Genomic DNA, 57,671 nt, shown 5'->3' on the forward strand with positions numbered 1-57,671 from the left:
AGTGAGAGGATTGCATGTCTTTAGGCAGCAAGCACATCGATATCTTGGTAGGCCATGACTTGATCCCCAAGGCCTTAAACTAGTTGACTCACAATGTGGGCACTTGCGTAAAGTCGCCTTAATAGTTAACACTTCTTCAGTGGAGGTCTCACAATCATCAAGGGTATGATGAAGACGCTGTCGCTGACTGGGGGATAACTGTTTAAGCTGTTGTAAGAAAGGGATAAATTGTTGTTCATTCATGAGTGTAACCCGGTATCGTTATTCACACATGTATTAAGTATGGTAGATCTACAACAGCTAACTAAGACATAGCCTTTTTTTTGTCTGTTGACTGCCGTAAATCTTTGTTCTTTTCTTTGGCGGATGGATATTTTTGAGCATTAAAGGCTAAACTTATCAGGATCTGTTTTAACGGCTGGGGCTCTTTTAAAAATAAGTCTGCTCTGCGTGTCCGGTTATATGATGAAGAGGCTGATAATGAAGAATAAGATAAATATGCTGATTTTTATCAGCAGTACAGTACTGTTCGTACCCAGTGTGCTAAGCGGCTGGTTTGATAGTGTCACAGATATTTTTGCAGAAAAGGACACTGAAGAGATAACTAAAACTCTAAGTCAGTCCAGTGAATTAAGTGTTGATGAAATTACTGAGGCATTTAAGCAGTCTCTGCAGATAGCCTCTGAAAATGTTGTCAGTCAGCTTGGTGCTGTTGATGGATTTAATGCTGATTCTGCAGTTCATATTCCCCTGCCTGAGGAGCTGCAGAGCGTAAAATCGATATTGGACAAGGTTGGTCTGGCGAGTGTCGCCGATCAACTTGAACTAAAACTAAACCGTGCGGCTGAGGCTGCAGTTCCGAAGGCCAAAGCACTGTTTCTTAACTCCGTGAAAGAGATGTCATTTGCAGATGTTCGCGCTATTTATAACGGCCCCGATGATGCGGCAACAAAATACTTTCAGGTCTCAATGTCTGACTCATTAAGTAAGCAGATGAGACCGATTGTAGAGAATAGTTTAGCGGAAGTCGGCGCAGTACAGGCCTATGATAATGTCATGGCTGATTATCAGAATATTCCCTTTGTGCCGGATGTAAAATCTGATTTAACTAATTATGTTGTTGATAAAGGCATGCAGGGAATATTTTACTATATTGCTGAGCAGGAAGCTGCCATTCGCGCGGATCCGCAAAAACAGACAACAACTCTGTTGAAAAAAGTGTTCGGCGTAGAGTGATACGTTTTGACTGAAAAACATCACTGACATAGTTTTCTGACTCGAAACTCTTTTATTACTTTGCCTCCTTATTAACGGCTTAATACTGCTGTTTGCCGGGCTTGACACAATTTCCATCTCAGCTGATACTTTTATGTGTTGGCTGAATTATTCATAAAACCACCTGCTTTTCCTTGTTCTGCTTCCCAAGCCGGTGTCTGATAGAGCCCCTTTAGATAACATGGTTAAAATACTTCGAGCTGATCTGTAAAAGTGACAACAGTTAATTTCAAGTGAGATAGTTAATGAAAAAAATAATTTTAGTCTTTTTTATTTTACTTGGAATGCTTACTGCTGCCGGTCACTGTGCTGCTGAAACGATTAAAGTAGGCGGTTATTATTTCCCTCCTTTTGTCGATAAAAACGATAAAAATCAATATATTGGTCTTGCAATTGACCTGATAAAAGAGATGAATTCTTTTCAGGATAAGTTTCACTTTCAGTTCGTGCCGACTTCACCTAAAAGGCGCTATTCTGCATTTGAGCAGAAAGAATTTGATTTGATAATGTTTGAAGATTTAGCCTGGGGCTGGAAAAACAAGGAGCTGGCCGCTTCAAAGGTGATTTTACAAGGGGGGGAAGTGTATATCACTAAAGCAGAGCCGTTTAAAGATCAAAGTTATTTTGATAGCCTCAAAGATAAATCTTTTGCAGTTATTCTTGGTTATCACTATGGCTTTGCTGGTTTTAATGCCGATGAAAAATTCCTTAAAAAGAATTTTAAAATCAAATTGAATACTGCGCACAGCAGCAATATTAAGGTGATTTTATCCGGTAGAACTGATATTTCGGTAGTCTCTCTCTCTCTAATTTAAACCGTTATTTTAAACAAAATCCGGAAAAAAAAGAGATGCTGTTAGTCTCCGAAAAATTTGATCAGCAGTATAATCATCGAATTCTGCTGCGAAAAGGTGCGCAGATTGATGTGCTGCAAGTGAATACCTTATTAACCCAGATGGACAATGCAGGTATATTATCGCGTATATGGGAAAAATATGGAATTGTTTCTCCTGTTAACAACCCGTAACTGTCCTTTTGTGCTGCTGTTCCTGTTTTGATACGGGTGAAATAGTAGCAGTCCGCTTAATATTATGATCTGTTTTAGGGAAGTGAGGCTTCAGCCTCGTTTCTTGTATAGCGCTTTCCTATCCGGCAGATTAATTCTGCCGACTCTCCCTTTATCTCCTCAAGCAGACTGTATTTGTATTGTTAAATAATATAATTTATTGAAATATTATTCTGACATTCCTCTGCTTTTTGGTTATTCCTGTGGGAATAATTAATATTCCAAATTACTTATTTTGAACGGTTAATATTTGTCCATCATAAAAATGAGACAGCTGCTCTGGCTCATTTATTGTTTTAACTTATTAGATGCTGGATTGAAGAAATGATAAAAAAAATATTTGCTCTGCTTACCTATTTTTTGCTTGCCGCCTGTAACAGTGATTCCGGGGATGATAATCCCGGAGGTGGAGGTCCTGGCGGCGGCCCTGGTGATCCTCAGTTAGAACGAGTTGTCATAGCAGCCTCTGAAGATGCAACTTTTATGATCGGCTATTCTGAACTTACCCTGCCGGTGGGCGTAATGCGATCCTATACAGCTACCGCACATTACTCTGATTCAACCACTGAAGATGTGACAGAGTCTGCGGTTTGGATTAGTAGTGAAAAAGATATTCTGGAAAGCTTCGGCAATGGTAATTTTAGAACCGTTAACGCGGGTGAGTCTAAGGTAGCTGCGATGTTTGACTCTAAGAACAGTAATGAAAGGCCGCTAACCGTTATTGATGCAGAGATCGACACTATTACTATCACGCCAGAAATTGTTGAGCTGGCAAAAGGTACCACGCTGCAGTTTAAAGCCTTTGCTGCTTTTGTAGAAACAGACGCATTACTGGATGTCACTAAGGAGCAGTTGTGGGTAAGTGGAGATAAAGACTTACTTAGTATTGATAATACAGGTTTGGCTGCGGCAAAGCATAATCAGGGGGATGTAACGGTTACTGCTTACAGTGTGCGCAATGGTATAGAGTCTAAAGCTTTAGTAACACTGACTCATGGTGGTGAGGATGGCTCAAGACATGCTTATGTTACGCCAAATCAGGCTGAGATGCCGGTTGGTTATAACCTGCAGCTTGATTTATGGGTATATACAATTATAGGAGGTCATGTAGACCATAGTACAAAAAATGAATTTACAGACTGGAGCAGCAGTGATTCATCGGTGGCCTCTGTGGTTGATCGTAATGCTGACAATCCAGGCCTAGTAGCAGCTAAGGCTCCAGGTTTAGTTGAGATCACCGGCTCTTTTCAGGGAGCACATACGAGTAATATTATTGTTAATCATGAAGTCTTAGAAGATATTTATATTCTGCCCAAATTACCGGCGACTTCTGGACAGCAGTTTGATGATGAGTTGAACCCACATATTCCAGTTGACCTGAATTCTGCACTGTCTGCGAAAGGTCTGTTCACCAATAACTTCATTTTTGATATCACTACGCAGGTCGTATGGGCAAGCAGTAATCCTGATGTTCTCTTAATCAACCAGGATGGAACATTTGAAACACTTAGTTTAGGGACTGTAACTCTGTCAGCAACTCGCGGAGATATCAGTAAAGAGATTATAGTAACGGTTGATGAAGCAAAAATAACAGATCTTGAGGTATATGCTGAATCGAATGAGTTACAGGTAGGTGATGAACAGAATTATTCTGCAACTGCGACTTATAATAATGGTTTTGTTACTGATGTAACTGACAAAGCACTTTGGGACAGTAGTGATGTTATAGTTGCTCGGTTTGATGCCAATCCAGAAAATGCGGGTATGCTTGAAGCAATTAGTGTGGGGCATACAACTATAAGGGCTAGCATAACTATTCGTGAAAATGGTAATGAGGAAATAGAGGAATCAGTTACCTTAAGTGTAATAGAATAGTGTGTCATGCCTCATTTTATACACCTGATTAATCAACTAAATTAACTCCTTCCTAATACCCCTCACTCGAGGGGTATTTTTTTGTCTGCTGCAAATAGATTACTGCGAATATCATTCAGCATAAACCTGATGGACAAATTCAGATGCTGGCTTCTGCTGCGCTTTCTGGGCAAAGCGCATAAAAAACAAGCCTGTCAGGCAGAACAGTGCAGATGCGCCGAATACTGCATAATAACTAATATACTCAGCGATCAGGCCGACCATTAAGCTGCTTGATAACCCGCTTAACATCAGACTGTTATTAAACAGGGTCGAGGCCATGCCCATCTGTTTTTTCATCATATCCTGTACAACCACCATACCCAGACTGGCATTGATTCCGATAAACAGCCCGTTAAACAGCTGCAGGAGCATAAAATGCCAGATCTGTTCGGCGAACAATAAGCCGCTGTAAAAAACAGTGCCGCTGATGCAGGCAATATAAATCAGGCGGGCTGATCCGATTCTAGGTGCTAGATAGCCAGCACTTAACATAATAGGAATTTCTATAAAAGCGGCAATCCCCATAAAATAGCCCACCCATTTAGCATCAAAGTTGAGCTCTTGAGTGATATAAAGACTGATTGAGGTGATATACATGTTGTTGGCGCTGAATACAAAAAACATACTGATTAAAAACAGCAGTACGCCTGAGATGTTAAGCCAGTTACCTGTCTGCACTGACTTTGGGGTCGACTCCGCTTTTTTTATCTGTATATCTGGAAGTCCCTTTAACACGGTAATAAATGCCGAGGCCGAGAAAAAACCGGCGATTAAAAAAGTCTGCTGAAAGCTGAACAGATCATTGATCAGAAAAGCTAACGGCGGGCCGATCACCCAGGAAAGCGCCATGGCTGCGCGCATCATGCTGACAAAGACTACGGCTTTATCACCCAGGTGCTTATCTGCGTAGCTCCGCCCCATAGTAAAAATCTGCGGTGCTGCTGCTGCATTTAATGACATGAAAAAAATCACCGCCAGCAAAGCCGTATAATAGTGCTGGGTCAGCGCTAATATAATAGTAGTGACCATAAAACCACACTGTCCGGTTAAGATGATACGTTTGCGGCTTAAACCCGCATCGGATTTTTTCGCAACAAATTGTGATACCAGAACGCCGCTTAGCACCATACAAGTCATAAAAAAACCCATGGTTAATGGCGAAACACCAAGTGCTTCAATTAAGTACAAACTTAATAACGGCGAAATAAATGACCCGCTTAATCCTGAAAACAGGCAGATTAATAAATAGATGCAGGGTTGTTTAGCAAGCAGCATGTTTTTATACCTTATTAAATGTATTCAAAAATAGAAATTGTGAGCAGCGCTAAGTTACTCTTTTCAAGTGAAGCAAGTGATTCGTTTTCGGCTGTTTATGATACTATCCTGTCATCTTTAATCTGAAAAATGATAATAGTCGTGAAACCAATTATTGAAAAAGTGAGTAATCGAAGTGATTTCGGCTGGCGGCTGCAGTATTACCACCGCTGTCCTTCTCGGTTCTGCTGGCATTATCATGCTGAATACGAGATTGTATTAAAGCGAGACTTCAAAGGCACCATGTTTGTCGGGGATCATATCGCCGAAGCCAGGCATAACACCCTGTTAATGTTCGGTCCGAAACTGCCGCATACTATTACTCACGATCCTGATTTCGACAATGACAATAACAGTGTATATATCTTGTGGTTTAGTCATGAGTGGATCAGCGGGCTGGTTAAGCGTTTACCTGAACTTGAGGGATTGAAATCATTATTAAACCGTTCGGTACAGGGGCTTGAGTTCGCAGAAGAGATCGCTGAAAAAATATTTCCTCTGCTGCAGGAGCATCAGGAATTCAGTTCGGCAATGGCAGTAAACCGTTTAATTGAAGTGCTGATTGTTTTAAGTGAAACTAAAAAAGTGCGCCTGTTAAATAAATACAGCCTGCCTGCGCTGCAGGAGAACCCCAAAGAGTTGAAGTTAGTTCAAAAAGTCTCTGAGTTTATTGAACTGAACTACCGTAATAATATTAAGGTAAATGATTTATGTAATGCCGTGCATGTCAGTGAAAGTACGGTTTACCGGCTTTTTGAACGCCATTTTGTATGTAGTTTTTCCAATCATATAAAAGAGTTTCGTATCGGCAAAGCCTGTGAGCTTCTGGTCAACAGTAATATCAGCATAGCTGCAATAGCGGATCAGGTGGGGTTTAGTAATCTATCTAATTTTAACCGCCAGTTTAAGCAGTGCAAGGCGATGACCCCCAAGCAGTTCCGGCTTCTGTTTGCTTAGTTAATTCATTATAGGCAGAGTTTTCACCGTGCTCAGCAGCTGCTTTAATATGCTTACTAACCATTTGTTTTTGGGTGAATCTTTTTGTGATGCTTTAAAAATTAATGACGCGGTAAATTTTATCTTGTCTGAGTGACGGGCATTTTTGTCCGGTATAAAACGGTAGGTATGATGCTCATGCATTAATTTATCTAATAATGAAAAATTATCTACATAGATAGTTGCCTTAGCTTCAGGGTCGATCAGTTTATAATAGTCAATATCTTCATTGAGATCCGGGACAATAAACTTAACAAATTCACCATTTTTATTGCCGACTAAGTCGCCGGTTGCACCTATTACTTTAAGCTGGGTTAATGTCTGCGGGCGGTCTTTTAATATATGGAAACCTATATCTACTTTGTCTTCTAATATTAACTTCTCACTCTCAGGGCTCCAGCGCTGCAGTTTTATCGGTGCCGCACTGTGTTTACGGATTTCGCGAATAATTTCAGTACCATGAGTGATTAAATACGGCTCAAGCATATGAATTGAGATACAGGTAATATTTGCGGGATTAAATTTATCCGGCTGTAATGAAGAGCTGACTAATTTTAAAGCGTCAATGAGTTTAGGTGCAATTTCATCTGCATAGCTGGTGGGAGTTAACTTTATACTGGTTCTGACAAATAAAGGGTCGTTTAACTCCTCGCGTAACTGCGCAAGCACTTTAGAAACATAGGATTGTGAGCGCCCCAGTTTCCGGGCTGCTTTGCTTGTTGAGCCGCACTGGTAGAGTGTGGCAAATACGCGTAATGCATTCAAATCCTTCATAAATATTCCTAAAATCCCGCCTGTTAGGAGCAAGTATATAACAGATTAAATAGATGGAATATTTAATATTCCCTTTTTGCCAGGGCAGATCTGTATTTTACGGCAGGGTTGAGTTATTGATACTTTGCGAGGATTGCCTGATAACGTCCGTCTGTTTTAAACTGCTGCAGGTGGTAATTAAAGTGCTGGATTAACTGGGAGTTTGTGCCTTTTTTTACCGCAATGTAGAGTTTTCCGATGTTGACCGGACGGGGAAGTGTATCTATTTGCCCGGCAATACCCATCTCTTTGATGGTTGTAATCCCGGGAAGTCGGTCATCAACAAACGCATCCGCTCGTCCCTCAATAACCAGGCGAAAATTTCGCTGTGCATCTCCGTGGACAGTTTGGAATTCGGAACGCTGTTTGGCCTGATCAAAAGCAGCTCCGTAACTCCAGCCTAATTTTACGGCGATAGTTTTGCCTTTTAAATCGGACATTGACAGAAAAGAAAAGGGACGGGCTTTATTAATAAAAAGCACCGCCTTGGAGTCGTGAAGTGAATCGGAATAGTCGAGTCTTAACGCTCTCTCTTCGGTTTTGTAGATACCGATAACAATACCCTTTCCTTCGTAGGTATGTAATAAAGCACGTTTAAAGGGCAGGATGATGACATTATATTCAACTTCCATTTCATCAAAAAGGGTTGTAACAATATCAAAATACAGACCTTTAGGCTGATTATCTTCAGCGTAGGAAAGAGGTGGAGCTCCGGCATAAAAAATAAGGGTTTCTGCCGCCTGCAGTGTGCTTGAAAAAGAGATAAGCACAGCAAAAAGCATTTTTATAAATCTGGGCATCAACAGTTCCTGTTTGAATAATATCCATTATCTGTAAATTATAGTTTATTTAACAATGAAGCATTTCAACTAAAGCTGCTTTGTGCATTTTTACATATACTTAATACTGAAGCCGAGTTAATTACTGAATATTTTAAGTAATATATTAAAAACAGATGGGAGGCGGGGCTGGCGCTGTTAGAATATGGCTTTTGATGCATTACCTGTGTAAAGAAAAATAAGGATTAAAATGGGATTTCTTAAGAAAATAACAGGGTTGTTCAACAGCAGTGAAAGTGAGACTGGAGCCGCGGCTTTTCCGAGTGAAGAATATAAGGGATTTATTATTACACCTCAGCCGAAGAATGAGTCAGGCCGGTTTTATCTGGCTGCTTTAATTGAGAAACCCGCTGCACAAGGGCAAGTACCTAAACAGCATTACCTGATCCGCTCTGATACTTACGCTAGTGCAGAACAGGCCGCTGAGTTTTCCTTATCTAAGAGCCGGGTTTTTATTGATCAGGTCGGTGATGATATGTTTACTAAGTGAGTTAATATCCTCTGCTTTTTGTTGTTAATTTTATTGGTCTTTTTTAAAATATTGTGTTTTTTGTTTATGGTGTTTCGGAGTTTTCTTGATTTATAACGTATTATTTTTACTGGCTGCTGTTTTTTTAACTGTCGGGCAGTCGGCACAGGCAGTGCCTTTATTACAGCTCAAATTAGAAAGTGATTTTTCTGCAGCATTTAAAAAAGAGATGCGCTCAGGTGATATACCCGGGGCCGCTTTTGCTATTGTTCGCGGCGATCAGGTTTCAGCTATGCAGACCTACGGTATCAGAGGTAAAAAATCCCCCCAGGCTGTTAATCCGCAGACAGTATTCAGACTAGCTTCAGTATCAAAAACATTCTCCGCAGAGCTGGCCGCGCTGATGGTTGAGCAGAATAAATTTTCCTGGAACGATCCTATTGTTGAGTACATCCCGGAGTTTAAGCTTAAAAAAGCCGGACAGGCTGAAAATATAACTATCAAACATATACTTAGTCACAGCAGCGGCTTAGTACCAAATGCCTTTGATGGTTATTTAAAAGGGCGGTTTATATTTAGCAAGGTGATTGAAAAATTTTCTGTTCTAGAGCCGGCCTGCTCTGCAGGTAAATGTTACGGTTATCAGAATGTATTATTCAGTTTTATTGAAGAAGTGGTCGAGCGTAATACGGGAAAAACCTACGAAGAGGTGATGCAGGACAGGATCTTTACGCCTCTGAAAATGGTTAATGCCAGTGTTGGTTATGATGCTTATCAGGATACAGAAAATAAAGCTTATCCGCATATTACCGTCAGCCGACGCGGGCCCTGGCATCAGGTAAAGGTTAACCCTGATTTTTATAAAGTCGGAGCTGCAGCCGGTGTGAATGCCAGTATTGAGGATATGAGCAAGTGGCTTACTGCACAGTTAGGTAATACCCCGGAAGTTATTTCAGAACCCCTTTTAAATACAGTCAGGGAGCCGGTTGTGCGTACGGTTAAAGATTTACGCCGCAGAAGCTGGAGGGGACTTATTGATGATGCACATTACGGTATCGGCTGGCGGGTATATCAGTATAAAGATGATACCTTATACCTGCACAGCGGCTGGGTGCAGGGGTTTAGAGCGCTGATTGCTTATTCTAAAGACAAACAGATAGGTTTAGTTTTACTGGCTAATGCAGAGTCCCGCAGCGTAGACAGCTTAAGCATTAAGTTCTGGCGTTTACTGCTTGCTGAGCCCGATAGTTTAATTCCCTATAAGGCGGCTAACCCGGCACCGGCAGCTGGTCCGTTGTGGAGCCGTAAGCTGGCGTTTTTTGATTTAGATTTACAGAATTTATAGCCGCACAAAAACTGTTTTTTAGTTCGCATAATTAGGACCTGTTGTTTGCGTAGAACAATTATTTTGCTGTTGATCGTATTTTTGGCGAATGTATAGCTCGTTAATATTCTAAGCTGCACTACAGTTTATTAAGCAAAAGTATATATGTGTTAGCTGGATACAAATGTAACTTACTGTTAATAAACGAGGAAGTGAATCGTGCGAGAAAACCTGTCCACCGCTTTTTATGATGCTATGTTTGGTGCAGCTCATCTTGGTACTGAGATGAATAAGCTTGAGCAGAAAGCACTGCAGAATGTACGCGATATTTTAAACAATCGTGATGCGTTGAGTACTCAAATTCCAGCCCTTCCCGTTGTTCTGCTTGAATTGATTAGTGTGTTAAAAGATGAAAATACTGATTTTATGGCAATTACACAGGTGATTGAAAAAGATCCCTCTTTAGCGGTTGAGGTATTAAAAGTCGCTAACTCGGCATTGTATTTTCGAGGAGACGGGGAATTAACCTCTTTACGCAAAGCGGTCTCTTTATTAGGGGTAGCCGGCGTTGCTAATATCACAACAACGATTCTGGTTGAAAAAATACGCCCTGCAAAACCTATCTATTATCGTATGTTCGGCAGGCAGATCTGGTGTCATTCAGTACAGTGTGCATTTTTATGTAAAGCGATTGCACTTGAGAATGAGATCGATGAGTTTGATGCCTATTTTCTTGGTCTGATCCATGACATAGGTAAAATCATAATATTTAACTGTTTATGTGACGCATTAAGTACCGAGTTACCTGATGATCAACCCGGCAGTTTAGTTTTCAAAGAATTAATGTCTGAAATGTCTGCCGATATCTCTTTCTTTATTGCACAAGAGTGGCAGTTACCCCGGCTTTACTGCGATGCCCTGCAAAGCCAGCGGCTAAAAGGAGACAGTAGTTTAGCTGCGGTTTTATATAAAGGAAATCTGCTTAGTGAACTCTATTTAATGGTTAAAAAAGGGCAGTTAGAGCAGCCTTTCGTGAATAAAATACTAGAACGAATTAGTGTCGCTGAAGATATATGGCAGGAGTTTATAGATCTTGCGCCAAAAATTGAAACAAGCGTGCAGTAAGAGTTAATTTATTGCGAAGGGGGTCTGCCGCCGTTATTTCTCAATATTATCTATCAAACAATATTTCTGCCATGGTATTTCCACCTTCTCCTGTCCGCTCAATACATTAATACTGCTCTACATAAATACCTGCCTGCTGGAATTCCTGTAAGTCGTTAAAAAATAGACAATGATATGCGCATCAGAAAAGTTACAGCGCACATTTTTTGAAAAAAAATTCAGCAGTCCAATAATTTAATTGGCAGTTCCCTAAATTTTAGCTGCGTTTAAAATATCACAAAATCATCCAATACAATCCGCAGGTGTCCTGGATCTGATAAATAATGACTTCTTGAGATTATTTTCCCTTACTGCTCAATCAATAGTTGAGACTGCCAGACCTGTTGTAGCGGTTTTAAAGGATCCTGCCTCCCTTTTTATTCTCTATTTTGCAGGGCATATGATCTGATATTGAACAATAGTTCGGTTTTTTAGATTAAGAACAAATGAAAATAGCAGAAACATATGCCGCAGAAAAAGTGTGACTTAAATGGTTGATTTTGAGGCTGCTGTTTAATCTGCTTAAATAAGAAACAGAAAAAATAATCGCTAGTCTGTCTTACAGTATTGATATAACCGGCCCATAGAACCCAAGTGTGAAATATCTCCGGGTCATTGAAATGTCAATGAATAAGCGTGATTAGATTAGGCTGTTTTTTATGTTTTATATTACTTCATAAAACGGTCTTTTATAACAAATCATAATCAATCACATGTATCGCATCAAAAACTCATCAATCTCACTAACTTGTTGATACTATTGCTTTGTTTTGTGGCGTTTTAAGTGTTTTTTTATTAATTTAAGTCACTTAAAAAAGGATCTTAAATTATTCGTCTGATCACAATAAATCAATATAAGTAAGTGTAAAGTGCGTCCGCCTAGAACATGTAACGCCATGTTTTATGATTAAAGTTTGATTTTGGGCGGGTTGTTTACGGATTTCGTTTTAAGGGAACTATTAAATACAGCCGCTGAGAAAATGCTGATTAACAGATAAGAAGTGTTTCTTATGCAGTGGATGATAAATAAAAACATATGTCCAATATTAATCCATATGTTTACGGCTATTTTGCTGATGCGCTCTAAAGAACTGTCTGAAAGTACTCATTAATCAAGGTTATAGATATACAACCAATAAACGAAATTACTGATAAGTAATCACATTAACAGCCTGTTACTTTAAAAGCAGGGTGTTTTATATAAGGATAAGAAATGAAAAAAAATGCGCTGGTCCTATCAATTTTTGCCGCTCTATCATTCACTGCTCAAGCGGAAGTTGTTCTTGGTAAAACCATCATGGATCTTCAAGGTGATTCTTGGTTCTCACCCTATACAGATCCGGCTAAGGGTAAATATATCTCAGATGAAACCTTTGTAGTTGAAGGGCTGGTTACCGCTGTTCAAACAAAAAAATTAGGGGGCGACTTACCCGTTGGTTTCTTTATTCAGGATAAAGACGGCGACGGTAACCCGAATACTTCGGAAGGTATCTTCGTTGAAGGTACCTACGTTGATGGAGGTATCTTAGGTCTGAACGTTGGCGACGAAGTAGCAGTAACAGGTAAAGTTAAAGAGCATTTTAGCTGGACACAAATTGTAGGACCTGAAGCAAAAGTAGGCCCTGCAGTAAACATACTAAGCAAAGGTAATGAGTTACCGGAAGCACGGGTAATCCGTGCTCTGGAAACAGATGAAAACTTCAGTTTTACACTTGAACGCCATGAAGGCATGCTGGTTACATTTGCTAAAGAATCTGATATGCGTGTAACACGTACCTATGGTTACGACTACGGCCCATATCGTAATAATATGGTTGTTGCTAACGGACGTGTTAATCAGCATCCTAATCAGTCAAATGTTCCCGGGAGCAAAGAAGCTGCGGAGCAGACTAACAGTAACAAAGATAAAAGGGTGATTGTTGAATCATTTAACAAAGCGCCTAACGGTGTTGTCCCCTGGTACCCTGATTTCGGCCGCACGGATATAAACCAGGACGGCTCTACGGAAGATTACATCCGCATTGGTGATCGAGTAGAAGGGCTGGAAGGGGTACTGACCTATTCCTACAATGATTACCGCTTATTTGTTACCAACGAAGCAGACCAGAATACTTTTGTCCGCGAAGGTTCAGATCGAAGCGAGGCTCCTGTTCTTAAAGAGGGAGATCTGCGTGTTGCTACATTTAATGTGCTTAACTACTTTAACTCACCGTTCGGCGGCGATCAGAATCCAACTAATTCAAACCGCGGCGCCACAACTGCAGATGATTTCGAACGTCAGGCTGCTAAAATTGTGAATGCAATGACTGCACTCGATGCAGATATTCTTGGTTTAATGGAAATCGAAAACAACGGTTTTGGTGAAAACTCTGCTGTGGCCGATCTGGTTAACCGTCTTAATGAAAAACTTGACGAAGCTGATCATTACTCAATATCTGAGCCTGACAGTGAGGAATTGACAAACGGGTTTATCGGTACTGATGCCATCACTACGCAGGTGATTTTCAAAGCATCTAAAGTCAGCCTTGATACGGTACGCGTGATTCAGATGCCGGAACAGCATGCCGGCCCTGTGACTATTAAGATAAAAGGTAAAGACAAAACTATCAGCGGCAGCAGTTATATGCGAAATGCTGTTACGCCGACGTTCACTATTGCTGGTTCAGATGAAAAACTAACGGTTTCAGTTAACCACTTTAAATCAAAAGGCTCTGCCTGCTGGGAAGATTATGCACTGCAGGACGGCGGTGATCCGGATCTGCAGGGCTCCTGTGAAAACTTTCGTGTATCCGGGGCTTACCAGCTGGGTCAAGTGATGGCGACTATTGACGGTCATAAACTGATCCTTGGTGATTTAAACTCCTATGCTAACGAAGATGCGATTATGGTGCTTACTAACCGTGATAATGCGCCGGCAGACTATGTGCTTAAAGCCGCACGCAGCACTTTTATTGGTGATCAGCCTTTACATGGTGAAGACGGGGCGGTTATTACAGAGTCTTACGGTTATACAAATGTCATTAAGGATCTGCATCCTGCTTCGCATAGTTATTCTTACGGTGATGAAGTCGGGACTCTGGATTATATTTTAGCGTCAGCATCGCTTAAGAGTATGGTTGTTGACGGTATGGACTGGAATATCAACTCATCTGAATCAACGCTGTTTGAATATCCGTCAAAATATTCAGGTGATATGCCTAAGTATAATGATGCTTACAGCTCTTCTGATCATGATCCTGCCATTGTTGTGCTTAACTTCGGTCTTAATATTGATCCTGAGCCGGAAGTAACACCGGATCTTCCTGCTAATGTAGAGCTGCCACTGGATGCACCTGCCGTTCCTTCCGGTATAAAATCCGGTGAAGCATTTAAGGTTTCTTTAAATATGCTTGAAGCTTCCAAAAATGCATCAGATAAGCTGCTTGTTGGAGATATTGCTTCAGTTATTATAAATGACGAGGTTAATAAGCATTCGGTTAAGCTGAGCAGTACACAGCAGAAAATACTTGCGGCTGCTGATTTTGAAGCGGGTTATACTGTTTTTGAAATCAGCGGGTTAGAAGCCGGTGATTACACCATGCGTAATATCATTACTGATGCTTCGGGTAAACAGAAATTTGCTGATCAGCCGCTTGTATTTTCTGTTACTGATTCAGTTGACAGCAATGTAACACCGGAAGAAAAAAGCGGTGGTGCAGCAGGTCTATGGGCTTTAGCGGGACTGTTTGGTTTTGCTTTTGTTCGCCGCAAGACAGCGAAATAATCACCCTCTGATTTAATTTTAATTCCAGTCAGTTAAAAGCTGGCTGGATACTTCATTATAAAGGTATTTCCTTATTTTAATTTTTACACCCCGGAAACATAACCAGTATTCTTCCTTTATGAGGAGAATGTGCGTTTAGCTTCCATTCATTTCCATATTACCTAACAGATTGTTTTTTATATTGATTAATTAATAAAACTTCATATTGCCTTGCAATGCAACCGCTTGCACGATATGGTTGTTTTAAGAAAACAGGCTTAAGTGCTGCATTAACAGGTCATATAGATAACTATTTGCCGGCTCTAGCAATCATAATAATGTAACCGGTTGCATTTCCTGTTTAAAAAGTTTGAGCAGATGCCCTGCGTGAAGAGAGCTTCTACTGAATAAGCTGGGCGTCATCCATTGCATAAGTTTTATTGATTTTCGTATATATAGCGAAATATAATTTTTTAGTATTATTAAGGGGTTAATAATGTCATATGAAAAAACAGAGCAGTTCCCAAAAGATTTTTTGTGGGGGGCTTCAACTTCGGCTTATCAAGTTGAAGGTGCATGGGATGAAGACGGTAAAGGCCCGTCGGTTATTGATATGGCTAATGTTGTTGCAGGAACAACAGATATTAAAGTGACCAGTGATCATTATCATCATTACAAACAAGACGTAAAACTATTTTCTGAACTGGGTTTAAAAGCCTATCGTTTCTCAATTGCCTGGACGCGTATTTATCCGCAGGGAGACGGCGAAATTAATATGAAAGGCATTGAGTTTTACAATAACCTGATCAATGAACTGCTTGCTTACGGCATTGTGCCCATCGTCACTATGTATCATTTTGATTTACCTTATGCCCTTGCTGAAAAAGGCGGCTGGTCAAATCGTGCCACGGTTAATGCTTTTGCCGATTTTAGTAAAACTCTGTTCGAATATTTCGGCGATCGTGTTAACTACTGGTTAACCATTAATGAGCAGAATATGATGATCCTGCACGGTGATGCACTTGGTACTTCAAGCTGTACTGATGTTGAAAATCCGCTGCAGGATCTCTATCAGCAGAATCACCATATGTTATTAGCACAGGCCAAAGCTATGGTGCTTTGCCATGAGATGCTGCCGGCGGCTAAAATTGGTCCAGCACCTAATATCTCTTCTATCTATCCTGCATCTTCTAAACCTGAAGATGTTTTAGCGGCAAATAACTGCTCTGCAATCCGTAACTGGTTATATTTAGATATGGCGGTTTACGGGCGTTACAATAATATTGCCTGGAGCTTCCTTAAGCTGCGTAATGCACTGCCTGATATTGCAGACGGAGACATGGCAGTTATGGCCGCTGCAAAACCTGACTTTATCGCTTTTAACTACTACTCAACACAAACGGTTGCCGCTAGTACGGGTAAAGATGATAAAAACTCCACGGGAGATCAGCAGATAGTGGTGGGTGAAGAGGGCATGTATAAAGGTGCTTCTAATCCTAATCTGAGTGTTAATGAATTCGGCTGGGAAATTGATCCCGTTGGTTTCCGTAATACCTTTCGCGAAATATATGAGCGTTATGCACTGCCGCTTATTGTTACTGAAAACGGTCTGGGGGCCTTTGATAAAGTGGAACAGGACGGCTCAATTAATGATGATTACCGCATTGAATATTTAGCTCAGCATATAGAGCAGATTCAGCTCGCTGTTAACGATGGTGTCGAAGTATTCGGCTACTGCCCCTGGTCTGCAATCGATTTAGTCAGTACCCATCAGGGCTGTTCAAAGCGTTATGGTTTTATTCATGTGAATCGTGACGAGTTTGATCTTAAGGATCTGCAGCGTTCTAAGAAAAAAAGTTTCTACTGGTATCAAGATTTAATTAACAGCCAGGGTTGTTAATTCATCTTAACTCACCTTAGCTGTTTTTAAGGTGAGTTATTTTATTTTTTTTAAAAAGGCTGAAATTATTTATGGCGACTATGCAGGATGTTTCCCGCAGGGCCGGTGTGGCTGTTTCTACCGTTTCCCGGGTATTAAACGGCACCGCTAAAATTTCACAGGCGACTAAAGATGCAGTTTTTCAAGCGGTTGAAGAACTTAATTACCGTCCTAATGTATTAGCACAGTCGCTTTCCAAACAGCAGACCAATACTATCGGGCTGGTGATCCCCCGCGGTGCCGCCGTTTCTCAGTATCTTTCGCAGCTGATTGAAAAATGCCAGGAGACAGCAGATCAAAACGGTAAATTTCTGCTTATCTCTCAGGCCTTCAACCAGCCGGACGGCGCTGTGCAGTCTATTCGCGCTTTGGTGGACCGGCGCTGTGATGCGGTTCTGTATTATCACAACTCCTTTTTTGAGCAGAATAATCTGAGTGAAGATGTTTTAAGTGATTTAATTGATGAGTTTCAGGTGCCGCTGGTGGTGATCAACCGGCAGTTACCCAGACACCCGAATCATAGCGTCTGGTTAGATAATGTAAAAAATGCTTCACTGCCCGTTGAATATTGTTTAAAACAGGGGCATCAGCGTATTGCTTATATTGCCGCGCCGCTAAAGCAGAAAACCTCTCAGGATCGTCTGCTGGGTTACCAGCAGGCTCTGGCTGCATACGAGCTTGAAGTTGATCCTCTGTTAATAAGTCAAGCGGAGCGTTCTTATCAAGGTGGTTATCAAGCCTGCCGGCAGCTATTACAAAACAGCACTGATTTTACCGCTCTTTGTTGTTTTAACGATCAGATGGCGATTGGTGCCCTGAAAGCCTTACATGAAGCGGGATTATCAGTCCCTGAAGATGTATCCCTGTTTGGTTTAGACAATGAAGATATTTTAGATTTCTTTGAACCTGGAATCAGCTCAGTTTCTCAGCCAACCCATGAATTTGTCACTCACGCGATGCAGTTATTACTGGCTCACCTTACTAACTCCCCTGTACCAGACAGCCGCCACAATGCATTTTCAGGCCAGCTGGTTTTACGCGGCTCTGTGCGTAGTTTGAATAATAAAAGCTAAAGCGGTTTAGGTTATCCTGCTTTCTGTTTGAAATAGATTTAGAATTTGAACTCGATTTGCTCGTTGTTTGCTGCTGCATTGCTCTGTCAAAACAAAATGTTTTTTCCACTGCTGTATTGACTGATTTTTGACTTGTAAGCGATTTATGTTCAATAAAGTCAATTTTCCTTGTCGGAATTGTCAACTTACAGTATAATTAACTGTTTTTTTTGTGCTTATTTGTTTACATACTGATCAAGGATGGATCATTAGATGTGCTATTTTTTAAATAGAGTTATTGCTGTGTCTTCTGCAGCCCTAATTTTCCTGGCCTCTGCCCCGTTATCTGCTGACAATGCTTTTGATATTCGTGTCGATTCTTCAATTTCTCAATCAGATCTTAACAGTAGATATGTACTGCATATTAATGATTGTTCTGAAGTTATTAAGGTCTCTGCCGGAAATAATTCTGCTGACAGCTCATCTCTGCACAATACAGGCGGTTTCGCATGTGAGTATCCATTTGAAGCGTCCGGCAGTAATAAACTAAATCCTGCTGCTAAAATCAGTTATAGAAACGGGAGTTCAATAGAGTACAGCGAACAGTTTGATTACGAAAAACAACTGCCGAATTTAAATATAAATACCGTTTCAATAGTAAATTATAAGGGCTATCAACATGTAAAAGTTGAAATGTCTGCCTCTGACGATACTGATATAAGCAGTTTATCTTTAAGTTTAACGGGAATAAGAGCAAGCGATCTTCGAAATGCCGGCGGCGTTATAGATAGAGCGGCTGATAAAGCTTTTGTTAAGACTCGCACCCCCTTAGTGGCCTTTCCTGATTTTGAGGGACAAACAGAGTTCTCCATTTATATTCCGTTATTAACAGATTTAACTCAGTCTGAGATTGAAAATAATGGCGTTTTATTGATAAATGCTTCTGCAAAAGACGCATCGGGTAATATTAATTCTAAATCAACAATACAATTCACAGGCAAAGATGTTGAAGAGCAAGTACTTGCATTTACTGTTAAACCCAAGCAGATTATTTTTACCGATTTACTGCAGAATGTTGTTATTATGCCGTCGGTTGAATATCAATTTCGCGGTCATGTTAGTCTGGCCGGGGGCGGTAGAGGTGTCAGCTACTCTAGTTCAAATCCTGCAAAAGTAAGTGTTTCAGATGACGGGCTTGTTATACCATTAAGCGAAGATATTGCAGATACTATTATCAGTGTCAGCTACCCCGGCTTTGCACCTGTTAAAATTCCTGTTAAGTTAGATTTAAATAGAAAATTAGTAAAGCTGAAGGCTCTGTCACTGCATCTGGAGTCATTAAATAAAGTCAAAGCGATGCCTGATATTACAGGTGTTTTTGATGATGGTTCTGAAGTCGAATTATCATCCGCGACTCCTTATCAGATTGAAATCCCTGAATCTGCGCAGGCATTTATTCACGGCGATGAGCGAGGGTTTTCAGCTAGTTCAATTATTGAACAACAGGCTCCGTTGAGTGTTCGAATCAGCCTTAAGCAGTTCCCTGAAATTAGTGCTGATATAAACATAACTGCATCTGATGCAGTTCCCTCCGTTAAATTGAAAGCCTCTGCAGACATCGCGGTAGGAGAAAGTTTAGCATTAACTGCGCAGGCTGATGATGATGTAGACATTGCATGGGTGGAAATGTGGCTAAATGGTAACTTAGTCGCTAAATTAGATAGTTATCCTTACCTTTTGAATTTGCCGATATCTCAGGAATTAGAAGGGCTTGAGCTTAATTTTACTGCGTTGGCGGTAGACTCGGCAGGGCAGAGATCTGCACCGTCAATAAGCAGTGTTAAAGTGACAAAAAAATCGGAATTAAGCGTACCTGAATATACGTTTGAATTCCCCGCGGATGTTTCTGCCGTTGTTGAACAGACACCTTTAAAATTTAAAATATCCTCAAGTTTAGGTCCCGTTTCTAAGGCCGCATATTCAAGCGGCATTTCTCGTGTTGAATTCTATATTAATGGTAACCAGGTCGGTCAGAGCGCATATCCGCTGTTCGAACAAAAAGACTCCTCCAGCGGTGAAGAGAAGAATTTATTTGAAATCTGGCAGTTTGATGCAAATTTACCATCCATATCTACCGAATCAACTTCAATTAGTGTGTCTGCACGTATATATGCGGCTAACGGTGCAGTGCATGATACGCCAGCAAAGCTGGTCAAAGTACTGCAGAATAGTAAACCTGCCGTTCGAATTGTAGAGCCGCTTAGCGGCAGCAGTGTATCTGCCGGACAGAGTCTAACGGTAAAGCTGGAAGCAAGCGACGACACTCTGAAAAACGGCTCAATTCTGAGCTTTATTGTTAATGGTGAAGAGTTTTATACGCAAACGATCCAAGATGAAAATGATTATCGTCAGAATGGACATTACAGCTATCAGGTAGAAAATATAAGTTTTGTTCTGCCGATAAAGGAAGAGTGGATCGGCACTTCTGTAAGCTTGACTGCCAGGCTGCAGGATATTCATCAGCAGGTCAGCCAGACAGAGCCGCTGTTAATTCCAGTTAAAACGGATCAGAAACCGACTTTGGCAATTAGTTATCCCGCAGAAGGTGCGCAGCTGGTTTCGGGGCTGTCGACAGAGATAAGAGTGAATGCCAGCGATGATATTGCTGTCGCTAAAGTTGAATTCTTTGTCAATGACCGGTTGATCGGATCTGACTTAAAAGCGCCGTATTCACTTATTTATAAAACCCCTGAAATTAACGGCGAAGCGCCTATTACATTTCATGCAGCTGCAACCGACAGCATGGGACAGAGAACAAAAAGTGCATTAGTTTACGCAACTTTATCTGAAGATTTTACTGCGCCGGTTATTAACCTGGCATCACCGCAAATATCGGAAACTGATGCGGGTGACGACATTGCTAGAGTTGTGGAGTCTGATTTTTTTGCTTTGAAAATAACTGGTTATGATAATGTTGGTGTTACGCATATTGATCTGCAGGGGGTGAGTTTTAATAAAGGAAGTGGTTTTGTTTTAACCGGTAATTTAGATGATAAAGTAGAGCAGTCAGATTTTCAGCCGCAGATTATTCCCGGTGTATTAAATGCATTTTCTGCTATTAAACTGATTTCAGCGCCGGCATTTACCCATACTGAAGGTATTAAATATGATCGCTACCCGCTTAGAGCCACTGCTTATGATCAAGTCGGCAACAGTTCACTAATAGATATCGTTATTGCAGTTTCAGTTGATGAAAAACCAGTCATTGTTGATGTAACTAGTAATCAGAAAAGATTTTTTGCAAATGATACTGCCAAGTTTGATATTTTAGTTCGAGATGACAAAGAGATTTCAAAATTAGAGTTGAAGTTAATTGATTCTAAAAAGAATATACTTCTGCATAAGCAGTTAACCAGCAAGTCAGGTCTTATTGCCGCAAAAGAGCTAAGTACTCAATTTGAAATTGAACTAGCTAAGTTAAATCTTTTAAATGAAGCGAAACCGCTGCAGTTTCTTGTAAAAGCATTTGACAGCCAGATGCAGGAATCACAATGGCAAGCTTTAGCGTTTGATATTACTGCAGATCAGCAGGCTCCAATTGTTGCTGTCAGCAGTCCGCTGCAGACTGAAACCTTATATGCCGGTGAAACTGTACGATTTAACTGGAAAGGAGCAGATCAATCCGGCATTAAATCAGTTACAGCAAAACTTGGCGAGCAGGTCTTTGAGCAGAATATTGATAATAAAACGGCCGCACAGGGATTTTTTAATTTTACACTCGCGCAGTTAGCGGAAGAAGACAGTTCAGAGCAGTCAGTTGTTTTAGAGCTTAGTGCTGAAGATATTCACGGCAATAAAAGTGAAGTGTCTAAATGGCGCTACAGTTTAGCGCATGATAATAAGCCGCAGATTTCAGTCCGTACCCCTGCCGCCGGCGAGCGGGTAACTGAAGGTGAGCAGATGACGATTAATGCACTGGTCAGCGATGATCGGGGATTAAGCAGTGTGGTTTTCTTTACTCGTTCAGGTCAGGTTGAAACTGTATTTAAAAGATTTGACGGCGCTAAAATTGATACTCAGGGAGATTACCTAAGCGCAGCACTTCGAGTACCTGAGCAGTCTGATAATAATCCAGTGATTGTTGGTATACGGGCTGTAGATACGCACGGCCAGGAAACGGAAGTGCAGTTAGATATTCAAATACTTGATGACTTACAAGCTCCTGAAATTGTTCTTTATAAACCGGCTAGTGACCTGCAGATTTACCCTGGACAGAGTTTTCAAATCAGCGGCACGGCAAGTGATAATCTTTATATAAACAAAGTTAATTTAGCCTTTATAGATGAATCAGGTAATTTATTGCCGTTAGAGTGGGAAATTTTCTCACGTAAAGATCGTATTGAAACGATAAAGGCCGCTAATCAGGGAACTCTTGGCTCAATTATTGTCGGCAGCAGGTTTTATACTGATTTTTCCGGCAGAGTTCGTATTCCGCTTGAAGCAGTTAATACCATGGCGGGTAATAGTTATCAGTTAACTGCGACTGCAACTGATAATGGAATTAACGAAAAAACCTTTGAAAGTGTGCAGGTTGAGATATTAGATGACGATATTAAGCCGGTTATAAAATTTAATAAACCAGGTAAGTTACTGGTGGAGAAGCAGCAGGCAGTGGTTGATTTTTCTGTTTCAGATAATATTGCCGTAGCTTCTTATAAAGTCTGGTTAAAAGAGCAGGATCAGCAGGATAAATTGTTATTTGAGAAGCAGGATCTGTTTGCTGCTCAAGTTTCTGTCAGTGAGACTCTGGATATTTCTGCTTATAAACCTAAGCAGCTGCACAATACCGAACTGCAGCTGCTGGTTGAGGCCGCTGATGTCAGAGGCAATAAGGTATTATACAGCCACTCTTTTGAGATATCGGTAGATCAGCCGCCGCAGTTAAGTATTATTAATGAACTGCCGAAACAGCAGTTGATTAAAGGTGGTGTGTACCATGCTGCACTTAATGTTAGTGATGATTACGCACTAGAAGGGACAAACAGTTTTGCTGTATTGACTTCTATGCTGCAGAGTGAAGCTGGAATACGCGGACCAACGGGTCTTGAAATTGAAGATAGCCCTGCAGTTCGTTTTAATTATCCGGAAGGACAGGCGCAGAATGCTTCTGTATTAATTAATGGAAAATCCTACCTTGAAATTGCAGACGGCCAGTTAACCAGCTTTGTTAAACCGGCTGAAATCAAGACACTGACCGTTAAAGGCTCAGATCAAACTGAAGTAAAATATATAGTTACTTTTTACTCTAACAATCCTTGTTCAACGGGGACCTTCAGCCGTGAGTTTATTCAGTCAACACCGTTAGATCTAGGGAAATACCTAAGCGCAGATATTACGCGGGCTGAAATTCAGCTTGAATATCCATTAAGCGGTCCGGAGTTTATTAAGTCGATTTATATCAGTTTTGCTGATACTCAGGTAATCAACAGCTATAAAACCGATGGTGTAACACAGTCTGTTAGTCCGGCCGCTTCTGTTGCTGTTGCTTTAGATGGAATTGGTTTAGTTGAGTCAACTAAACTATTTAATACTAGCAGCAATAAAGCTCGTTTTGGTTTTATTACCCCTGTAAATCATAATATCGAAGCTGATGCTTATACCGTTTTTGCGCATGGTCTTGACCGCTATTCTGCACAACGTGGGGATATTACCCTTAAGGCTCTAGCAACGCAGCCTGTAGTGTCAGATCTGTTCCCGCCTGAGCTTACTGTAACAGGCCCGCAAGCCGGTCGTGTATTAGTACCGCTGCAGCAGATCAATCTGCAGGCGTTGTTTTCTGATAATACCGATATGCTGTCAACCGTTAAAGTGCTGCAGAACCGCCAGAAACAGCTGACAGATCTTGGCAGTGTATTTGCGCAGAAGGACTTAAGTTTTCCATATCAAGTACCAAAAGATTTTGATAATGGAGAGCTTGAACTTGCTCTTATTGCAGAGGACAGAAGCGGTCATCAGGTATTAAAAAATCTGATATTTCCATTAGCCGCCAATGAGAAACCGCAGTTAGAATTTAGCGGTTTTCATAGTTACAAAGTGAACGGCAGTTATTTAAAAAACTATACCGATCCGCAGCGTTTGAATTACGGTGAGTTCTGGGTTCGTAATGGCGAGAGTTTTGCTGTTGATGTCAGACTGAGTGATGATGCCGGTCTGCAAAAGTATGAAATAAATCGTCTCGATGCAGAAGGGCAGACTGCGGAAACTATTTTTGAAAAATCGTTTTCGGTACAGTGCCCTGCGCCTCAGATTGTAAGCCACAGTCAGAGCCGTGAAATTTTATTTAACTTCAATAAACCCGTTGAGTATCAGCTGGTAACAATAGATACCTACGGCCATAAAATATCGCGTAACTTTATTGTTCATCCTCTGGCAAATGTAAAACCAGAAATCCGCATCGTCTCTCCCGCCCAGGATCAAGAAATTGCAGCGGGAACATTCCGTCTTCAGGCTGAGTTTATCGCCTCTGATGACCGTATGCTCTCTACTCGTTTTTCTGACGGCAAAGGAATACGTGTTTTAGTTAACGATGTACCTGTCGCATTAAGTAAATTTAAGAGCGGTATCGATGCTGTTAAACATAGCGAAGCGTTGGATTCAATCTATGATGCATTTGAAAAAAATTACGGCATAGACAGAGCAGAAGAGTTCGGTCAGGCATCGAGCCCCTATCTGATTTCAGGGCAGTTTGAATTAGAGATACCTGAAGGCCTGGTTCGTTTTGGTGAAACTTTACGTATAAGCGCTTATATTACTGACTCAGATGATGCTGCCGGAACGGATGAAATCAGCCTTAAGGTAGCTCCGGATACAATTATACCTGAGCCGCTTGTTCTTGGACCTGGTGCAGGTTTCAGCGCAGTTGAAAATTCTGATTTTACACTTAAATTCGCAGCCTACGATAATGTCAAAGTAGAACGAATTGAAGTACAAACTGCATATGGTTTACTGTCTAAAGACGGCAGCTACAATAAAGGTTCGTATAAAAAAATCCGCTTAGTTGATGCAATTCCTGCTGCTGATTTTCAGCCTTTATCAACAGAGAATATTGACACACCAGAGTATGCTCAAAAACTGCACATTAAAGCTTTACATGAAATATATAAAGATTTTTCTACTGTACCAGCAGATCAGGTTAAAAGGACTGATATATGGGTTAAGATCATTGCTCAGGATGTATCAGGTACAAACAGTATTGAGCTGTCTTATCCGGTCAAGGTAGATGAAAAACCTGTTTTAGATATTAAGTCGCCTCTGCCGGGAGCAAAAGTAGTAGAGAAAACACAGCAGACAATCCAGGTGAATGCGTTTGATGATGTTGGTTTAAGTTACGTTAAATTAACAGCAGAGCATCAGGGAGAAATTCTAAAAACACAGAAAATAACAACGGCTTCCTATACTTTTGTTGTTGATATGCCGGCTTATTCTGAGAAGGGCGTGAATACAGTTGAGGTCAGTATCGAAGCCATGGATACCTATGGTGCTAAGTTTAATTCTCCGGATCAGCATATTGCCCGCGAAAGTTTGTCCGTTGAAATTGTTATGGATCAGCCTCCGGTAATCACTATTGCCCAGCCTCAAGATCAGCAGGAAATTATCGAGGGAGAACATCTATTAGTTCAGATCAATGCATCCGATGATGTCGCTGTTGACCTTGTTGTACTTAATGTAAAAGGATTAAAAAACGGAGAGCAGAGCTTTACCGATTTAGTTTTTCCCTATGAGTTTTTTATCCAGGTACCCTATGGACAGGCGGGAACGGATCTATTACTTAGCGCCAGTGTTAGCGAAAAAAGAGAAAAGCCGAGAACAATCACCTTACCTGAGCCAGTTACCGTTAAGGTACTGAAAGATGAAAGTGCGCCGGAAGTTAGTATTATTAAACCGTCGGGAATCGATTCTCGAATTGCGGAAAAGCGCTTCTTGTTTTATCAGCTGGAAATTGAAGATAATGTAAAGGTTGCTTCGGCAAATGTAGCACTGCTGGCGGATCGTGATGCTGACGGTGTGTTTGCCGAGAGTGAAGTTATCAGTAATAACTTTCTATTATCACCTCCTTATTCCGGCTCTCTTGCGGTTGGACAGTTAAGCGACTACCTGGATAAGAGTGATCCGCGCAATGAACTGGCAATGCAGCTTAGAGTGACTGCTAAAGACGGTATCGGCAATAAGAGCGTTGAATATACACCGCTAACTCTGGTTAAAAATCAGCTGCCTGAAGTAACGGGTATTAAATTTTTAGACTCAAGAGGTTTTAATCTCGGGCTGATTAATGAAATAACTGAAAACCGCGGGATTGTGGTGCAGATTTTAGCTGATGATCCTGAAATTGGGGTCGATAGTGCCAGTCTTTATTATGCCGTTGCTGCTGATGCAAAAAATCTAACATTTAATAAACTGGGAGAAGACAGCAGTAACCCATTTCAGTTCCATTTTCAAATTCCCAGCGGCTCAGCAGGTAAAAACCTTTATTTCAAGGCGCAGGCTAGAGATGTTGACGGTTACAGCAGCGAAATTACCCCGGTTCTAAGCACACTGCAGATTCTGCAGGATAAACCGCCGGTCACGAAAATAGTGAAGCCTGATAACGACAGTTCAGTTGTTATTGACGGGGAAGATATAGAGATACTGGTTGAAGTTTTTGATGATTTAGGTGTTGAAGGCGTTGACCATGTTGTTTTTTACAGCAACGGACAGCCTGTACTTACTGTTTATGATAGTTTAGGGCAGCGTAACGGCAGCTTCGCACAGGACCATCTGTACAGAGGGCTGTTAGCCGCACCATCCGGTGTTGACGGATTTGTGGTACAGGCAATTGCTTATGATGTTATGGGGCAGGCCGGCGCTAGTCAGGAAGTATTAATCGGGCGTATCAAAGATACGGTGCCACCTAAAATCTCGGTGCTTTATCCTTTAAATAATGAAATATTAACCGTATCTGAGCCGTTAAGAGCGGTTGTTGCGGTTGAAGATATCGGTACGGTTATCGAATCCGTTTCCATGAATTGGAAAAGAGAGTATCAGCTAGCCTCTGGAGAGTGGCAGACTCTTGCTGAATATCCATTAGCGTTAAGTCGTAATGATATTCGAGGTGCTGGTGATAATACTCCGGTCAGTGAGCCGGAACTACATAAATATATTTTCTGGGCTGATTTTACCGGCTTAACGGATTCTGAGGGACGACAGGTACTGCTGCGCACAGATAAAAGAAACGAACGCATCAGTGTTACTACTACTGTTGTGACCAAAGAGCACAGCGAATCTGTTACTACCTTTTATGAAATGGGAATTGCAGTCAGCGAAAGGCGATTTATTTCTCCTCAGAAAGATGAACAGGAGAGTGCTAAGCAGGTTTATTATTCTGCTATAGATCAGTACAAAACGTCCGATCGAACGGGCGCACTTATTGCAGCCTGGTCTACTCAAGATCCGATGCAGTTAGAGCAGGGCTTAGGTGTTGTCTCTGTTGAACAGAAAATTATACCTAAAACAGGTATATATATTTTAGACGGGGTTGACGAGACTCGTTTAGACGGCAGCGGAGATCTTTTTCTTTATTCTGATTTACTAAACGGTGCTGCCGAAATCTTTACCGGGACCATTGGTGAAATTAAGGCTGATGCAAATATTGTTCTGGCAGCCAAATCCGGAGTTATGACTGACAGCTCTTTGAGTAATAAAAATGAGTCGAAATTTACTAACCAGCTTGAAGAAAATATTAAGAAAAACTGGCTGGGAGAATCAAGCGGAGCAGAAGGTTCAGGTGAACTTTATTATGATAACTCAGACGCCGAGCTGCTGCTGTTTAATCAGCAGAATGCGGACTACAAGTTTGGGCTGCCTTATCAGCTGATCGGACGGGTTGATCTGCCCTATGCTGATGTCTACGGCTTGGACCGGGCCGATGATCTGGCCTTAGTTGCGAACGGCTTAGGCGGTGTTCAGGCTATTGATATTAGTGAATTTAATGCGCCTTATCATATTGGATATATCAAGCCGAACGGTTTTGCCCGAGATGTGAAAATTAAAGGCGGCTATGCTTTTATTGCCGCATCACATGAGGGGGTAGTTGTTGCTGATATCAGCGATCCTTCCATGCCGATTATTTCTGTTATCGATACTCTGGGTATTGCTAATCGACTGCATATTCAGGGAAATAAATTATACGTAACAAACATGGCTGGTGAGGGACAGGCTTCTCAGCTGGATATTTTTGATATTGCTGACCCTTATAAACTTAACCACCTTAAATCAATCGAGTTGACACCTGCCCGTAAAGATCTTGTCGCAGACGGTGCCTATGATGTCTTTGTTTCAGGTAATTTAGCCTTTGTCAGTGTACTGTATTCGGATCAGGAAGATAAACCGGCGCAAAGTATGCTGGAAATAATTGACCTTAAAAAAGCCCAGCAGGCGGATCTTGATGCAACTATACCTGTTATGGTTAAACGCAATGCTTCAATTGATGATCCTGCTGTACGCGGTATTACATTAGGGCGCGGCGGCATTCAAGCTGCTACCGGTAAATCCGGCATCAACAGGATAGATCTGCCTGCATTAACCGTTATTGCTGAGCAGCCTGTTGCGGACTCATTTGATGTGCCGCTGCTGGGAACTTCTATCGAAATAGAGTTATCGGCAGCTGTCAGTGCTTCAACTGACTTAGCATCTTATTTCGATATTCGCCAAGGTAATGCGCTGTTCGGAAAGTCTGTTGTGGAGCAGTTTGAACTGGCTTTTGTCACTAAAGGTAATTCAATCAGTACCCGCTATATTTCCCTGAAGTTAAAATCGGGTAAGCAGCTGCTTCCGCTTACCTCTTACTCTGTGGTTGTAAAAGCGGGATTATCGCCGTTAACAGGTTACGCTTTAGGCTCTGATTATATCTTCAGCTTTACCAGTGCCAGCCATACTGATGCACTTTCACCTGATATCACCTCTATTTGTACGCTGCAGAGTGTTGAAATACTCAAAAGCTGTATCAGTACAGGTGATATAAACGGCGGTACAAAGGTTGTTATTGCCGGTTTTAACTTTGCAGAGAAACCAAAGCTGCTGATTGGTAACAGACCGCTCGGTATTGAGAAAATAGTCAAAGGGACGGACGGGGAAGCGGATCGTATTTATGCGGTTACAGCCCCTAACTATGCAGGACCGGCAGCTGTTACTGTAACTAATAAGTATAACCTTAGCGATACGGTTATTGCAGGTTTTACTTATGTTGATCAGCTGCAGATAGACTTTTTAACACCGGCGATTGTTAGTACAAATCAGAACGGTATTAATGACAAAGTTGATATTATCGGTAAAGGTTTCCATTCCGGTATTACTATTAAAGCTTATAAATCAGGCAGTCCTGACACAGCTGTGACTGATCAGCCTGATAATGACCGCCTAAGACTTTACAGCGCAGAGCGCATGAACTGGTCTGTGCCTGATTTTAGTAAAGGCTCAGGAGAAAGTTACCGCGGCTTTATTGATATTGAGATAAGCGATGCTGCAGGGCGTAAATATCTGCTTAAAAATGCACTGTTTTACGGGCGTTTAGAAATTGATCGTTCATTAAGAACTGCCGAGTTATTAGATGATGAGAATAAAGACAGTTACATTCCAGATTCGATAGAACTTCCTCCCGGCTTAATTGTTGATCTAGAAGCGGATCCGTCACTTAATTTAATTTATGTTCTGGGCCGCGGTGTTGTAAAAAACAGTAATATCAGCAGCAGCGAACAGATGAGAAATAGTTTCAGCCCGGGCTGGATCTCTCTTGTTAAATATTCGCCGCAGGATTTGACTAATGCGGCTCCAAAACATGGTTTAGGTTATTATAATCTGCCGCCTGATCTTGTGCCGACGGATATGACATTAGTTGATCAGCATCTGTTTGTGACTGCCAGAGGTTATTCATTCCCGCTGATACGCTCAGAGTTTGAATCTCAGTCGGTTTTATTGGTTTATGATCGGGAAATTAGAGATCCTGATAACTTAAGCGAATCTCCCGAAGGTAAAGACCGCCAGTTTATATACAGTCTACCCCTAGCTTTCAATAAAGCGCCTCGTAAAGTGATTGGTTATCAGGGCCTGTTATTTGCGTCCGCCGGAAGTGAAGGTGTGGCGGTGATTAATATTTCAGATCCGACTAAACCGGTTCTGATTAAAGTCATTGATACTGCTGTTATTTCCGGAAGCAGTTATAAACTGAATGTTCAGGATATTGAGCTGATTGCCGGGCGTTTGCATATTGTAACGGCATACGGTAAAACACAAAAACGTTTAGTCTTCAGTATCGATTCACCTTCTATGCCGCAGCTTGGCAGCAGCTCGATTGGCGGTTTAACGGCACCTTTAGCTAATCAGAACCGTTTTGTATCCGGCACAGCTGTGCAGCTTGTCGACAGCAGTAAAGCACAATATATAAAATCACAAGGCCAGTATCAGGGTTATGGTTTCAGTGTTCCCGGTCAAAGTAAAGGCATTGCCGCAAACAGCAGTTTAGCGGTTAATTTAACGCGGACAAAAGGAGATAAAAATAAGAATTACAGCGATTCCTATTTAAGTCTTTATGATATCAGCAATCCGGCCAATATCGGCCTGCTTGATGCGTTAAGTGAGCAGAGAAGAGAGCTGATTGGTTTGTCCTCCGATTATGCAGCAGAGAATAGTTTTCGACACAGTGAAAGTTGGTTGAAAGATCCTCTCCTGTTAACGCATGACGGTATTGCAGTTTATGCGCAGTTAACCGGAACTAAGGCAGGGGCAACGGGCAGTGTACTGAATTTTGTGGATACATTAACGCAGGATTTAGCTGCATCTGTACCTGAAAACGGCGATCTTAATGTTAATTTAGATACAGCTTTAACACTTGAATTTACTCGTCCGCTAACCGGGACACTGGCTGATCTTAAACCTTATATTGAACTGCAGCTGTTTAATGCACAGGGTAAATGGGAAGCTGTGGATATTGACCTTGCACAAGGTGCTCACAGCAGAGAAATAAAGCTGCAGACTAGTCTGTCTGCACACAGCTCTTACCGTATTAACTTGTCAGAGCAGGCCGGCTCACGCCGCACTATTGGTTTATTTAATCACCAGATTAGCTTTAAAACAGCTGCGTTTAGCGGTGTGAAACCGGAAATATTAACGGTAGTACCTGCTGTTTTACAAATCGAAGGCGGGCAGGTGACCGTGCAGGTGCGTAACGGTGATAATGGCGCTCAATTCACTGTTGCTGGTGCTGAGGCCGCTGTGCTTTCTGTGAAGCCGATAGAGGCGAATATTACTGAATACCAGTTAGATATACCTGGAAATTTCCCCGGTCCTGCAAAACTGTCCATTGAAAACGGAGCCGGCGGTAAAAACAGTAAAATAGGGGCACTGCTTTATGTTGAACCTTTGCAGGTCAGCAGCTTAAAACCAGCCCAGGGCTCATTAAGCGGCGGCACTAAAGTACTTCTGTATGGTCAGGGGTTCCGCTTTGATGGTACGCAGCTTGAGGTTTCATTCGGCGGTTATCCGGTTGATCCGGACAGTATTAAAATATTAGACAGTCAGACCATTGAAGTACTGACTCCCGGCGGTGCAATTGGGGAAGTTGATGTCACTGTACGTCTGAGTAACGGCCAGTTTAAAACGCTGAATAAAGCATTTAGATATCAGCAGCCGCTGCAGTCGAATATTAAAGCACCTGGTCAGCAGGTATATGATGCAGTATTAGATCCTACGGAGAGTTTCCTGATAACCGCATCGGGCAGTCAGGGCGTTGTTATTTATGATATTGCAGCATCTAATTATACAGGCGGTCAGGATAACCCGTTGAATCCTGATGATCTGCTCCAGAAAATTGATAGAAACAGAGACGGTATTGATGATCGCCTGCTTGCGCAGGTCAAACTGCCCGCTGGATATCATGCGGTTGGTGTTGCGCCGTTTTTTGAAAAAGGTGCGGATAGGGTCTTTGTTACCGGTGTTAAATTAAGCAGCGGAGAAGCGCATGAGAGCCGTCTGTTTGTTATCTCTTTCGATGCCTTTGATATTAATAATTCTATTATTATTAAACAGTTGCAGTTACCTTCAAAGGGTGTGCGCGGTGTAACGGTTAATAATAATAAAGTCATCCTTTCCTTGTATGAAGGCGGTGTCGGATTTGTTGATGCGTACCTGCATAATAAACTTTATCTGGTTGATCAGCTGGTTTTACCGCAGCTGGCTCCTGTCTTAGATGCCGTGCAGATAAATAACCATTCTGGGCAAAGTGAAAAGTATATCGCTGTCGGTGGTGCTTTTAATTATCTGTTTAATAAGCTGGTCGAAGATGAAAAAGTCGGTTCCGGCGGATTCTACCTGCTGGAGAAAACAACCAGTAAAGCCTTGAGCCTGACTTCATCATTGGATATTCCTGCTTCTAGAGTCAAGGTAAGCGGTGATTATGCTTATCTAGCTGCTGGAAAATCAGGTCTGGTTATTGTTGATATCAGTGATTTATCATCACCGCAGATAGTATCCCGGGTTAACCATCTGGGTGAAGTTTACGATATTGATTTAAATGGACATTTTGTTTATCTCGCCCTAGGTGATAAAGGTGTGATTGCGGTTGATATTACAAATCCTAAATCACCGCTAGTGACTCAGGGAAGTCAAACTCAAACAGGTGATGCAGTCTTTTCCGTTGCTGCCGGCGATTTTGCATCAGCGGCTGCCGGTATAGCAGAAACTGGCGGTACGGTTGTACAGATATCGCCGGATCCTGTTCTTAAATTACATTCCGTTTTCCCTGAAAACAAGATACTGGACAGACAGACAAACGGTCAGTTACTGCTTATCGCTAGATTTAACAAAGCAATTGATATGACAGAAGCTAATAAGCATAAATTCAGTTTATTAGATGCCTCTGGTCAGCTTATCGGCACTGATATTGATCTGCAGAATAATGATGCCAGACTGATTGTTGATCAGGCGGATGCTCAAAAACTGCTGCCCGGTGAGAAACTGCAGTTAGTAATTAAAAAGGGAGTTTCTTCAGATAAGGAGCTTGCTTCAGGTAACTCAATCCGCTTGTATGAGTTAGCTCAGGATCAGTCCATCGAATTAACTTACCGCGGTGCCAGAAGCGCACTGCTGCTTATTGATGCGCTTGTGCCGCGCAGAGTTGAGTTAAATAAAAGCGCATTAGTGACCATAACCACTCATGGTGTGCCCCTAGACCGCTCATTAGTGCAGCTGTACCTTGGAGAAAAGGCGCTGACCATTGAGGAAATAAGCAGTAATGATCAAGCAGGTGCAAGCCAGATAATCACTGCATCTTTACCGGCTGTTAGTCAGCCGGGTCTGTACGATCTTGTTTTAGACGCTAAGGTTGACGGTATCTGGCAGCAGGCAGGATTAAAAGCGGCTGTTGTGGTTGATGCGCCGATTCAATTTGATTCTGTATCTCCTGGATGGGGGCCTTTACGCGGCGGTTCTGAATTAGAAATTCGCGGCCGGGGGTTTGAGCCGGGTAATACGGTGATGAACGCGATAAAAGTTAAAGTAGGTTCATTACCGGCAGGAAAAGTGGATGTACTGTCGACACGTTTATTAAAAATCACCACACCTTCCGGCGTCCCTGGTAAACAGTCCCTGACTGGTGAAAACCGCTACGGCGATCTGGCTGAGCTTAGCGGCGAAGCTTCCTTTGGTTATGGCCTAAAACAGCTTTCATCAACGAAGGCATCGCTTGTTTTTCCTACTCAGGTTTATATTGAACCTGAAACGGGTATTGCTGTTACCAATGGTGGTTATCTAAACGATGGTTATATTTTTGAAACTATCGGTGAGCTGGCATTTGCAAATAATATGCGTGCCGCTAGTTTTGATATTGAAGATCCGTATAACCCGTTACTGGTTGGCGGAGAAGAAGCACTGGCAAGTTTTAACCGGCAGCAGAGTTTAAGCGCTGAATCCGATTTTAGTGCGCTTCCGGCGCAGAGCTTAGACTCATTACAAATACTGCCTGTTGAAGAATATGAACAGGGGGTTTTACACAAACGTTTACTGGTTGCTAATGGTAATGCCGGTATAGCACGACTTAATCTTGATGAGCAGAGCGGTCTGCAGTGGTTAAATGAGCAGAAGTTAGGCAATCCTGTAGAAAGTATTGCGCACTGGGGAAGCATGGCTTTTGCTTCAACGGCTAAATTAACTCCAGATTTAGGACGCTGCCATACAAAGGCTCAATATACTCCGAGTGGTATTGAACAGATTGGTTATCAGGCACCTGAGGATCCGGTTAACTTCGGCAGACTGGAAAATTTATCATCCGGCCATATAATTTATCGTTCTGGAAGCTGGTTATACAGCGGCGGTAAAGGCCAGGCAGTTGATCTGCTGTCCGACTGTAAGCCGCCGTTATCGCTTGTATTTAACCGTGCGAAAACAGAAAAGAGTGCTTCTATTCAAGCGGTTAACCTGCTGGATCCGCTGCTGACTGTAAACTACCAGTTTGACAGCAATGTCTTCGACTATAAAGTTTATGGCGATCACATTATTGCCGCTTTAGGTGATAAAGGTGTACAGATTTTACATAAAGATTTTCCCGAACAGCGTGTAAGTGTTGATTTAGGAACACAGCTGCAGAGTACAGCCGGTCGTGCCTTAAGTCTTAATATTTTAGGCTCAACGCTTGCTGTGGCTGCCGATAACGGCATTGTTTATCTTGATATCTCAAAACCTATGTCACCTAAGGTTATCTCTGCGGGTAATGATGAACATATTGAAGCAAGTGCTGTTTATAAAGGCCGCGTTGTTGCCGCTGCCGGTGCCGACGGAATGCGTATTTTTGATCTGCCTGGTGTGATGGTCAGCTCGGCTAATCTGCTGCCGCAGGGGCTGTTAAGCCAAAACCTTGAACAGTTATTAACCATTGAGTTTAGTGAAATAATTGACTCGGCGACGGTTGTTAGTGAACTTTCTTATCAGGCTTCAGGCTCTACTGCCTGGGAGAAAATAGACCATGAGCTGTCTGCTTTTGAGGGCAGTGACAGCCGCTTTAATATTAATTTCAGCCGTCTAAGCGGGCGCTACAAACTCCAGGTAAGTGATGTTGCCAACTTACGTGGCCAGAGACTTTGGGCACCCTATTTATTAGAGTTTGCCGTTACTGCCTCTGATGCTGTTCAGCCTAAGCTTGACTATGTAACAAACAGCAACTTCTTCCCTGGTAATCAGAAAGTCATTCGTATTAAAGGCAGAAATCTGCGCCCCGAAGCGGTCGTTTATGTTGATAAGCACCTGGTGCCGAGTGTCTGGATAGATGAACAGACACTGGAAATACCAGAAAAAGCATTAGATCTTTATGAATTTAATGAAGGTCCTCATAACCTTAAAGTAACTGACGGAGTGTACAGCGACTCTCTGTTCGGTGCTTTAGTTTCAGGGACAGATCTAGCCAAAAACAGCCCGACATTCGTTATTTCTCCTGATTCTGCAGCTGCTTCGGGAGGGGATAAAATTACTATCAGTGCCGATATGAATGTAATACTTCCCGGTACCCGTGTGGTGCTGAAAGCAAAACACAGCGATCTTGAGTTTTATACAGGATTAAGTGCATTTGCTGAGTCTCTCGGTAATGAAACCATTCAGCTTAAAGATGATGTTATTACTTTACAGGAGTTTAGTTTCATTCTGCCGACGGTAGAAAATGTTGATCTTTATGAGATTTATCTGCAGGTACCGGAAGGTAAAAGCAGCAGAGAATTCTATGTCGGTGATTTTTCCTATACGCTGGCAGAAGGTTTAGCAATCACGCTGCCGAACTATCCGCCGATGAAAGTGGGCGCAAGTGAGTTTGCCGAACATATTTTGTATGTCGGTGTAAAAGAGGGGGCAAGTCCAAATTATCGGAATCGTTTCCTGATGAAGTCAGGCCTGGAGATATACGATACCAGTATCTGGGACAGACCGATAAGACTTGCTCAGCTGCCTCTTTCCCAGCCTGTTACCGGTTTAGCGGTTGTTGATAATCTGGTTTATTTAGCAAACCAGAAAGACGGTTTAGCGGTAGTAAATGTTGCTGATAAAACTCAGCCTCTGCTGTTAAAACGCATTAATCTGCCCGGGCATTACGCCAGCGATCTTGCTGTAAATAAAACTGCCGGTGTGCTGGCTGTTGCAGCTGGTAATGAGCTTGAGTCAGGCTACATACGTTTCTTTGATATAACATCGGATCTTCTTGGTCCGGCTGCTGGTTACGAAACCATTAACTTCACTCAACAGGGCGGCAGTCTGAATGGTGTTCCGCTGGATATCGAATGGCATCAGGGCAAACTATATGTTGTGCACCTGTACAATAAACAGCAGTATCTGTCGGTTATTTCACAGTTTGGAGCCCAGCCTGAAGTTGTCACCCATCGTATAAACAGAGGGAAAGACAGCAGTTCGGCCTCTCTGCTGGTTATGGATGGTTTAATTGCGCTTACCAGTGACCAGGAGTTTTTATTATTTACAGAAACAGACAGCAGTATTGAGCTGGTTTACTGGCAGCAGGGACAGTCCGGCTCTGAATTAGTGGACAATCAGGGGGCTTTACTGCTTGCTGATAAAGATAAACTAGTGGTTTCGCAAATCCCGTATCTTGCATTAAGCAAAGCACTGCCGCAGGTTGAACAGGAAGTATCCAGGGGAGAGGTGATCAGTTTATGGTTTAATAATCTGATTAACACTGATCTTGCCGATTCTTCTATCCAGCTGCTTGATAAGCAGGGGCAGGTTTTAGATAAATCATTATATGAAGTCCGTTCATCGAATACGCTTTCAGGTGCGCTTGTTGAAATAACTATCAGCGAAACAGCTGAATACAGCGGTGCCTTTAAAATAATGTCAAGCGAACCGCTGCTGGACATTTACGGGCATCAGTTAGTTCGTCCGCTGCAGTTGAATTATCTGCTTAAACCTTACCTTCGTCCGGAAGTTAACAATATCCGCAGGATAACCGATGCAGGTGAACTGGGAGCTTATTTCCATGCCGACGGTACTGAGCAGGCGTTAATCACTGGCGTTAACTTCGGCACCCAGGCAGGACAGATCCGTCTGTTTTTAGGGGATACTCTGCTTAGTGATCAAGATATTCTGCAGATAAATGATAAGCAGATAAAAATTCAAGTGCCGGATCTCGGCTACCGGGGAAAGAGTCTAGCGCTGGCTGTTAAGATTGAATTAACTGAACAGAGCCTAAGCTCTATTCGCTATGGTGCACTGTCTATTCTGCCTCAGATAGAAATTGACGAGCTGAGTCCAAAAACAGGATCTCCGCAGGGAGGAAACCTGGTGGATCTTTATGGACGTGGTTTTAACCATAATATGAAAGTCACTTTTGCCGGTACAAATGCAGGTTATCTGAATGTTATTTCCAGTGACCATATACGGGTTAGAGCACCTTCAGGAAGTTACGGTCCGGCTGAAGTACAAATTGAAAACCTGTTGTTTGCCGGTGAAACAACTCGTTCGCCGCAGAATTATTTTTATACGGGTAATGGAGTCGGCAGCGTACAGCTTTCTTCGGATCAGTCCAGCCCGGTTGCTGCTCTGGCCAGAAAAGGTCAGATGCTGTACGCAGTAACGGGCGGCAGCTTTGATGTAACCGATAAATCGGGACAGATTGCAAAACGCCTGACAGGAAAATCAGCTCGGCTGGTACTTGCTGATGTATCGGATCCGGTTAACCCGGTTATCTTAGAAAAAGAGATTGCCGGTAAACTTCAGCCTTATCATTTTGCCGTGAACATTGAGCCGAAAGGATTTTCTAAATTAGCTGTTGATGGTGAGCATCTTCTGGCAGCAGGTGGAAATAAACTCTATCTATTTGATATCACACTGCCGGCCGATCCGCTGCTGCTTAATGAGCCAGTACAGCTGGCAGGGCAGATCCGCGATCTTATTTTTGTTAATAATTTTGTATATATCAGTACTGATGCCGGCTTAGCGATTTACCAGCTGCAGAGTAACGGCAGACTGCAGAGAATCCAACTGTTAACTACGCAGGAGTTAGGCGGCGTTCCTAATGACTTGTATATAGATCAAGGTGTTATCTGGATCAACTTTGCCGCTTTACATCAGATTAAAGCGTTTGATCTGGTTTCTGGAAACTACAATAAAACAGCTGAGTTTATCACTGCAGACAGCAGCGGTAATCTTCTGTCTGCTGCTGACTTTATTAAATCTGGAAATATGATCCTGGCATCGACGGGAACAGGGGCCACAGTTCAGTTATATGTACAGACAGCCGACAGCTACCAGGCAATGGGCTCTGCTGTACTGACCAACTTTGCCAATGGAGAAATAGAGGCTGCCGAGCTGACGCTGGTCGGTCAGTCGCTTTATGTTGCATCTGCTCAGGGCGATGTGCAGCTGTTTGATCTGTCAGCATGGTTTAACGGCGAGTATGCACAATACCCGCCGCTTAAAAATTATTTTTCTGTGCTGGGTAATGTGACCAGTTTAAGTTTTTCTCCTGATGTTTTATATACCGGAACAGCATTTGTATTTGCTGACGGCAGTGCAGTTGAAAATCCGATAGAAGATCCTGGGATGGTGAATCATCTTGGCGGCGGGCTTAATACTATTGTTAATAATCAGCTGATGATTATCGGTCAGACTCCGGAGCTCAATGCGTATCATCACAGCGGTTCACCGCTTATTGTTAAATTTAATCGAATTCTTGATAACCAGCAGTTTGATCTGCCTGGTCAGGAACTTGTTATCCTGACACAGGTAGGTGACGGCTCAAAAGTCGGCGGCTATATTTCACAGCAGGTAACCAATGAAGGTGCCAGTTTATATTTCCGTCCGTTTGAGACACTTCAGGACGACCGCGAATATAGATTTAACGTAGATGCGAAGGTAAAAGATATTCATGGTCAGGGCTTAACTGACGATTACAGTTTCAGGTTCACTACGCAGTCACAGCTAAAGCCGTTGTTAGTTGATGTAATACCTAAACAAGCCGGCTGGAGAGGCGGTGAAGAAATTACGCTGTCCGGATCTGGTTTTACGAATAACTCTGTGGTGGTTATTGGTGATGTAGAGTTTAGCTCCGAGGAGTTCAGCTATCAGGATGAAAATGAAATTCGCCTGATTCTGCCCGCTTTAATGAGCGCGCCTTCTGAGAATAGACTGGTCGGTATTTCACTGGTTAATGACAAGCTGTTAAGCCAGCTGCCTGCATCTTTTACCTATATTGCAGATCCACAGATCACCCGGATCGGGCAATATAATCCGATTACAAAACAAGCTGATTTTTCTCAGCATAACTTCCTGTTTAATTCTGGAAAACAGATTGCCGTTGAAGGGCGTGGATTCGGCCTTAATACAGCGGTTCGTATTAATAATGAGATTATCGATACAGTAACACTGGTTAACGAGAAGCTGCTTGCAGTCCGTCTGCCAGATAACCATATCGGTAAAGTAACGGTCGAGCTTAGTAATGCGAATTTCTCGCCTGTTGAAACTGCGCTGAACAATGAGCTTGAAGTGCTGTTAGCGGGCCTTCCGCAGCTGACTAATATTTCCACATTTACTCGAAGTGGAGACCTGTTAGTGACAGCCCGCGCGACTGAATTGAGCTTATACAATTTAACAGAGGGACAGATCCCGCAGTTAATTTCTAAGTTTACAGTTGCCGCAAATATTAAATCGTTAGCGATGCAGGGTAATTTTATTACTGTACTAGATAATAATAACCGTGTATCAGTTTTTGATATCAGTAAAGCTTATGCTCCTCAGCTGCAGTCTGTTTATCTTAATTCAGCTGGTTTGAAATTTAATTCTGCTTATTTATCGAATAACACCATGTTATTCAGCTCTGATAATGCGCTTTATTACGGCAGCCTGTTCAGTCAGGAACTTGCAGAGTTAACATTCGATGCCGGCATGTCACCTGTTGATGTAAAAGTTAACGGAGATGAGCTGTATTTATTAACTGCGGACAGTTTAGAAGTCAGAAACCTGCATCAGCCGGAACAGGTGCTCAGCAGTTATGCCCATAACCTAAGCATCCCGCAGTCTATATTGTTAGATGGAAGCCGGCTGGCCTTAAAAGGTAAAAACAAACTTAGTTTATTAGATCATCACCTGTTTACTGCTGGTAAAGAAGCGCTGATCGGAACTGTGCCTTTACAAGGAAACGAAACTGCGGCAGTTAATGGTGAGCTGTTAGCGCTGGCAGACGGCAGTTCGCTGGTTGTTTATGATATGAACACTGCTGAAAACAAACAGCTGACATTGAATGAACTAAGTAAAATAAAACTTAATGAAGGACAGATCCGTTCTTTGAGATCGCTGCAGTTCAGCCATGATCTGCTTGAGTGGAACAGTCAGAGCGGTTACCAGAATGTTTTATTACCTTTTGCCAATATTTCAAATGTTTCGCCGGCGAAGATTAATTCACAATACGGCCAAATTTCAGTGCAGGCCACAGGCTCGGATCAGAACTGGAGTTCAGTAAGCTTATTAAGTCATCTTGAATCAGATAAAAGCGAGCTGCCGGGTAATACACTTTATAAACCGCAGCAGCTGATTTTCCAGCCTGGTGTGAAAGCATTTGAGCTTGGTGAAAGTTATCTGTTCTCTATTCAAGGGAAGTATTTAAATCCAGTGAAAGGCGGGGAAGTTAACGTGGATCTGCCGATCCGGTTAACCACCACTCCTTTGTTTGGTTCGGCTAAACCTGTCATTAAACAGCTGCTGCCGAATATTCAGCTGCAGGGGGCGCTAACCCGTTATCAGTTAACAGCTGAGAATCTGGATATGATCAGTGCAGTAAATATTGCTGGAATAGAATTATCAGCGGATAAGTGGACGGTAGAAAGCGCTGAACAGCTTTCATTTGAACTGCAGCCTAATCAACCCGGACTTTATTCTATTACTTTAAAATCTCAATTTGGAGAGACGGTTTTACCGGCGGCAGTTTCTGTTGTGGCGCCTCTGTCCATTACCAATCTGCAGTCATCTAATATCAGCCAGGCTGATAAATTCAGTGAATCAGGCGGCCAGATAATTTCCGCTCAGGTTGAGGGATTATCAGAAGGTGTAGAAGCCCACTGGTATGCTGTCGGACTTGGTATCGAGGCAAATGAAACCAATCTGGTACGTTATCAGCGAACTGCAGATAAACTGTCTTTTACTGCGCCTCAGGCGATTGCCGGCAAGGAATATAAACTGGTTCTGATCAGAAAAGCGACCAGTGAAAAAAGCAGCAGTGCACAGAGTCTGCTGGCAATTGATGATCTGTCCCCGTCGGTTGTTGTAACGCAGCCGCTGGGTCTGTCACAGGCACTTATTGTGCAGGCCAGCGAACCGTTAAGCATGACCGGGGTAAATGTCAGTGTGTTGAAGACATTTAAAGATTATCAGAACAACGGCTTACAGGAAGATATCAGTCATCAGTTTAAACCGTTAGCGGCTGCAGACAATATACTCAAACTTGAGCTGCAGGACGGCCTGTTATTAGAAGCTAATGCGCAATATGATGTTTCCATAGAGGGAGTTACCGATACCAGCGGCAATTCACTACGCTCCGGAGTAAACGTAAGCGGCGGCATTATAAACTGGAGATATCTGGCTGCGGATATGCTGGCGCCGGCCCTTAACAGTATAAAATTGTTTGATGCTAATAATAGCCGGGAAATAGATGCGCTTTATGAGCTGAAAAAAGGAACTCATCAGCGCTTTAAAGTAAGCGCAGAGGATAATTATAAATCACAACAGCAGTTGTCTTATTCTTACCGGATTTCAGGTGACGGCGGACTAACCTATCTGACTGGTTGGAATTCCGTCAGCCGTCAGGTGTTTGATCTTTCATTAATTGATGCCTATCAGGTCTTAAGTATTCTGGTGCGTGTTAGTGACGGCTTGAACCGGGTAGAAAAACGTTTTGATCTGAATCTTGTTGATTCACATCTTGAATACAGCAGTTTCAGCAGTCAGCCTGCTGTTATTGAAGAGATGATTGAAAGCGAATTGAGCTTTACTTTTGCCGGTGATACAGAGCAGATCCGTAATGTACAAGTGCAGCTGTTTGATAACGGTGTATGGCTTCCAGCCGACTATCTGGCTTCATTGAAACAGGCAAAAGTTAAAATAACTCAGCCGAAACTAGCGGAACTTAATGTACCTCCCGGAAACAGTAAATCAATTGCCGTTAAGGTTAAAGCTGCTTTTGGTGTTGCTGGTAATGAATCATATATTGAATTTATCGACTCTTATCAGTTGATGCCGGACAGTACTAAACCAGAGCTGGATATAGTCTCTCCTGCTGACGGCACACTGGTTGCCAGGGGCCAGGACGTTTCTATTATTCTGCGCAATTTTGACCGTTATGGTGTTGAAAAAGTAGAACTGTGCGTGGATCCGAAAACTGTAGAGCCAATGCAGGATGCAGATGCCTGTCAGATACTCAGTGATGCCGGTCATTATGAGCTTTTCGTTGCACAGGACAGAGTCGAAAAAATAACGGTATATGCTCAGGCAACGGATCTGAACGGACTTAAGAGTGAGCTGCGCAGTATTAATTTACTGCCCTTTGACAGTCATAATAAGCAGCCTGTTTTAGAAATTTCAGAACTGCTGGACGGACAGGAGTTTTACGCAAAAGAGACAGTTAATTTCCGTCTGCAGATGGAAGATTTACCTGCTGCTGTGCTTTATCTTGAGATAGGTGCAGACAAAACCAATCCTCTTAATCCGCTGCCGCTTGAGATTAAGAAAGCAGATAATCAGAAGCTGTATGAATTATCACTGACTATGCCGGAGGTTTCAGAAAACTCAGTGGCAGTTGTTCGGGTAGAAGCACCTTATCTGGATGGTAAACTGACCAGCCGCCGAGTCATAAATCTGCGTAAAGATGATGCACTGCAGGAGAAAGCACTGCTTAATTTATCTACTGCAGATAATCTGCTTTCCGGTACTGAACTTTGGTTCAAAATGAAACCTGAAGATAAAATGGTTGATTTCAGCAGTGATTCAGACATTTTATTATATGAACCGGCCGCTGACGGCGCTGGTATTTCTTATGCTTCTCTGCAGCTGCATAAATATGTTTCTGATATCAGCAGCCCGGCTATCAAGCTGGAAACACATTTAAAAGACCGTTCCCTTAATGAAAGCATTGAAACGGTTGAAGTTAACAAACAGTCTTACTTTAACGGTGATGAAACACAGGTTTATCTGCCTCAAGATATTGCCTACCAGATTGACCACTGGCTGGCGCTGGATGACGGCACTCTTGTGTGGGCTGAAAATAACCGTAACGGCGGCTATCGAATCCGTAATCTGCAGACGGTATTGTTTAGCGGAGAAGGAAACGTTACTCAGCTGCTTGATGCACAAAACAGACTTCTGGTTGAAGTGAAAACAGAAGATGGTTATTCGTTTAAAACTTATTCACTGGATAACAGTGAAGCATTAAGCAGCCGTTTGTCCGGACGTTTATTAAATGCCTCGGGCAATGTGGTTTATCTGCATAACGGCCAGTTAATTACCGCGAAAGTAAGTAACAAAGAGCAGCTGCTGCCTGTTGTCGGCACAACACTGGACAGTGTTGTTGTTAAGTCGCAGATGTTAGGTCAGAAGTTGTTTGTACTGAACGAAAACGGACTGCGCCTGGTTGAGCTGGTTGTTGATAAGATGCCTGAATTACAGGTAACTGCTCAGCTTAATCTATCTGGACTGACTGATTTCACTATCAGCAGCGATAAACTGACATTGATATCGGCAGGTAAAGTTTCAACTTATCACTGGCAGCTTGAGCAGGGACAAATTGTTACTCAGCTTATCTCGGAATTTGCTGTTGATGCTGAAATAGTGCAGGTAATGCCGCAGGCAGATATTCTGTGGCTGAAATTAGACAGTGCGGCAGATGGAATTTACTGGCAGGCCTGGGTTAATGATCAGCCGGCGGGTATTATCAGCGGCAGCGCAGCTAAATTATTTACTGCGGATAAGGTTTACAGCCGTGATGAAGATTCACTAATAACAGCTAGAGATCTATTTGTTAAGGCGCAGACTGTGCCGACAGTTCGTGTTGAAAATGGTGCTTTCGGCTGGAAAATTCATTTAGACGGGCAATATTCAGCTTCAGAAATCTACTTTACAAATAGCGGCGGGTCTTTATCAGCAGCGCAGCTGCTGGTTTTAGAAAAAGACTGCGCACTATGCTGGTGGTTACCCTACGACACTTCTGTGCAGGAGATCTTATTAAACGGTCAAGGTTTTGCCGCGCAGACTATCGCATTGAGCTACAGCCCGTCAGCAGATGTTCAGATCAGCGTACCTGTTAACGGTAACAGTTATGTTTCAGGAAGCCGCTTCCCGCTTATTGCGGCAGCCGGCAGTAATGCACAGGTGGCAGAGATCTCCTTGAATCAACAGCCGCTGGCAGTTATTAACGATAAAGCTGTTCACTGGCTGCAGATGCCGGAAAGCGGCGAACTGGCTGTATCTGTCAGTAGCAGCGATATGCAGCAGTCAATGATATTATCTCCTGAAACAGTTTCTACGAGCAGTGTTGTGCATCTGTCCGGTATTCAGAATAACCAGATATTTGAAGAAGGCAGTCAGCTGAGCTTTTCCTATAACGTCGAAAACAACACTCCGGAAGCTGAATTTTCTTTTGCAGAGATAAGCTTAGTGGATGCCGCTGAGCAGCTTATTTATAGACAGAATGTAGCAGAGTCTCAGGCGCAGTTAGTCTGGGCTTTACCATCGGTTGCCCTTCAGGAAACTTACAAAATTCAAGTAAGAGCCTATTTTGGAGAAAACTATCAGTTTGCTGAATCAGTATTAAATATCCGTGTAGCACCTAAATTACTGTTTGATCAAATTGAAGTTGAACTGCCTTCAGAGTTATACGCAGGCAGTGTGCTGGATATTAATCTGCCTGAGTTAGATGCTTTAATTCAGGTGTTTGATCAGGACGGTAAACTTCAGGCTGTTTCACTGAGTGCGCTTAGTTATACGCTGCAGCAAACTGATACGACGTTATCGGTGAAAATAAGCCTCGATGACGGTTTGGGTAATCAAAGTGTTGTTGAAAAGCAGATCCAGGTACGAGTCGCGCCGCAGCTGCAGATAACTTCTTCCGACATTGATTTTGACCAGTATTTACCGGGTGTAGGTCGTTACTGGTACAGTAAAGGACATCGCCTGTTCAGCAGTGAAGGGCATGCCTTTGAATTTAGTGGTGATATTAGTGCGCTTGCCTTTATGGGAAGCAAACTGTTAGTTGCCGCTGAAGGTTATGGTATTGAGCTGATCGAGCCACAAACACAAAACAGTTATAAACGTTTAGCTTCTTATAAGTACAGCAGTAAAATCAGCCAGTTAAGTGTTTCGGACAGCGCGCTTATGCTTGCTTCGGAAAATGAAGCACTGTTATTGAAACGTGACGGCTACACATTTGAGCTGAAAGCCGTTTTACAGTACCCGGCAGTCAGCAAAGTGCTGGCACGAGAAAATGAGTTCTATATTCTCAGCAGTGACAGGCTTGTTAAGGTTAATCACAATGGACAGCTGCTTGCTCAATATCAGACAGCAGGTGCGCAGGATATTTTACTGCAGCAGTCACATGTTTATTTACTGAAGAGTGAATCGCTGCTGCAGCTTAGCCTTAACTTAAAAGCGCAGGATGAGTTAGCAAATATCCAGGCTCAACATTTAGCGGCGGTCGATGGACAGTTATTCGCTTTTGATAATAGCGGCATAATCAATGTTATCGATACAGCTGCTAATAAACTGCAGTTCCTAGGGGCGATGCCGAATGATTTGGCCGTAGAGATTGATAATCTGTACTGGTCGCAGGGCAGGCTGTTATTAGCCGGTCAGAATGATCTGCAGTTAAATATTGTTTCACAGGCGCAGGCACATCTGTTATATCAGAACCAGGAAAGTGCCAAAGGACAGGTTGTATCTTTAGCACAAAGTAACGGTGTGTTAGCAGCTGCTCAGGACAACTATGGTGCAGTTGCTTATCAGGCTGACGCCGGTTTATGGAACAAGCGTTTAGTGCCGTCACAAGCTTACAGCATAAGAAGCAGCGATATAGCTGCCGGCGGCGGTTATATGTTTGCTCTGCAGCCGGATGCTCGACGAGTGAGAGCGGTTAATTTAACCAACTGGAGCGAGCGCAATGTATTAAGCGCAGCTGATATAACTCAGATCCAGGCTGATCAGCATCGTTTAGTGGCAAGCACAGGCGGAACGCTGCAGATTATCTCTATTGCAAACTGGTCTAAACGCAGTGTGTTTGTCAGTAATGAAAGCATCCGACATTTTGAAATTGCCGGTGAATCAGCACTGCTGACAACAGACAGTAATGCTGTTTATCTTGTTGATTTGAGAGTAAATACACCAGAAAATCAGAAGGTTAAATTACTTGTTAGTGCCGGTTCTGAGACTGTGACAGACCTTGCGCTTAATCAGGACAGTGCCTTTTATGTGAATCAGTCCGGCGCCTACAGGATAGATCTATCTAATAAACAGAGACAATCCCTAGGTTTATTCGACTTAAACAAAATATCTAATATTGAACTGCAGGGAGCGCTGCTTTGGATTGCCGGAGAGAAAACAACTGAAACAAGTGTAACTGCTTATGATATTGAATTAGAGCAGCAGCTTGCTGCAGATATTATCAAACCAGCATACCCGGTTACAGCAATGACTGTTTTTGCTAACCGCTTAGTTTTAGGACTTGGCGGGGAAGGTATTGCAGTTTATGAATTACCTAATAAGTGGGTTCAGGCTTCGGCATCGCTGCTGTCACCTATGTCTGAGGAAATTACCCGGGCCGATCATAAACTAACCTATCTTCTGGATTCAACGGCAGGAATAGCGGCTGCTGATTACTTAATAAGCGGTAGTAAAGCCGCGTCGAAAGTCCTTGCTAACGGACAGGTATCGCTTGAAATACCGGCCGCATTATTAAACGGCCGACAGTTTACATTAGCGTCAGAAATCGAAAGACTGAACGGTCAAGTTGTTCGTTCGGCCCCAAGAACAATGAGCCTGCAGTTAGCTAGTCCGCAGAATAACGATTTTAATGTACAGCTTGAGATTGATGCTGTGAGCTGGGGTCCCTCTCCGGTGAAAATCAAAGCGGCAGTGAACAATTCCAGCCAGCCTATTCAGCAGGTTGAATTCTTAGTTTCTGATAATGAGCAGGGCCCATGGTCGCTTATTAAAACCTTAAAAGGATCGGAATATACAATCTCCTCTTACTTCAGCACGCAGCCGCAGGAGCGCTTTATTAAAGCCAAAGTGGTTGATATACGCGGCGGCAGTGCTGAATCGCCAGTTTATTCTTTTCAGCATCTAAGCGATTCGCTTAAACCAACAGCAGCACTTACTCTGTCCGGCTCGGCAACTGTCAGCGCGCAGAATACAGCGATTGCCGGATACCCGTATTCATTAACGGTTAAAGCGTCCGATGCACAAAGCGGTATTGGACAGATACTGGTGCGCCGTAACGGCAGTACAGCAGCAGTGAAGTTTAACCAAAATCAGCTGGTTTATAGTGAGCAGGTTGAACAGGCGGGGATTATTAATTACCAGGTAGAGATCACCGACAAAGCCGGAAATAAGGAAACGTTAACTTATACCTTGAATGTGGCTGCCGACAGTGCGCCGCTGCTGGCTGATGTTAGTTTCTCCGATTCAATTATTGAACAGAGCGACATCGCACTGCAGTTCAGCGCCAGTGATGATGCCGGCTTAGCATATTATGAAGTGACCTGGAATGGTTTCACCAGCAGGACAGATTTGTCTGCTGAAAAACAGATAAACCGTTCTCTGGTGATAAAAGACAATCGAACCGAGCGGATTGCTGCATCGCAGAATCAGACGCTGACCTTAACAGTTGCTGATATTTCAGGTAAAAAACAGAGTCAGGATTATCAGGTTGAAGTGCTTAAAGATCAGCTTCCAGATGCTGCTAAACTAACCTGGCAGACGCCTGTAAATGCCTTTTATGAGCATAATTACCGCTTAGCAGTGTCAGGTTTATCTTCGGCAGATGACGGTAAGAAAATCCGCTTGAATATATGGAAAGTGGGCGCTCAGGAAACGTTGTTAGCAAACTACAATATCAGCGGTTCTCAGGATGCGGTTAATTATAACGGAGTCTACCCTGCATCTACAGCTGGCGGTGAATATCAGCTGCAGTTGGAGCTGATTGACAGCCTTGGGCAAAGTGCGAGAAGCACCATTAAGACGGTTAACCTGCTTAAAGCACCGAACCAGATCCGCTTTAACAGCGCTGATGCACAGCTTAACCCTAGTCAGGTGAAGCTGGGAGAAAGCCCGATTTACCAGGTAGAAGTATTAGATACTGCCGGTGTCGGGGTTAAAGGTCAGCAGGTTCGCTGGAGCTTACGAAATACCGATAATGGTAATACGCAGCCGCTGGGAAGCAGCGCTGCAGGTGAAAAAGGGGCCGCACAGTGGACACTTAATACCCTGTTAGCCGCCCAGAGCTATCAGCTGCAGGCTGAAGTGGCTGACTATCCGTTAATTGCAAAAGCGGTTAAGAATGTCGAAGTTAAAGCAGGACAAAGCCGTGCTGTTGAGTTTGGCTACCTGCCGGCTGCAGCCGCAGGCAGCGAGTTTACCTTAACAGTGCAGGCATTTGATCAGCTTCATAATGCCGTAACAGACGATAACAGTGCTCAAGTTACGCTGCTGATGCCGAACAGCTCCTTTAAAGTTAAAGCACAAAGCAATATTCAACTGAGCCAGGCAGCAAATGGTGCGCAGCAGGCTCTAGTGAGACTTGCAAATGGTCGGGCTAATATTACGGTGCAGGCAAGTACGTTAGCTGGTTCATATCAGATAGAACTTGAGAGTTCACTAACAGCGCGTTATCAAACATCGCCAAATCAGCAGGCATCAAATATAAATTCAATTCCTGTTGTTATCACTGCAGCCGAAGCTGCTGAATTATTGATTTTTGATAATGAAGACAACTTACTAGAGCAGGGAGTCACCGCAGATTTTGGTCAAAAAGATACGGCTCAGCTTAAGCTGCAGCTGGTAGATGAATTTAAAAATCATGTTGCTTTTGTTGCTGGTGATGAGGCTAATCAAAGTATTAATCTTGAAGTTAGCGGAGCTGGGCGTATTAATAAAACACCGTTGCAGGCTGCTGTTTCTTTACAGCAGGGGGCCACTGATTTTGAAGTGAGCAGTGATTTAGTTGAAGTCATCGAGCTTTCGATAAGTAATGTGCCAGCATCATTAGCGCATATTGATATTAGTTCGTCTTATCAGATCCGCTTTAATAAACAACCGCCGCGTATTATCAAAAGCTGGATGGCTGCTGATCTCAATGAAACGGCACTTAAACTGTATTTTGAATATGATGAAGAGGTTGAATTAACAGCAGATGCTCTTCAACTTGTCGAGTTTAAGATTAATGGTGTTGTACTGCCAGGAACAGCTGAGTTAATCGGTAAACTAGTTGTATTTACTCCTGAAGCTCCTGAGCTGCCGTTTGAATGCTACGAGTTTGAACATAGTCAATCTCTAGAGCAAACTTTTGAACTTGAAAGTTCTATGAATTCAGTGCTAATGACATTTGATGACCATGCCAATGCAAAGCAAAATAGTAGCGTGGGGGTTGGAAATTATTCCGGTTTTAACTTTACAACTAACTTAGCTGTAATAGACACAGTTAATAGCTCATATAATTACGCGGCTGTTAGCGGTGATTTTACATTACTGAATAATACTGGTGGCATTGGTATTATTACTGATGAAAATGGTGCCTATTTCACCTTTGATGGGTTATGGGCGAAAGGTTGGGCAAATACCACCAGAACAGGAACTTTATCCGGTTATAATAATGGCATTGTAGTTTGGGAAATTGATACAACAATAAATGCTAACTATGTCTTTTTTGCCGCGCAAGCAGGCGCAATTGATGAGCTGCATTTAGGGTTTGGTAATCACTTCTTAGTAGATAATCTACAACTTAATACTCACGACTCTTCTATCGTGGAACCGCAGAAAGAGAGTATTTGTAAACCTAGTTTATTAATTTCTGAAACAGGTCCGAAACAGGTACTTGAAGCTAGCCCATTCCAGCTGCCGCTGACGCCAGATTCTGCTTTGGTGCCATTACAAAGTGCCGCGGTTAAACTCGATGGTGTGCCACAGCCGTTTGAGTGGGAGAAATGCTCAGGTATGAATTGTTCATCGAACGATGCGCGCTGGGTGAATGTACCTGACTACTCGACAGATCCTGAATTTGTTGATGGGAAACTGGTATTACTTGAGTTAACGGGGCAGTTACAAAATGATCATCCATTAGATGTCGGTAATCAAATTCAGCTGCAGGTGTTCCGTGCAGGTGAAGATGCTGACGGTGACTCAATTAATAACGAAATTGAGCTGGCACTCGATGGTCTTGATGCAGCGAAAATCGATTCAGACGGTGACGGTATCAATGATGATTTAGATGATCTTGATGGTGATGGTTTATCTAATGCAGCAGAGCTAGAAGCGGGTACCAAGCTGGATAATATCGACTCTGATCAGGATGGCTTATCTGATTATGATGAGCTTGAAGTTTATTCATCAAATCCGAATAACAAACACAGTGATAGCGATGGTATCGAAGATGGTGAGGAAGTTAACGGCCCTGTTAAATCTGATCCGACTAAAGAAGACTCTGACGGTGATTCGATCCCGGATAACAAGGAGCTTGATTACGGGCTGGATCCAATGGACCCTGCTGATGCGCAGGCAGATAAAGACGGTGATAACTTAACTAACCTGCAGGAGCACCAGTTAGGCTCTAACTTAAATAACAAAGATTCAGATAACGACGGCTTGTCTGATGATAAAGAAGCGGCTGCGGGTACCGGTTTACTTAACCCGGATTCAGATGGTGACGGTCTTAAAGATGGAGAAGACAGTAAACCTAAAGAGAAGGACACTAAAGCACCGGTGATTAGCCTGCTGACGCCAACCCAGAGCCAGACCATTTTTAACGATCAAAGCATAGTGCTTGAAGCGGATGCTACCGATGACGGCCGGGTGACGCAGGTACAGTTTGTGGTTAACGGTATTATTGTTAAAAGCTTTAATAAAGCACCGTACCGTTACGAAATGCTGACTTCTGACGGTGACAGCAGTTTAACTGTGCAGGTACTGGCAACCGATACCAATGATAACCAGGGGAGCACGGAAGAACTGTTGTTTAATTTAACTCAGGATCCGTTAACCCAGGTAACAGGTAAAGTGGTTAATCCAGTTGGCCAAGCAGCTTCTGGTGCGAAAGTAACTGTCGGTTCACAAAGTGCATTAACCTCTGCGGATGGTGTTTTTGTATTGGATAATATACCGGTTCGCTTTGGAAATGTGCTGGTACATGTTAAGTATGAAATTGAAGAAAATATATGGCTGTTTAGTGAATCTGCTTTAATAGATCTAAGACCTGCTGGAATTACGGATGTGGGGATTATTACTCTTATCACTCCAAGTACTCAGATAGATTTTGAAAGTGGTAATTTGGAAACAGAGGCACTTTCTCTTACGCAACTAAGTACGAGTCCATGGCGAATTGATACAACTGCAGTAGGTGCCGGTAGTTTCTCCATTCGTTCTGGTGCGATAAGTCATAGTCAGACATCAGGCTTTGAAACGTCTTTAAAAACTCTTGCTGGTGAAGTTAGTTTTCAGCTTAAAGTCAGCTCGGAATCTCGCTATGATTATTTACGTTTTTACATTGATGGAGTTGAGAAAGGAAAATGGTCTGGTAGCCAGGGGTATATCACCGTGAAATACCCTGTTTCCTCAGGAAATCACACCTTTAAATGGCAATATACTAAAGATGGTAGTGTGAGCAGTGGACACGATGCGGCTTGGCTGGATAATATCTATATTCCGTGGGTATCAGATTCCGATTATGATGGTATATCAGATAAATGGGAATTAGAGTTTTACGGGCACTTAAATACAGCTTTAACAGAGGATACTGATAATGATGGCCTAAATACCTTACAAGAGTATCAGTTAAGTACAAACCCTATATTAGTAGATACAGACGGTGACGGACTGCCTGATGGTTGGGAAGTACAAAATAACTTACAGCCTTTGGTGGATGATAGTGGGCTTGATAATGATGGCGATGGTCAATCTAACTATTTTGAGTATGTACTAGAAACACCTGATCATCCAGTAGCTACCGATCGAGATGGTGACGGCATGACTGACGTGTGGGAAGTACAGAATAACTTGCAGCCATTAGTGGATGACAGTGCATTAGATGCTGATGAGGATGGTCAATCTAACTATTTTGAGTATGTACTAGAAACACCTGATCATCCAGTAACTACGGATCGAGATGGTGACGGCATGACTGACGTGTGGGAAGTACAGAATAATTTACAGCCGTTAGTGAATGACAGTGAACTGGATAGTGATAAGGATGGTTATTCAAATCTAGGCGAATACCTTGCTGGAACAGATCCGCTTGACAGTGGCGATATACCCGTAATAACAATGATGGATTTTGAAAGTGGCAACCTTGCTACGGAACCGTTTTATTTAAATCTATCAGGTGATAAGCCATGGCGAATCAGTAGCGAAGAAGCTGCCTCGGGGACTTTCTCGCTGCGAACGGGCGAATTGTCTCGTTATGGAGGGCAGTCAATTTTTTCAAGTACAGTGCATAGTATCGGTGGTGTTATCCGCTTTCAGTTAAAGGTTCGTGGTGAAATGCCTATGTGTTTCTATATTGACGATATATGGCAAGGCTGTTGGTCGAATAAGGAAGAGTTTAGTGAAGTACATTTTTCAGTTACACCGGGTGTACATATATTTAAATGGATGCTTGACACACATAGCGGCAATATTACTGGTAACGAAACTGCTTGGGTAGATAATATTTCTATTCCCGGTGTTGCTGATTTTGATGGTGATGGTGTGCTTGATGGCTGGGAATATACTTTTTATGACAGTTTAGATGCTGAAATTAGTGATCATGATGGAGATGAGGATGGTCTTAGTGATATTCAGGAAGCTGCTCAAGGCTCCAATCCGACACTGTCTGATACTGATGGTGATGATATGCCTGATGGCTGGGAAGTACAGAATAACTTACAACCGTTAGTGGATGATAGTGAGCTTGACAGCGATGAGGACGGCTATTCAAATCTAGGCGAATACCTGGCAGGAACAGATCCGCTTGACAGTAGTGATATACCGGTAATAACGGTGATGGACTTTGAAAGTGCTAATCTAGCAACAGAGCCTTTTTATATCAGCCAATTAAATAAATATACTCCATGGAAAATAGATAACGTACAAGCTGCGACAGGGGATTTTTCGCTGCGCTCGGGGTATTTAGACTTTCGAGGAAGGGCTGAAGTTGAAATCCGTGTGAACAGTGTTGGTGGTGTTGTGAGTTTCGATTTACAAACAATTTCTGAACCTGGAGATGATAGTTATGGTCCTGGAGAATTGTGTTTTTATATTGATGGAGTTGCTGCTGGGGTTGCTACTGGTGAAGGTGAAGGTGAAGGTGAAGGTGAAGGTGAAAGCCCTCACTGTTGGAATAAACAAGAGTTTACCGAAGTGCAGTCCTTTATTACTGCCGGGGTGCATACTCTAAAATGGCATTATTCTGTTTACGATCCTTGTGGAGGGGAATGTGGTTATGGACCTCAGCCAGATCTTCATGTTGCCAGAATAGATAATATATCAATTCCAGCTGTTGCCGATTCAGATGGAGACGGTATAAATGACGGATGGGAATATACTTTTTATGACAGCTTGAATGCTGAAATTGGCGATAATGATGGGGATGAGGATGGTCTAAGTGATATTCAGGAAGCGCAGCAAGGTACTGACCCAACACTAGGCGATACCGATGGTGATATGATGCCTGACGGCTGGGAAGTACAGAACAACTTAGAACCATTGAAGGATGATCGCGAACTTGACAGTGATGGAGATGGTTTTTCGGCTTTAGCAGAGTATTTTGCTGGGACAGATCCATTTGACAGCAGTGATATGCCGGTAGCAACAGTGATGGACTTTGAAAGTGGTAATCTAGCGACAGAACCATTTTATATTAATCAATTAAATAAAGATGCTCTATGGGAAATAGTTAACGAACCGGTTGATACAGAAAATTTTTCATTACGTTCGAGGGCGGGGAATGAAAAACGCGGGGGAAGATTTGATATTCGAGTGAACAGCAGTGGTGGTCTTGTTCGTTTCGATTTAAAAAAAATCACGGGTCCTGGTGAATTGTGTTTTTATATGGCTGGTAGACCACCTTACTGCTGGAATGGGCAAGAACTTACCGAAGTGCAGATTCCTATTGCGTCTGGAGAGCAATTTCTTATGTGGGAATATAATCCTTGTGGAAGGGAGTGTGGTGATACTACTGTCTCTGAGCAGGATACTGTTTGGATAGATAATATATCAATCCCAAGTATTGCAGACTCAGATGATGACGGCATAACCGATGGCTGGGAATATACTTTTTATGAAAGTTTAGATGCTGAAATTAGCGATAGTGATGGAGATGAGGATGGTCTGAGTGATATCCAGGAAGCGGAGCAAGGCACCAACCCGGCACTCGCTGATACAGATGGTGACAGGATTCCTGACGGCTGGGAAGTTCAGAATAACTTAAAACCGTTGATGGATGATAGTGAGCTTGACAGTGATGAGGATGATTTTTCAAATTATGAAGAGTACCTTGCAGGAACAGATCCGCTTGACAGTAGTGATATACCAGTAATAACGGTGATGGATTTTGAAAGTGGCAATCTATCGATAGAGTCATTTTATCTCAACCAGCTAAGTAGTAGCCAGTGGCGGGTTGTTGACTCCGAAGTAATATCTGGTTCTTTTTCCCTGCGCTCGGGAGAGGTTGATATGGGGGAATCATCGGATATAGAAACAACAATTATGACTAGTGGTGGCATGCTTAACTTCCAGTTGAATGTTCTTGCGAATAGTTATGGAGTGCTTCTTTTTTACATTGATGGAGTGCGAATGGATGAATGGCGTGGGGGGGGAGGTGTTAATGAAGTTAGCTATCCTGTTTCTGCCGGAGAGCATACTTTTAAATGGTCTTATCAAAACTATGAAGCTTTTCCTCATGATGGTGCCTGGATAGATAATATATCAATTCCAGGTGTTGCTGATTCAGATGGGGACGGTATAAAAGACGGCTGGGAATATACTTTTTATAATAGTTTGAATGCTGAAATTAGCGATAATGATGGAGATGAGGATGGCTTAAGTGATATCCAGGAAGCGGAGCAAGGTACTAATCCAGCACTCACTGATACAGATGGTGACAGGATGCCTGACGGCTGGGAAGTTCAGAATAACTTAAAACCGTTGATGGATGATAGTGAGCTTGACAGTGATGAGGATGATTACTCAAATTTAGAAGAGTACCTGGGAGGAACTGAGCCGCTTGACAGCAGTAGCACTCCGATTCGTACTTTAATGGATTTTGAAAGTGGTAATCTAGCGACAGAGCCGTTTTATCTTAAGCAGTTAAATACGAACCCTTGGCGAATTGATACTAGTGAAATGGACTCTGGCACTTTTTCACTCCGTTCGGGAGAGGGGAATATTAGTAGGCAGTCGGTTGTTGAGACTACTGTGAACACTAGTGCAGGACTAATGCGCTTTAAGCTAAAAACTCGATCTTGGGGTAGTGAACTGCGTTTTTACATTGATGGTGTAGAGAAAGGGAAATGGTTCAATGAGCGGGAATTTAACGAAATGAGCTATCCAGTAGCCGCTGGTGTGCATACCTTTAAGTGGGAGTATGAAAAAACTTCGCCTCCTGAAGTTGATACTGCAGCTTGGATAGATAATATTTATATTCCTGGAATTGCGGATTCAGATGATGATGGAGTGCTTGATAGTTGGGAATATGCTTTTTATGCACATTTAGATGCTGACTTAACGACCGATAATGATAGAGATGGTTTAAGCGCTTTACAGGAAGCACAGCATAGTATTAACCCAAGATTAAACGATACGGATGGTGATGGGATGCCAGACGGCTGGGAGGTACAAAATAACTTTCAGCCTTTGGTACATGACGGTCAGCTTGATAGTGATGATGATGCCTCTTCAAATTTAGAAGAATATCTGGCTGATACTGACCCGCATGACAGTAGTGAGATGCCGGTAAAAACTTTAATGAATTTTGAAAGTGGTGATCTAGCAGCAGAGCCTTTTCACCTCTATCAGCTAAGCAGTAACCCATGGCGGATTGTTAACTCTGAGGTGATGTCAGGATCTTTTTCCTTACGTTCAGGAGAAGTCAATATAGGGGAGTCATCAGATATTGAAACGACAGTGCTTGCCAGTGGTGGTGCTATTAACTTCCAGCTGAATATTGCATCGAATGGTAGTGCAGGGGTTCGTTTTTATATTGACGGCGTGGTAAAGAAAGAATGGTGGAGCAACGAAAATGAAGGTATTAGTGAATTTAACTACCCTGTTTCTGTAGGAAAGCATACCTTTAAATGGTCTTATGAGAATTACGGATCTCCTTCTAATGATGGTGTCTGGATTGATAATATATCTGTCCCTGGTATTGCCGAGTCAGATGGTGATGGTATTCCCGACGTCTGGGAGGTCCAAAATAACTTACAGCCGTTAGTGGATGACAGTGGACTTGATAAGGATGGTGATGGTTTATCAAATTTTGTTGAGTACTTACTCGAAACGCCAGAGCACCCTGCTAGTACAGACCAGGACGGTGACGGCATAACTGATGTATGGGAGATACAGCATAATTTAAATCCATTAGTCGATGATAGTGCATTAGATTATGACAAAGATGGTTTATCAAATTTTGTTGAGTATTTGCTAGAAACACCTGAGCATTCTCCTAGTGCAGACCAGGACGGTGACGGCATACCTGATGTATGGGAAATACAGCATAATTTAAACCCGCTAGTCGTTGACAGTGCATTAGATAATGACGGAGATGGTTTATCAAACCTTTTTGAGTATGTAGCTGAAACACCGGGACACTCCAGTACCGCAGACCAAGATGGTGATGGTATGCCAGATGTGTGGGAAGTTCAGCATAATTTGGATCCGTCAGTAAGTGATGGAGAACTTGACAGTGATGAAGATGGCTATCCAAATATTGAGGAATATAATTGCGGAACTGATCCGTTAGATAGTCAGGATCATCCAATACCACAGTGATAGAACACAGCTGAATTTGTAAAATTAATGCGCCGAGTAATGTATGCTTTGATTATTTATTGTTTATTTTGTGTCTACTATTTCATACAATTTAGATTATCTGTACTATACGGCAAAATTATAAAAACCATGCTGTTTTCTTTAGGGACAAAGAAATGTTAAAAAATAAATTTGGAATTGTTATTGCTGTACTTACACTGCTGAGCGCATGTTCAGACAGCGGTGATGATAAAGTGATCGCAAAAGTAGGTGATGTAGAGATCACTAAAATAGAGTTTGAGCATTATTTAAAACTTAAAAATATTCCATTAGATAATAAAAAGCATGTTGAAAATGCGCTTTCCGCTTATCTGAATAGAACTGCAATAGTACAAAACCTTGAACAGCAGGCAGTGTACGACAAAGCTTCGCTCGAAGCTGAAGTGAATGAGTTTAAAAAGCAGACCCTGCTTACTCGTCATTTTGAAAAAGTATTAAAA

The 57,671-nt window shown here is 42.5% G+C and carries 17 protein-coding genes (1 of these 17 running past the window's edge); 13 read left to right on the plus strand and 4 right to left on the minus strand.

What is annotated here, in order from left to right:
- Nucleotides 1-243: transposase-like zinc-binding domain-containing protein (locus G337_RS28890; protein WP_425414430.1), on the minus strand; the 243-nt coding region annotated here is incomplete at its 3' end.
- A gap of 237 nt (nucleotides 244-480) precedes the next feature.
- Here G337_RS28890 and G337_RS0110140 point away from each other — a divergent pair.
- From G337_RS0110140 to G337_RS0110155, 4 genes are all read left to right on the plus strand, one after another.
- Nucleotides 481-1,236 carry a DUF4197 domain-containing protein gene (locus G337_RS0110140; protein ID WP_028863787.1) on the plus strand — a complete coding sequence of 252 codons (756 nt, stop codon included), beginning with the start codon at nucleotides 481-483 and terminating at the stop codon, nucleotides 1,234-1,236.
- A 284-nt stretch (nucleotides 1,237-1,520) separates the two neighbouring features.
- Nucleotides 1,521-2,090 (plus strand): substrate-binding periplasmic protein, encoded by a 570-nt coding sequence (locus tag G337_RS0110145; protein ID WP_028863788.1) that lies wholly within the window; start codon nucleotides 1,521-1,523, stop codon nucleotides 2,088-2,090.
- Between the two features lie 35 nt (nucleotides 2,091-2,125).
- The gene (locus G337_RS28595; RefSeq protein WP_157619268.1) at nucleotides 2,126-2,302 is read left to right on the plus strand and encodes a hypothetical protein; all 177 of its coding nucleotides are present in this window, start codon (nucleotides 2,126-2,128) and stop codon (nucleotides 2,300-2,302) included.
- Nucleotides 2,303-2,665: 363 nt separating this feature from the next.
- Nucleotides 2,666-4,216, plus strand: a complete 1,551-nt coding sequence (locus tag G337_RS0110155) for an Ig-like domain-containing protein (RefSeq protein WP_028863789.1) — start codon at nucleotides 2,666-2,668, stop codon at nucleotides 4,214-4,216.
- A gap of 111 nt (nucleotides 4,217-4,327) precedes the next feature.
- On the opposite strand, the gene G337_RS0110160 is transcribed toward G337_RS0110155, so the two are convergent.
- The gene (locus G337_RS0110160; RefSeq protein ID WP_028863790.1) at nucleotides 4,328-5,533 is read right to left on the minus strand and encodes a sugar efflux transporter; all 1,206 of its coding nucleotides are present in this window, start codon (nucleotides 5,531-5,533) and stop codon (nucleotides 4,328-4,330) included.
- Nucleotides 5,534-5,674: 141 nt separating this feature from the next.
- Here G337_RS0110160 and G337_RS0110165 point away from each other — a divergent pair, with 141 nt between their 5' ends.
- Nucleotides 5,675-6,529: a helix-turn-helix transcriptional regulator gene (locus G337_RS0110165; protein ID WP_028863791.1), complete on the plus strand. Its 855-nt coding sequence runs from the start codon at nucleotides 5,675-5,677 to the stop codon at nucleotides 6,527-6,529.
- On the opposite strand, the gene G337_RS0110170 is transcribed toward G337_RS0110165, so the two are convergent.
- On the minus strand, nucleotides 6,530-7,342 hold the full coding sequence (locus G337_RS0110170; protein ID WP_028863792.1) for a LysR family transcriptional regulator: 813 nt from the start codon (nucleotides 7,340-7,342) through the stop codon (nucleotides 6,530-6,532).
- 113 nt (nucleotides 7,343-7,455) lie between these two features.
- Entirely contained in the window at nucleotides 7,456-8,181 is a 726-nt protein-coding gene (locus tag G337_RS0110175; RefSeq protein ID WP_028863793.1) for a substrate-binding periplasmic protein, read from the minus strand.
- A 229-nt stretch (nucleotides 8,182-8,410) separates the two neighbouring features.
- On the opposite strand from G337_RS0110175, the gene G337_RS0110180 reads away from it, so the two are divergent.
- The 8 genes from G337_RS0110180 to G337_RS0110215 form a co-directional block, all read left to right on the plus strand.
- Nucleotides 8,411-8,710 (plus strand): HlyU family transcriptional regulator, encoded by a 300-nt coding sequence (locus G337_RS0110180; RefSeq protein WP_028863794.1) that lies wholly within the window; start codon nucleotides 8,411-8,413, stop codon nucleotides 8,708-8,710.
- An 85-nt stretch (nucleotides 8,711-8,795) separates the two neighbouring features.
- Nucleotides 8,796-10,034: a serine hydrolase domain-containing protein gene (locus tag G337_RS26005; RefSeq protein ID WP_037027313.1), complete on the plus strand. Its 1,239-nt coding sequence runs from the start codon at nucleotides 8,796-8,798 to the stop codon at nucleotides 10,032-10,034.
- Between the two features lie 198 nt (nucleotides 10,035-10,232).
- Nucleotides 10,233-11,138 (plus strand): HDOD domain-containing protein, encoded by a 906-nt coding sequence (locus G337_RS0110190; RefSeq protein ID WP_028863795.1) that lies wholly within the window; start codon nucleotides 10,233-10,235, stop codon nucleotides 11,136-11,138.
- A 1,252-nt stretch (nucleotides 11,139-12,390) separates the two neighbouring features.
- The gene (locus tag G337_RS0110195) at nucleotides 12,391-14,940 is read left to right on the plus strand and encodes an ExeM/NucH family extracellular endonuclease (protein WP_028863796.1); all 2,550 of its coding nucleotides are present in this window, start codon (nucleotides 12,391-12,393) and stop codon (nucleotides 14,938-14,940) included.
- 475 nt (nucleotides 14,941-15,415) lie between these two features.
- Nucleotides 15,416-16,819 carry a glycoside hydrolase family 1 protein gene (locus tag G337_RS0110200; RefSeq protein WP_028863797.1) on the plus strand — a complete coding sequence of 468 codons (1,404 nt, stop codon included), beginning with the start codon at nucleotides 15,416-15,418 and terminating at the stop codon, nucleotides 16,817-16,819.
- 71 nt (nucleotides 16,820-16,890) lie between these two features.
- On the plus strand, nucleotides 16,891-17,931 hold the full coding sequence (locus tag G337_RS0110205) for a LacI family DNA-binding transcriptional regulator (protein WP_028863798.1): 1,041 nt from the start codon (nucleotides 16,891-16,893) through the stop codon (nucleotides 17,929-17,931).
- A gap of 252 nt (nucleotides 17,932-18,183) precedes the next feature.
- On the plus strand, nucleotides 18,184-57,192 hold the full coding sequence (locus tag G337_RS0110210) for an Ig-like domain-containing protein (RefSeq protein ID WP_028863799.1): 39,009 nt from the start codon (nucleotides 18,184-18,186) through the stop codon (nucleotides 57,190-57,192).
- A 155-nt stretch (nucleotides 57,193-57,347) separates the two neighbouring features.
- On the plus strand, nucleotides 57,348-57,671 hold the start of the coding sequence (locus G337_RS0110215) for a peptidylprolyl isomerase (RefSeq protein WP_037027315.1). It continues 510 nt past the right edge of the window; 324 of the gene's 834 nt are visible here — the first part of the coding sequence; the start codon lies at nucleotides 57,348-57,350; its stop codon lies beyond the right edge, outside the window.

The organism is Psychromonas aquimarina ATCC BAA-1526 (assembly GCF_000428725.1).
In the GTDB taxonomy this organism is placed as follows: Bacteria; Pseudomonadota; Gammaproteobacteria; order Enterobacterales; family Psychromonadaceae; genus Psychromonas; species Psychromonas aquimarina.

What these genes read in the sequence shown, in the direction of transcription:
- G337_RS0110140 (WP_028863787.1), top strand. Translation starts at nt 481, where the DNA reads ATGAAGAATAAGATAAATATGCTGATTTTTATCAGCAGTACAGTACTG.
- G337_RS0110145 (WP_028863788.1), top strand. Translation starts at nt 1,521, where the DNA reads ATGAAAAAAATAATTTTAGTCTTTTTTATTTTACTTGGAATGCTTACT.
- G337_RS28595 (WP_157619268.1), top strand. Translation starts at nt 2,126, where the DNA reads ATGCTGTTAGTCTCCGAAAAATTTGATCAGCAGTATAATCATCGAATT.
- G337_RS0110155 (WP_028863789.1), top strand. Translation starts at nt 2,666, where the DNA reads ATGATAAAAAAAATATTTGCTCTGCTTACCTATTTTTTGCTTGCCGCC.
- G337_RS0110160 (WP_028863790.1), bottom strand. Translation starts at nt 5,533, where the DNA reads ATGCTGCTTGCTAAACAACCCTGCATCTATTTATTAATCTGCCTGTTT.
- G337_RS0110170 (WP_028863792.1), bottom strand. Translation starts at nt 7,342, where the DNA reads ATGAAGGATTTGAATGCATTACGCGTATTTGCCACACTCTACCAGTGC.
- G337_RS0110175 (WP_028863793.1), bottom strand. Translation starts at nt 8,181, where the DNA reads ATGCCCAGATTTATAAAAATGCTTTTTGCTGTGCTTATCTCTTTTTCA.
- G337_RS0110180 (WP_028863794.1), top strand. Translation starts at nt 8,411, where the DNA reads ATGGGATTTCTTAAGAAAATAACAGGGTTGTTCAACAGCAGTGAAAGT.
- G337_RS0110195 (WP_028863796.1), top strand. Translation starts at nt 12,391, where the DNA reads ATGAAAAAAAATGCGCTGGTCCTATCAATTTTTGCCGCTCTATCATTC.
- G337_RS0110200 (WP_028863797.1), top strand. Translation starts at nt 15,416, where the DNA reads ATGTCATATGAAAAAACAGAGCAGTTCCCAAAAGATTTTTTGTGGGGG.
- G337_RS0110205 (WP_028863798.1), top strand. Translation starts at nt 16,891, where the DNA reads ATGGCGACTATGCAGGATGTTTCCCGCAGGGCCGGTGTGGCTGTTTCT.
- G337_RS0110210 (WP_028863799.1), top strand. Translation starts at nt 18,184, where the DNA reads ATGTGCTATTTTTTAAATAGAGTTATTGCTGTGTCTTCTGCAGCCCTA.